Genomic DNA, 56676 nt, shown 5'->3' with positions numbered 1-56676 from the left:
CGCCAGTTGATCTTCTCCCCGAAGGTCTGCGGGTCGCGCAGCCGCGGGAGCCGGCCGTGCCCGGCCAGGAAGAGGTACCGCCGCCGCAGGGGGAGGGGGAGGACCCCGGCGATCCTGCGGTGCGCCGGCTGGAAGAAGTGTCGGAGGTTCTCGTTCAAGCCGCTCCGGGGCATCCGGAACCCCTCCTGGTGTGAGACGTGGGCACGACGGCGGTGTCTGCTCCCGGGCGCCCGATCGGGGTGTCCGGTGTCGCGTCGACCCTAGTACCCGGGCTCCGGCGTGGCGTTTCTCCGGAACCGAACCACCCCATCGGAGGTTTCGGGAGGTGGGCGGCGCCGATCAGACTGGGGACGTGCCCGACCAGGAGACCGTCCCGACACCCGTCACCGTGCTGCTGGTCTGCACCGGCAACATCTGCCGCTCGGCGATGGGCGAGGGGCTGGGGCGGGCCTACCTGCGCGGGCTGCTCGGCGACGCCGCCTCCGACCTCCGGCTGGTCAGCGCGGGCACCCGCGCGGTCGCCGGCTCCGCGATGCACCCCCGCAGCGCCCTGGTCATCTCCGGGTACGGCGGTGACCCCGAGGGGTTCGTGGCCCGGCAACTGGAGCCCGGGATGGTGGCCGAGGCCGACCTCGTCCTCACCCTGACCCGCGAGCACCGCCGCTCGGTGCTGGAACTCGTGCCCCGGGCGCTGGCGCGGACGTTCACCCTCCGGGAGGCCGCCGCGCTGCTCGACGCGCTGGGGGACCGGCAGCCGGAGGGGGAGGGGTTCGCCGACCGCGCCCGCGGGCTGGTCGCCGCCCTGGCCGCCGCCCGTCCCGGGCGCCGCGGGGAGGACGGCGACGACATCGCCGACCCGATCGGCCGCTCCCTCGAGGGCCACGAGGAGGTCGGGCAGGCCGTCGCCGACGCGCTGCTGCCGGTGCTCGCCGCCCTGCTCTCGCTCCACCCCGCCGTCGACGGCGACGTGGCGCCGGGGCCCGTGCGGATCGCCGCCCACCGCGACCAGGGCGGCGCCGACGTCCCCTCGGACGAGCCGGGGGCCGGGAACGCGTCGCTGCCGGCGGCCCTGGACCACCGGTCCGCGGGCCCCGGGCGGGCCCGGCGTGCGTTCGGCGCCTTCGGGCGACGTCGGCGTCCGGCGAGCTCCTAGTACCCGTCACGGCGCCAGGCCGGCCAGGGCCTGGCGTCGGGGCAGTGTGCGCAGACGCGCCATCCCCGTGCCGAGAACTGACCGTCTGCGCACCCCGTCGCCACGGCGGCGCGCTGCGCCGGGCTCCTAGCGGGGAACGGGCGGGGCGGCGGTCCACTCCGAGGGCACGAAGTCGGGCACCGGAACGGCGTCCGCCTGCCGCTCGTCGGCCGTGCGCACGGTCCGGCCGACGGCGAGCGCCAGGAGCACGGCCAGCACCGTCCACGCGGCCCCGAGGACCAGCACCCACGTCATGGGACCTTCTTAGGCGGGCCGGAGCGCCCGGACGGGATCCGACGCGGGCAGAACCTGCCGAAAAAGTCCACCCCCGCATGTTTGGGGATACGTGCTGGTCAGACCGCGAGTCTCTTAACAGAACCCGTGACGACTCGCCGGGCGGGCCGGAAAATTCACTCGAACGGGCTTGGCGTTACGGAACCGTGACGCTACCTTGGCCGCGTGTCACGAAACGCTCACCGACAGTGGCGAAGCCTCCGACCCGGTCGTCGCCGGCGCCTCTCCCGGCGCCGCCTGACGCAGCTCCTGCTCGCCCTCGTCGGGATCCTTCCCCTCAGCTACCCGCTCGTGCAGGACGGGGGCACCAGCCCCGCGGCGCAGCAGTCGCCGCCGGCCGTCGAGTCCCCCGACTCGCGCCCCGCGCCGCAGCAGTCCCCGGTCGCCCCTGAGGCCCCGGCCGTCGAGACCCCGGCCGACCCGGCCGCCGGCGAGCAGGTCGAGGCCCCGGCCGTGACCGAGCAGCCGGCCACGGTCGCCGGCTCGCGCACCGGTACGGGCCCGGGCTCCACCGCCACCACCCCGGCCCCCGTCCCGACCACCCCGGCCGCGACCACCCCGGCCACCCCGAGCACGACCACCGCGCCGCCCGCCCGCGCGACGACCCCGTCGACCGGCGCCCTCAGCTGGGCCCCGCCGGCCGGCTGGCAGAACTACCCGGTCCACAACGTCACCCCGAGCAACTCGGTCACGACCATCGGGGCCAGGAACGGCGACGTCCTCATCAAGCTGCCTGCCGACCGCCCGGCCGGGCCGATCACCATCGCCAACTGCCGCAACGCCGTCATCATGGGCGGGCAGATCACCGTCGCGCCCACCGCCCGCTTCGGCAACGACGACCAGCGCGCCATCTACGTGCACAAGTGCACCGGCACCGTGCACATCGAGGGCGTCCTCATCAACGGCAACGTCCCGGGGTCCCAGGCCGACGGCATCGCCGTCAACGCCCCCGAGGCCACCGTGCAGATCCAGAACGTCCGCATGGAGGCCCTGCGCGGCACCTACTCGGTGAACCACGCCGACGTCTTCCAGCCGTGGGGCGGGGTGCGCGAGTACCGGATCGACCGGCTCAGCGGCACGACCAACTACCAGGGCATCCAGGTCCGCCAGGACCTCGGCGCCATCGGCAAGGGCACCATCCGGAACACCAACGTCGGCAGCTCCGGGGTGACCCCGATCGAGCGGGGCGGGCAGTTCATCCGCATCGACTGCGACACCTACCCGCTGTCGCTGGAGAACGTCTTCATCGACCCGCGCTCCGGCCGGGACATGGGCTACAGCGTGTGGCCGCAGACCGATGACCGCAGCTGCCCCGCGAAGATCAGCAACGGCGTCGTCTCCTGGCCGTCGATCGGGAACCTGAGCGGGACCCTCACGCAGGGCAAGCCCGCGTCGGGTGACTTCGTCCCGGCCGGCACCGTCGGCATCGGGTACGTCAGCCCCGGTTACCGCTGACCTGACCACCCCCGAGGGGCGGGTGCCGCGCGAGGAGCGCGGCGCCCGCCCCTCCGTCGTCCTAGTAGGCGCCGCGGCCGGTGAAGACCGCCCCCACGGTCCGCCACAGGATCATCAGGTCCAGCGCCAGCGACCAGTTCTCCACGTAGTGGATGTCGAGCCGCACCGAGTCGGTCCAGGACAGGTCGGAGCGGCCGCTCACCTGCCAGAGCCCGGTCAGGCCGGGCTTGACCACCAGCCGGCGGTGCATCTCGACTCCGTACCGCTCGACCTCCGAGGGCAGCGGAGGGCGCGGCCCGACCAGCGACATCTCGCCTCGCACGATGTTGAGCAGCTGGGGCAGCTCGTCGATCGAGTACCGCCGCAGCACCCGGCCGACCCGCGTCACCCGCGGGTCGCGGCGCATCTTGAACAGCACGCCGTTGCCCTCGTCCACAGCCGCCAACCGGGCGACCTGGCGATCCGCCCCGACGTGCATGCTGCGGAACTTCAGCATCGAGAAGCGGCGGCCGTCGCGGCCCACCCGCTCCTGGCGGAACAGCACCGGCCCGGGGCTGTCGAACCGGACGGCCACCGCCGCGGCGGCGAGGACCGGCGCGAGCAGCAGCAGGAGCAGCACGGCCGAGGTCCGGTCGAACGACTCCTTGACCAGCCGGTGGAGGCCGCGCAGTTCGGGCCGCTCCATCTGCAGCAGGGAGAGCCCGCAGACCGGACGCACGCGGATGCGCGGGCCGGCGATCTCGGAGACCGACGGCGCGAGCAGCAGGTCGGCCTCGGTCTTCTCCAGCTCCCAACCCAGCCGGCGTAGCGCCGCGCCGTCCAGCTCGGGGGACGGCAGGACGGCCACGGTGTCGACCTGGTAGCGCTCCACGACGTCGACCACCTCGTCGAGGTCGCCCAGGACCGGCAGCCCGCCGGGGCCGCCGCCGAGGCCGGAGCCGTGCGGCAGGCAGTACCCGATCACGCGGTAGCCCCCGTCGGCCTCGCGGTGCAGCTGCTCCCGCAGCGCCGCCACGCCGTTGCGGTGCCCGACGAGCAGCGTCGTCTGCTGGAAGCGCCCGTGCGCCCGCTGGCGGCGCAGCCACACGCGGTGCGCCTGGCGGTGGGCCAGGGTGAGGAGCGTGGCCAGCGGCAGCGCGACGACGACGAAGCCACGTGCGACCTCGAGCTTCAGGCCCCACGAGACCGTGCCCACGATGGCCAGGAGCAGCGCGGCGGCGAAGAAGACCCGGCGGAACTCCTCCGGGCCCTCCCAGAGGTAGCGGCTCTCGTAGCTGCGTGCCACCACCATGGCGAACACCCACACCGCCGGCAGGGCGACCGCGATCGCGAGGGACGCGGTGGTGACCCCGACGTCCGCCGGGGCGAAGCGGGCGAGCAGCCCGCTGCCGGCGGCCGCGATCGCGCAGAGCGCGTCCCACACGACGAGCCGGCGGACGTAGGGGCCGCGCCAGGCCCGGCGTGCGGCGGTGCCGGGCCCGCGCAGCCCGTCGGGCCGGGGCAGCCGCGGGAGCGGCGCGGACGGGTGCTGGGTGAGGTGGTCGGACGGAACGGCTTCACTGCTCATCGCGGAAGATCCCTGCGGTGCGAACGGCGGTCCGGCACCCGGTGCGGAGAAGTCACCGGGGGCGGTCGCGCGCGTGCGGAGTCATGGACTGGTCGACGAGCCGATCGGAGGACCGGCGGGGCAGGACGGAGGGGGTGCGCCCGTCAGTCGGGGCTGGCACCCGGGTCCTCGACGCGGCCCAGGAGGACGGCGTCGTGCCCGCGGGCGGTCCGGATGGAACCGGCGAGGAAGGCGGGGAAGCCCGCGTCGAGCACCGCCAGCGCGGCGTCCGCGTGGTCGGTGTGGTGGCCGGCGCCGCACGACTGACCGCTCGTGGCCGAGGCCGAGGCGGGGCCCACCGGAGCGGGCGCGTGCACCGGCGCGACCGGGGTCGCCGGCGGGCTGTGCGGGGGAGGTCGGCGCACCGGTGGCGCCGCGGGTGTGGGTGGGGCGTCGCCCGGTGGGGTCCGGCCCAGGCCCGTCGCACCCACCTGCACGGGGGCGGCGGCGGCCGACGCGGACACCGCCACGACGGTCCCCGTCGCGGTCCCGGGGGCGCACACGGGCGACGGGGCCGGCAGGGCGGGCGGGGCATCGCCGGGCACCGCCGCTCCGTCGGCCGGTTCGTCGGTGGCCGCGGGGGCGGCAGCCGGGTCCTCCGCCGCCTCGGCGGGCAGGTCGGCGGGCGCGGGCGCCGACGCGGCGGTTCCGGTGGCCGGCTCGGCGGTGGCGGTGGCGTCGGTGGCCGGGTCGTCGGTCGCGGGCACCTCGGTGGCCGGATCGTCGGTGGCGGGGACGTCGCTGCCCTCGTCGGTGACCGGGGCCGGGTCGGCCGGTACCTCGGCCGCGGGGTCCGCCGGGGTCTCGCCGGCGGGCGCCTCCTCTGCAGGCGGCGCCTCGGCCGGGGTCTCGGTGGAGGTCTCCACCGGCGTCTCGGTGGGGGTCTCCACCGGCGTCTCGGTCGGGGTCTCCACCGGGCCCTCGCCGGCGGCCGGCTCCTCGGTGGGGGTCCCGGTCGGCGTCTCGCCGGTGGCCGGCTCCTCGGCGGGCGGGGGGTCGGCCGGGACGGTGGGCGGGTCCACCGGCTCCGCGGGCGGGTCGGCCGGCGTCGTCGGCGGGTCCACCGGGTCCTCGGGCGCCGGCGGGGGGGCGGCCGGCTCCGCGGGCGGGTCAACCGGCTCGGCCGGCGGGTCCGCCGGAACCTCCGGCGGCGGGTCGGCGGCGACGTCGGGCGCCGGGCCGGTGGGGTCCTCGGGCGGCGTCGTCACCGCTGCCGCCGCCGTGACGACGTGGGTGTCGCCCTCCGTGTGCACCCGGCCCTGGGCCCGGGCGGCGTCGTCGGTGGTGGCGGCGAGCGCCGTCCAGGCGCCCAGCAGGAGGAAGGCGGTGACCAGCACGCGCCAGGCCCAGCGCGCGGGCCCGGACGGGGCGGCGGCCGGCGTGCCGAGGCCGCGCGGTCCCCGCGCGTCTGGCCCCAGCCGGCCGATGGACATGCGGTCCCCCCTTGTCGCTCCTCTCCCGGACACCTTCGGCCGAAGTCTCGGCGAGGGGAACCAGGCCCGCGTGGCGTTCGGGTTAACAGCGGCCGTCTGCGGCCCGGCCTCACCGTCGGTGACCGGAGGGACTCGGAACGGCGTCGGGACGATGGGCATCCGGCGGGGCCTGGGCCGCCCCTCGGACGGGCGGGGCCACCGGCGAGGTCTCGGGCCGCACCGTCCGGGGCGACTACCGTCGTGCCCGGCACGACCCGCCGCAGCGCGGGGACCGGGCGCGGCAGCGTCGTCCGGTCGCGGATCCACGGCGGAGGTTCAGCAGGCGATGCGCATGCTCGTCACCGGGGGCGCGGGCTTCATCGGCGCCAACTTCGTGCACCAGACGTTGCGCGAGCACCCCGAGTTCGAGGTCACCGTGCTCGACGCGCTCACCTACGCCGGCAACGATGCCTCGCTGGCCCCGGTCCGCGACGACATCGAGTTCGTCCACGGCTCGGTGGCCGACGCCGACGTCGTCGACCGGCTGGTGGGCCGCTGCGACGTCGTCGTCCACTTCGCCGCCGAGAGCCACAACGACAACTCCCTGCGCGACCCCGCACCGTTCCTGCAGACGAACGTCGTCGGCACGTTCACGCTGCTCGAGGCGGTGCGCCGGCACGGCGCCCGCTACCACCACATCTCCACCGACGAGGTCTACGGCGACCTGGAGCTCGACGACCCGGCGAAGTTCACGCCGGAGACGCCGTACAACCCCAGCAGCCCGTACTCCTCGACCAAGGCCGGGTCGGACCTGCTGGTGCGGGCCTGGGTGCGCTCCTTCGGCATCCACGCCACCATCTCCAACTGCTCGAACAACTACGGGCCCTACCAGCACGTGGAGAAGTTCATCCCGCGGCAGGTCACCAACGTGCTCTGCGGGCTGCGGCCCAAGCTCTACGGGGCGGGCCAGAACGTGCGCGACTGGATCCACGTCGACGACCACAACTCGGCCGTGCACGCGATCCTCGACCGCGGCCGCTCCGGCGAGACCTACCTCATCGGCGCCGACGGCGAGAGGAACAACCTCGAGGTGCTCCAGCTGATCCTGGAGCTCACCGGGCAGCCGGCCGACGCCTTCGACCACGTCACCGACCGCGCCGGCCACGACCTGCGCTACGCCATCGACGCCACCAAGCTGCGCACGGAGCTGGGCTGGACCCCGCGCTACACCGAGTTCCGCGACGGCCTCGCGGCGACCGTCGACTGGTACCGGGCCAACGACGACTGGTGGCGGCCGCAGAAGGAGCAGGTCGAGGCCGCCTACGCCGCGCGCGGCCAGTGAACGCCGTCATCGTCGGCGCGGGCGGGCAGCTCGGCCGGGCATTGCGGCGCGAGTTCCCCGGCGCGGTCGCCCTCGACCGGGCCGCGCTCGACGTCACCGACGCCGCCGCGGTGGCGGCGTTCGACTGGGCCGGCGTCGACGTCGTGCTGAACGCCGCCGCCTGGACGGCGGTCGACGCCGCGGAGGACCCGGCCAACCTGGCCGCCGTCCGCGCGGCCAACGTCGACGCCGTCGGGCACCTGGCCCGGGCCGCCGACCGGGCCGGCGCCGCGCTGGTCCACCTCTCCAGCGAGTACGTCTTCGACGGCACGCACCCCGGGCCCATCCCCGAGGACCTCCCGCCCTCGCCGCTGTCGGTCTACGGCCGCAGCAAGGCCGACGGCGACGCCCGCGCCACCGCCGTCGAGCGGCACTGGCTGGTGCGCACCACCTGGGTGGTGGGGGACGGGGGCAACTTCGTGCGCACCATGGCCGCCCTGGCCGACCGCGGCGTCTCGCCCTCGGTGGTCGACGACCAGATCGGCCGGCTCACCTTCACGGCCGACCTCGCCGCCGGCATCCGCCACCTGGTCGGCACCGGCGCGCCCTACGGCACCTACAACCTCACCGGCGACGGCGAGCCGGTGTCGTGGGCCGACGTCGCCGCGCTGGTGTTCACCGCGCGCGGCCGCTCCGCCGACGACGTCGTGCGGGTGAGCACCGCCGAGTACTTCGCCGGCCGCACCGGCGTCGCGCCGCGGCCGCTGAACTCCGTCCTCGACCTGAGCAGGATCCGCGCCACCGGCTTCCGGCCGGAGCACTGGCGCGACGGGCTGGCGCACCACCTCGCCGGTCCCAGCTGACCCCGCCGCCCCGCCGGTCACGACGCGTGCGGCGCCGACGTCAAGCTCGACCGCCGTCCTGCCGATGGTCACCGCGTGTGGTGGGCCTGGATCGTCGGTGGACTCGTCGTGTGGATGGCGGTCGCCGCGGTCCTGGGTGTGCTGCTCGGGAAGGTGATCCGCCGGGCCGACGAGGTCGCGGCGCCGTCCTGGACCGACCCGGTTCCCGCGGTGCAGCCGGTCACGGCCGTGCGCACCCGCCGCCGCGCCGTCCCGCTGCCCCCGGTCGGGGTCGGCCTGGCCGCTGCGGCGGTGACGCTCATGGCCACCGGCTTCGTGCTCCGCCTGAACGGGGCGACCGGCTCCGCCGCGCAGCTGCTCTCGATGGACGCCCCCTTCTCCCTGCCCCGCCTGTTCGTCGCCGGGCTCTTCGCCGCCGCCGCGATCGCCGCCGTGGCCGGCGCCGCGCGCAACCCCGGCCGCCGCCCCTGGTGGCTGGCCGTGGGGGTGGTCGCCGCCGGCATCGCCTCGGTCAAGGCCGGTGGCACCGTGCACGCCGACGCGATGTACGCCCTGTACTCGGCCGTCGGCCGGCCCGCCGCCATCGCGGTCAGCGCGGTCGCCGCCCTCGCCGTCGTCGGCGCGCTGTTCTTCCTCAGCCGCACCGAGCGCCGCGACCGGCGCCGGGTCCTGGGCAGCCTCGCCGGCTACGGCGCCGCCTCCGTGGGACTCTCGGCGTTCTCCTCGCTCGCGCCCCGCTCGCTGCTGGTCACCGCCACCTTCGTGGAGGAGTCCGGCGAGGCGCTGGCCGGCGTCGCCTTCCTGGTCGCCGTGCTGATCGGTGTCGCGCCGCGGCTGGTCCTCCCGGCCGGCTGGGCGCTGCGCCGCACCGATGACGCCCTCGGCCTGGAGGTCGCGGACGTCCGCCCCGACCGCGCCGCGCAGGACCCCTCCGGCGCCTGACCCGCCGGTCCTGCGCTCAGGCGGCCGTCCAGGCCAGCAGGTCGTCGGCGGTCCGGGTGTTGATCACCCGGTCCACCGGGACGCCGCACTCCACCGCGCGCTCGCAGCCGTTGGACTGCCAGTCCAGCTGGCCGGGCGCGTGCGCGTCGGTGTCGACGGCGAACTCGCAGCCCAGCTCCACCGCCAGGGTGAGCAGCCGCCGCGGCGGGTCCAGCCGCTCGGGGCGGGAGTTGATCTCGACGGCGGTGCCGAACTCGACGCAGGCGGAGAACACCGCCTCGGCGTCGAACTGGCTCTCCGGCCGCGGCTTCTGCGTGCCGTTGCGCTGCCTGCGGCCGATGACCAGGCGGCCGGTGCAGTGCCCGAGGACGTCGGTGTGCGGGTTGGCGACGGCGGCGAGCATCCGCTCGGTCATCTGCGCCCCCGGGGCCCGCAGGTCGGAGTGCACGCTGGCGACGACGACGTCGAGCCGGCCGAGCAGCTCGTCGACCTGGTCCAGGGAGCCGTCGGTGTTGATGTCGCACTCGATGCCGGTGAGGATCCGGAAGGGGCTGAGCTCCTCGTTCAGCGCGGCGACGACGTCGAGCTGCTGCTCGAGGCGCTCGGGGCTCAGGCCGTTGGCGACGGTCAGCCGGGGGGAGTGGTCGGTGAGCGCCAGGTACTCGTGGCCCAGCGCCACGGCGGCCTCTGCCATCTCGCGGATCGGGCTGCCGCCGTCGGACCAGTCGGAGTGGGAGTGCAGGTCGCCCCGGAGCGCGGCGCGGAAGGCTGCGACCTCCGCGGCGGCCGGGAGCTCCCCGGCGTAGGTCTCCTCGAGCCCGGCCAGGTACTCGGGCACCTCACCGCGGTGCGCCTGGGCGATCGCCGTCGCCGTCTTCGGGCCGATGCCCTTGAGGTCCTTCAGCGTGCCGGTGCGGATGCGGCGGTCCAGCTCGGCCTCGTCCAGGCCGTCGACGACCGCCGCGGCCGTGCGGTAGGCGCTGACCCGGTAGGTGGCCTCGCGGGCGCGCTCCAGGAGGAAGGCGATCCTCCGGAGCGCGGCCGCGGGCGGGAGCGGGGTGCTCAGCTGAACACCTTCAGGGCTCCCTTGCCGGTCTTCTTGCCGGCCGTGCGGGAGGCCTTCTTCTGCGCCTTGAGGGCGCGCTTGGTGGCCTTCTCGTAGTTTTTCTCCGTGGCGTCGGCGGCCCGCTTCGCGGCGCGGCGGGTGCGGTAGCCGACCGACGGCTTGCCCTCGGTGTCGACGGCGGCCAGCAGCAGCCCGCCGAACAGGCCGGTGTTCTTCACGAAGTTCGAGATCTGCCCGAACTGCTCGGTCGGGTCGTCGTGCTCCCAGAACCGGTGCCCGGCCAGCGTGGTGGGCACGATCGAGGCCGACAGCACGATGGCCGTCAGCCGCGGGAACTTGTTCAGCGCGAACAGCGAGCCGGCGGCGACCTTGATCACCGCGTCCGCCTTCACCCACTGCTCGACGTCCCGGGGGAGCTCCACCGGGAGCTGCTTGTCGGCGGTCTCGGCGATCTTCTCGACCACGGGGCGCGCCCCCGGCACGCGGTCCTGCGGCTTGCGCAGGGTGCTGATGCCTCCGTAGATGAACGGGGTGGCGAGCAGGGGCCGGGCGATCCGGCGAACCAGCATGGGGAACCTCTTTCCTCGGAGGGCCAGGGGGCAGTCGCTGGGTGCACTGCCCCGAAGATCCACCCGGCAATCACCCGGTCGCGCCCGGGTCCGCAGTCCTCGCACCGGCCTCGGGGCGGGTGCCCTCGGTCACGCCTCCTGCCGGCGTCGTCGTCCGACCGCGCGCCGGACTCCCCGGCACACCGCGGGCCGGGATCCGCGCAGCTGCCACCCGCGCCGGGTGCAGGCGGCCACCGTGCTGCCCACGGCCAGGCCGGCCAGCACGTCGCCGGGGTAGTGCACGCCGACGTGCACCCGGGAGTAGCCGATGCCCAGGGCCAGCGGGGCGAGCGCGGCCCCGGCCGCGGGCGACTCCAGCGCCAGCCCCGTGACGAACGCCGCGGCCGAGCCGGAGTGCCCGCTGGGGAAGGACAGGCTGCCGGGTTCACGACGCAGCCGGCGATCGGTGCGCAGGTTCTCCAGGTCGGGGCGCACCCGGCCGAACAGCGGCTTGAGGACGGCGTTGACCAGCGCGCTCGTCAGCCCCATCGCGGCGGTGCCGCGCAGGGCGCCGCGGCGAAGCCGGCCACCGCGGGTGCTCAGGGCGAGCGCGACGAGCAGCCAGAGCTTGCCGTGGTCGGCCGCCGTGGACAGGTGGCGCAGCCAGCGGTCGGCCGGGGTCGTGGGGAGCCCGCCGACCCAGGCGTGCAGCCGCGCATCGAGGTCGCGGGGGTGGGGCACCCGCGGACGCTAACCGCCCCGCGGACGGTCCGCTCACCCGGTCGTGGGGCATCCTCCCTCGCCGTGGCGCGTCCTCCGTCGCGGTGGGCGGTGGGGGAGGACGCTCGTTGATCAGGTCCCCCGATCGTGGCCGGGGGTCAGCTCTTCTGGCGGGCGCGGTACGCGGCGACGGTCGAGCGGCTGGCGCAGGTGTTGGAGCAGTAGCGGCGGCTGGCGTTGCGCGAGGTGTCGACGTAGACGTCGTCGCAGCCCTCGGCCGAGCAGACGCCCAGGCGCTGCCATCCGTGCTGCACCACGACCTGGGACAGGCCCATCGCGACCGTCGTCGTCAACTGCTCGAGCGCCGGGGCGTCGGGGCGGGCGTAGTGCAGGTGCAGCTCGCCGTCGTGGTCGGTGGCGTACGGCCGCGGGCGGGCCAGGGCCAGCAGCTCGTTCAGCCGGATGAGGACGTCGTCCTGCGACTCCGCCAGCGCCACGGCGCGCACCAGCCGCGCGGCGACGGCGGTCTTCTCGACGTCGGAGGGCGCCAGGTCCAGCGACGTCCCGGTGGTGAACCACTTGTCGTGGGACGCCAGGAAGCGCGCCACGCCGTCGTCGGGCGCCAGGTCGGCGTTGGCCAGGTCGATGGCCAGCTCGACCGCGGTTGACCCGTAGGTGTCGTAGTCCAATTGACTCCCTACCGTCGAATCCCTAGTCTCGGGGCTGCGTAGGCGGTCAACGGTCTTTGACCGCCTACTGTTCCGTTCCCTGCAGTGCGAAACGAGTGCAAGCGTGCGTGCCTACCTCGCCGTCTGGCGGCTTCCCTCCGCCCCGGTGCTCCTCCTCTCCGGCTTCGCCGGCCGGCTGCCGTCGGCCATGGTGCCGCTGGCGCTGCTGCTCATGGTGCAGCAGCAGACCGGCTCCTACGCGATCGCCGGCCTGGCCGCGGCCACGCTCGGCGTCGCCTCGGCCGTCATGGCACCGGTGCTCGGCCGGGGCTCGCCGACCGGCGGGGCCCCCGCCCCATCCTGCTGACCCAGGCGGCGCTCTACCCGCTGCTGCTCGGGCTGCTGGTCGCGGTCACCCTCGGTGGCGCGCCCGACGTCGCGGTCGTCGCGGCCGCGGGCCTGGCCGGCGCGAGCACGCCGCTGGTCTCCGGCACCGTCCGCGCCCTCTGGTCGCGCACCGACCCGCGCAGCCGCCCCGCCGCCTACGCCCTCGACGCCACCGCCACCGAACTGGTCTTCGTGGTCGGCCCGACGCTGGTCGCCGCCCTGGCGGTGCTCGCCCGGCCGGCGTTCGCGGTGGGGCTCGCGGGTGGGCTGGCCGTCATCGGCGCGCTCGGCGTCGCACGCGCCGCGCGGTCCTGGGTCCCCTCGCCCGCTCCCTCGGCGGGGCTGTTGAGCACCGTGCTCGCCCCCGGCATGCCCCGCGTCCTGGTCAGCGGCTCGGCCGTGATGCTCGGCTTCGGCGCGCTCGAGGTCGCCATCCCGGCCTTCGCGGACTCCACCGGTAGCCCAGGGGTGTCGGGGCTCCTGCTGGCGGTCTGGTCGCTGGGCTCGGTCGCCGGTGGTCTCTGGTTCGGCGCCCGGGTGATGAGCGCGTCGCTGCCCCGGCAGTACCGCTGGCTGCTGTTCGGCGTCACCATCGGTCTCGCCCCGCTGGCCTGGGTGTCGAGCCCCTGGGCGCTGGGCGTGCTCCTCTTCCTCGGCGGGACGGCGATCGCGCCCACGCTGACGGTGCAGAACTCGCTGGTGGGCTCGCTCGCGCCGGTGCACGCCACCACCGAGGCGTTCACCTGGCTCTCGACGATCACGGTGGGCGCCTCGGCGATCGGGGCGGCCCTCGGGGGCGCGCTGATCGAGACCTCCGCCGGGGTGCCCGGGGCGCTGCTGCTGGCCTGTGCCGGAGCGGCCGCCGCCGTCGTCGTCACCCTGGTCCCCGGGCGCGGGCCGCGCGTCGCCGCCGTCCGCCGGGAGCCGGTCGCCGCGTGAGCCCGGGCCGGGTGGGACGAACTCGTGGTGATCGCCCGCCCGATGGCCACGGGTTCGTCGCACTCGCCCGGTACGGAGGGGGTGGCCCACCCCGGGGACAACCGGCCGCCGGGCGCTGGTAGTCTCTCTCCTCGGTGGTTCCGAGGTGACTCGAGCCCCGGGAGGCTTCGCCTAGTCCGGTCTATGGCGCCGCACTGCTAATGCGGTTTGGGTTAATCCCCATCCCGGGTTCAAATCCCGGAGCCTCCGCGCACGACAACTGAACACAGGCACCCGTAGCTCAACGGATAGAGCATCTGACTACGGATCAGAAGGTTAGGGGTTCGAATCCCTTCGGGTGCACGTCTGGTTGAGACACCGATCTGCCGCGCAGCCCCGACGGGGGCGGCGCGGCAGATTCGTTTTCCGGGCCCGGCGGGTGAGTCCGCCGCGGGCCGGGCCGGGCGCCTTCCTGCTCGCCCCGCAGCCCGGCTGCCGCCCGCTCCCGGTCCGCGGCCGGAGTCCATCCGCACCGCCGACCCGGGCTCCGCCACGCTCTGACCGAGGTCCGCATCAACGAGTAGTTACTCGGCTACCGTCGGTTGCGGTCGCCCGTGCATCGACGCCGATCCGGCTCCGCCCTCCCCCCCGGGAGGTCTGATCCGCTGGCATCCCGCCGTCGCGCCGCCGACCGCCTCGCCCGCGTTGCCGACCGATGAGGACCGACGTCGTGAACAAGCGCCACCTGGCCGCCCTGGCCGCCATGACCCTGCTCGGCGGGACCCCGCTCGCCGGTGCCGCCCTCGCGGCGCCCCGGCCCACGGCGACCCAGGTGCAGGCCGCGAGCGTGCTGGCCGCGCCGGGCGACCTCACCGGCGAGGTCGTCGGCCAGCGAGCGGTCCTCGACTGGTCGAGCGTGCCCGGGGCGCGCGACTACCTCGTCCTCGACGTCACCCGGAGCGCCGCAGGGCGCGTGGTCGGCTCCACCAGCGGCACGTCGTGGACCTCGGCGCGCCTGCCCCTGTCGACGCCGGCCTTCTCCTTCGTCGTCGTGGCGCGCGACCCGGCCAAGCGGGAGGGGGCCCGCACCGAGCCGGTGCAGGTCTTCCCGGGCGGGCAGCCGCCGGCCCCGGCCACCCCGACCGCCGAGCCGACGACCCCGCCGGCGACGGAGCCCACCACGCCGCCGACGGAGCCCACCACGCCGCCGGCGGACCCGACGACCGAGTCCACGAACCCGACCACCCCGCCCGCCGAGCCGACGACGGAGCTGGAGCTCGCCGCACCCGCGCCCACCCGCGTCTGGGGCTACGAGGACGCGACCGGCCTCATCCCGGCCCCGTGGGACGAGGTCCACTCCCTGCGGTCCGAGGCCCAGGGCCTGACCGCGGAGAACCCCTACCCCGGCCGCTCCCGGACGGCCTTCTTCACCGTCCACCCCGGGGACACGGGCTGGAACGGCACCAAGGGCACCCTGCGGTCGGAGGTGCGCGACTCGATCGCCGACTCCGGCGACGTGCGTCCCGGCGACGAGCAGTACTGGGCGTGGTCGACGTTCTTCCCGGCGGACCACGACTGGGACGAGCGCGGCCAGTTCCTGATCTTCACCCAGTGGCACCAGACGGTGAACTCGGGCAACCCGAACGTCCACTTCTGGTCCGACGTCGACGAGCACCTCATGGTCGACGTCCGCGGCGGCGCCGGCGGCCGGGTCGCGGGTGACGCGCAGTACGTCGAGACCTTCGACCTCGGTGCCATCGACAAGGGCGCCTGGAACGACCTCACGGTCCGCTTCGTGTGGTCCCCGGACCCCACGACGGGGCTGATCGAGGTCTGGCACCAGGGGGAGAAGGTGCTGTCGGACGACGTCGCCAACCTGTACACCGACCAGTCCGTCTACATCAAGCAGGGCATCTACTCGGCCGCCGGCACGGCACGGTCGCACTACCTGCAGCACGCACCGATCGGGTTCGGTCCCACCCTCGAGTCGGTCGCCTCGCTGAACAGGCTCCACCGACCGGTCGGCTGACCCGGCGACCGCCGCCCCGTCGCCGCGCCACGGGTGCCCGCTCCGCCGGTGAGGTCCCGCGGCGTGCGAGGACGACCCCCGGGGTGGACCCTGGCCGCGCCCTGGATCAAGATCAGGGACGGGCTCAGGGGTTTCCCTGATGTTCCACCACGTCTCCTCCGGAAGTCTCTCGGCCGACGGGACGCGCCCCGATGGTCGGGCCGGCCCGACCCCCGACCGGCCGGCTGGCGGGATGGGCGCACGCCCGCCCGACCAGCAGATCGACCTGCGGACACCCGCACACGGACAGGAGACGACGATGGATGGATCCCGCAACCTCGCGGGACGGGTCGGCCGGTGGAGCGCGCGGCACCGGAAGACGGCGGTGCTCGGCTGGCTGGCTGTCGTGCTGGCGGCCGTCGCCGTCGGGGCGTCCGTGCCGCAAGCCCAGCTGACCTCGGCCGAGCAGACCCTCGGCGAGCCCGCCCGCGCGCAGCAGATCCTCGCCGACAACGGCTGGGAGGAGCCCGCCTCCGAGATGGTCCTGGTGCAGCGGGAGGCCGACGTCCCCGAGGCGGCCGCCACCGCCGCACTCACCGACCTCGTCGACGAACTGCGCGCGACCCCGGAGGTCACCAACCTCGTCAGCCCGCTCGACGGCGCGCCGCTGGTGTCGGCCGACGGCCGCTCGGCGCTCGTCACCTTCGACCTCGCCGGTGACCCGGACGACGCCGCCGACCGGATCCCGCCGGTGCAGGCCGCCGTGGCCGCGGTCGCGGCCGCGCACGACGACGTCCGCGTGGAGCAGTTCGGCGGCACCAGCGCCGACCTCGCGCTGTCGGAGACCCTCGACGCCGACTTCCAGCGCGCCGAGCTGCTCTCCATCCCGATCACGCTCGCCGTCCTGCTGCTGACCTTCGGCGCGCTGGTGGCCGCCGTCCTCCCGCTGGTGTTCGCGCTGACGGCGTTCGTCGGAGCCCTCGGCCTGCTGAGCCTCACCAGCCAGATCTGGCACGTCGACCAGACCGCGCAGATCGTGATGCTGCTCATCGGCCTGGCCGTCGGCGTGGACTACTCGCTCTTCTACCTCAAGCGCGAGCGCGAGGAGCGGGCCAAGGGCGCCGGCCCGGTGGACGCCCTCGACATCGCCGCGGCGACCTCCGGGCACTCGGTGCTCATCTCAGGCATCACCGTCATGGTGGCCATGGCCGGCATGTTCCTCACCGGCTTCTCGGTGTTCACCGGCGTCGCCTCGGCCACGATCCTGGTCGTCGCCTGCTCGGTGCTCGGCTCGCTGACCGTGCTGCCGGCGATGATGGCCTGGCTCGGCGACCGGGTGGAGAAGGGCCGGCTGCCGTTCCTGCGCCGCCGGCGGGAGGGTCGGCCCGGCCGGTTCTGGCCCGTCGTCCTCGGGGCGGTGCTGCGCCGGCCGCTGGTCGCCGCCGTCCTCGCCGGTGGTGCCCTCGTCGGGCTGGCCGTCCCGGCGGCGTCGATGGACCTCCGCGCCGAGGGCGTCCAGGACCTGCCGCAGGACCTCGCGGTGATCCAGACCTACAACCGGATCACCGAGGCGTTCCCGGGCGGCCCCTCACCCGCCGAGGTGGTGATCGAGGCGCCGGACGTCGCCGCCCCGCAGGTGCAGTCCGGCATCGCGGAGCTGCGCGAGCGCGCCCTGGCCAGCGGGCAGATGAACGAGCCGATCGCCGTCGAGGCCAACGAGGCCGGCACCGTCGCCGTCGTCAGCGTGCCGCTGGTCGGGGACGGCGAGGAGGTGGCCTCCCGCGACGCCCTGGCGACGCTGGCCGACGTCCTGGTGCCCGCGACCGTGGGCTCGCTGGAGGACGTCACCGCCGTCGTCAGCGGCGGCACCGCGTACTCGGTCGCCTTCGACGAGCTGATGGCCGAGCGCACGCCGTGGGTGTTCGGCTTCGTCCTGGTGCTGGCCTTCCTGCTGCTGCTGGTCTCGTTCCGCTCGGTCACCGTCGCGGTCACCGCGATCGTGCTGAACCTGCTCAGCGTGGCCGCCGCGTACGGCGTGATGGTGCTGGTCTTCCAGGAGGGCCTCGGTGCCGGGCTCATCGGCCTGGACGGCACCAGCGCGATCGTGAACTGGATCCCGCTGTTCCTGTTCGTGATCCTCTTCGGCCTGTCGATGGACTACCACGTCTTCATCCTCAGCCGGATCCGCGAGGCCCGGGACCGCGGCCTGGCCACGCGGGACGCCGTCGCGCAGGGCATCACCGCCTCGGCCGGGGTGGTCACCAGCGCCGCGGTGATCATGGTGTTCGTCTTCCTGACCTTCGTGACGCTGTCGATGACGAGCATGAAGCAGATCGGGCTGGGGCTGGCGGTCGCGGTGCTGCTGGACGCCACCGTCGTCCGGGCGCTGCTGCTGCCGGCCGTGATGCAGCTGCTGGGGGAGCGCAACTGGTACCTCCCGCGCTGGCTGGCCTGGCTGCCGTCGGTCCGCCACGAGCCGGTCGCCGCGCCGCCTGCCGCGGTGGTCCCGGTGCCGCGCCGGGAGGTGGTGGACGAGCACCTGGTGCTCTCCGGTGACTGAGCCGCCCGCCCGCTCCGGGGGTCGAGCTCGCGATCGAGGGTCCGCCAGGGCTCGCGGACCGCGGGGTCGGCCCCCGGGGCCGTACCGGGCCCCCGTGCAGTTTGCGATCGCGTGACAGACGGGACGTTCGGATGGCATCGGGCGATCCGAGGGGTACCGAGGAACACGGCCCCGCCCGCGGGAGCCGCCGTTGCCCCCTGCGCCGAGGAGTTCCGTGCCGCCCCGTCCCGTGCCCGACGGCCTACCGCTGCCCGGGGTGGAGGAGGCGCCCGTCCCGCGCCGCCGGCGGGGGCGCGCACTGCTCGACCTGCTGCTCGCGGTCACGCTGGGCGGGGCGCTGCTCGCCGGCTTCGCGCTCCCGGTCGTGGGCGGGGCCACGCTGGCCACGCGCACCGGTAGCGAGCTGATGCGCCCGGTCGGCGACGAGCTGCTCGACCGGACGCCGCCCGGCAACACCCGCGTGCTCGCCGCGGACGGCTCCCTCATCGCCGAGTTCTACCGGCGCAACCGCACCGTGGTGCCCAGCGAGGCGATCGCCCCGGTGATGAAGGACGCGCTGGTCGCCATCGAGGACAGCCGCTTCTTCTCCCACAGCGGCGTCGACGGCAAGGGCCTCGCCCGCGCCCTGCTGCGCAACCTCAGCGCCGGGGAGGTGGTCGAGGGCGGCTCGACCCTCACCCAGCAGCTGGTCAAGCAGATCCGGCTGCAGACGGCGGCCGACCCGGATGCGCGGCAGGCCGCGATCGACGAGAGCATCGGCCGCAAGCTGCGGGAGGCCCAGCTCGCCCTGGCGCTCGAGCAGGACTACACCAAGGACGAGATCCTCACCCGGTACCTGAACCGGGTGTACTTCGGCGCCGGTGCCTACGGCGTCGCCGCGGCGGCCGAGACCTACTTCGGCGTGACGCCGGACGCGCTGACGCTCGCCCAGGCCGCCACGCTCGCCGGGCTGGTGCAGAGCCCCGCCGAGTACGACCCGTTCGTGGCCGTCGACCGGGCCACCGAGCGCCGCGACGTCGTCCTCGCCCGGATGGCCGAGCTCGGCCTGGCCGACCAGGCCGCCGTCGAGGAGGCCCGCAGCGCCCCGGTCGTCGTGACGCCCGGTGACGGGGCGCCGCGCGGCTGCCGGGAGGTCCGGCTCGGGGCCTTCTTCTGCGACTACGTCCTCAGCTACCTGACCGGCACCCTGGGCATCTCGCGCGAGCAGATCGAGACCGGCGGCCTCACCGTCGAGACGACGCTGGACCCGGCGGTCCAGCGGGCGGGGGACGACGCCGTCCTGGGGACCCTGGCCCGGGAGGACTCGCGCGCCGGCATCTACACGGCGGTGGAGCCCGGTACCGGCCGGGTGCTCGCCATGGCGGTCAACCGGATCTTCGGCGCCGCCGAGGGCGACCCGACGCAGACGACGGTCAACCTCAACGTCGTGGCCGGCCAGGGCACCGGGTCGACCTACAAGGTCTTCACCGCGGCGGCCGCGCTCGAGCAGGGTTTCGGGCTCGACCACGTCATCACGACGCCCGACCCCTACGTGTCGACGGTCTACCGCGACGGTGACGGGCCCTACGACGTCGAGAACGCCGGCCGCTACCGCCAGCGGCTGGACATGGAGCAGGCGCTCTACATGTCCTCGAACACCTACTTCCTGGCGCTGGAGGACCAGCTCGGCAGCGTCGAGGCGCCGGTGCGCATGGCCCAGCGGCTGGGGCTGGCCTCGCTGGACCCGGTGGCCGACCAGGTCATCGCCGAGAACCGCGGCTCGTTCACCTTCGGCGCCGAGGCCACCAGCCCGCTGCACCTGGCCAACGCCTACGCGACCCTCGCCGCCGGCGGCACCCGCTGCGCGCCGACGGCGGTCGACCGGGTCCTCGACCGCGACGGCCAGCCGCTGCTCGGTGACGACGGGCAGCCGCTCGGCGGCCCCCGCTGCGAGGCCGAGGTCGTGGCCCCCGGGCTGGCGAACACCCTCAACCAGGCCCTGCGCAAGGACGTCGAGCCGGGGCACCCCGGGCAGACCGGCCGCCGCGCCTACGTCCCCGGGCACCAGATCGCCGGCAAGACCGGGACCACGCAGGACAACTTCTCCGTCACCTTCGTCGGCTACACCCCGCAGATCGCGGCGAGCGTGATGGTCTACAACCCCGTGGAGAACCAGGACGTCGGTGGCTTCGGCGGTGGCATGCCCGCCCGGATCTGGCACGACGCCATGCAGCCGGTCCTGAGCGCCCGGGAGCCGGTCCCCTTCCCGCCGGCCGATCCGTTCTACGTCGAGGGCACCCGGGAGACGGTGCCGGGCGGTTGCGTCGGCCGGTCCGCCGACCGGTGCCGCGCCCTGCTCGGATCACGGGACCTGGGCGCAGCCGTGGTGCGCGTCGACAGCGCCCGCCCGCCGGGCGTCGTCGTCGGGGTCGACCCCGGTCCCGGGGCCATCCTCGACCGGAGCCAGCCGGTGACGGTGCTGGTCAGCAACGGCGCCCGGTGGACCCCGCCGCCGCCGCCCCCGCCTGCGCCGGAGCCGCCGCCGCCGCCCGCGCCGGAGCCGCCGCCTCCGCCCCCGCCGCCTGCGCCGGAGCCGCCCCCGCCTGCGCCGGAGCCGCCGCCTCCGCCCCCGCCGCCTGCGCCGGAGCCGCCCCCGCCTGCGCCGGAGCCGCCGCCTCCGCCCCCGCCGCCTGCGCCGGAGCCCCCGCGGCCGCCGTCCGAGCCGCCGCGGCCGCCGTCGGAGCCGCCGCGGCCGCCGTCGGAGCCGGAGCCCCCGCGGCCGCCGTCCGAGCCGCCGCCGCCCCCGCCTGCGCCGGAGCCCCCGCCTGCGCCGGAGCCGCCCCCGCCTGCGCCGGAGCCCCCGCGGCCGCCGTCCGAGCCCACGACGCCACCGGGCGCGGTCCGGTAGGAGGGAGAGGGGCGGGGGGCCGGTCCTGACGGTCTGGCCGCGTTGGTCGGTCTACCCAGCGGTGGGTAGCCACTGTTTGCCGGCTGCCCCCGCCCACCTCTACTGTGACCCAGGCCACAGGCATCGTCAACCCGTCACTTGGAGCGGCCTGAACGATCAGCCGACGTGGCGCAGGATCCCCGGGTCCAGCTGGTCGACGGCGGTGTGCCCGGTGAGGCCCAGTGTCAGGTCGAACTCGCCGACGACGTCCTCGACGACCTGCCGCACGCCCGCCTCGCCGGCCAGCGCGAGCCCCCAGGCGAACGGCCGCCCCAGCAACACCGCACGGGCCCCCAGGGCGACGGCGGTGAAGACGTCGGCGCCGCTGCGGATGCCGCTGTCGAGCAGCACCGGTGCCCGGTCGCCGACGGCCGCCACGACGTCGGGCAGCGCGTCCAGGGCGGCGATCGACCGGTCGACCTGCCGCCCGCCGTGGGTGCTCACCACGATGCCGTCCATGCCCTCGTCCAGCGCCCGCCGCGCGTCGTCCGGGTGCAGCACGCCCTTGAGCAGGATCGGCAGCTTCGTGCGGGAGCGCAGCCAGGCCAGGTCGTCCCAGTTGATCGAGGGCCGGGAGTAGATGGCGAGGAAGGTCTCGACGGCCGCCCGGGGGAGCGGTGAGCGCAGGTTCTCCCGGAAGGGGCCCGGCCAGGCGCGGGCCATCGTCACCAGCGCCCGGACGGCGGCCGGGGTGGGCCGGGGCTGCGGCTCGCGCGGGCCGGCGGCGGCCGCGCGCTCCTCGACCAGGCGGCGGAACACCGGGTCGGAGGTGTACTGCGCGATCCCCTTGCCCAGCGCGAACGGGAGGTGGCCCAGGTCGAGGTCGCGCGGGCGCCAGCCGAGCATCGTGGTGTCGAGGGTGACCACGAGGGCATCGCACCCGGCCTTCTCGGCGCGGTGGACCAGGCTCTCGACGAGCTCGTCGGAGGTGGACCAGTACAGCTGGAACCACCGAGGCGAGCCGTCCATCGCCGCGGCGCACTCCTCCATCGAGCGCGAAGCCTGGTTGGAGAACACCATCGGCACTCCGGTGGCGGCGGCGGCCCGCGCGACGGCCAGATCGGCCTCCGGGTGCACGAGTTCCAGCGCCCCGACCGGCCCCAGCAGCAGCGGCGCGGGCAGTCGGCGACCGAAGAGCTTTACGGAGGTGTCGCGGGCGCTCGCGTCGCGCAGCACCCGGGGGACCACGGCCCACCGGTCGAAGGCGGCGCGGTTGGCGCGCTGGGTGACCTCGTCGCCGGCGCCGCCCGCGACGTAGGCGTAGGCGCGGGCGTCCAGCGCTCGCTTCGCGCGCTCCTGCAGTCGGCGGATGCCGACCGGCACCCGCGGGGATCGGCCGTACACGCCGGCCCGGTACACCTCGTTCTGCCGCCGTCGGCCGGCGCCCGCTTCGTCCACGCGGTCACGGTAGTGACCGGTCTCACGGCCGCCGAGGCAGGGCCCGGCGATCCGTTGCGGCAGGGGGTGCGGCTGCTGGATCGCGGGTAGCGCGCGGGATGGGATCGGCGGGTCCCGCGGTTCCCCCGGACGGGTGGGCGGCGGGTATTCCGCGACACGCCGCACGACACGCGCGACACGCGCGTAACGGGCTGGCAACGAAGTGTCACTTCCGTCATCCTCGGGAACTGCAGTGCATCGGTGGGGGGAGCAGGGCTGATCAGCGGTTCGGGGCAGATCGCCGGGCCGGCGTGGACGACGTCGGCGCGGGTGGCCCGCGGTGCCCTCCCCGCAGGGGTGGTGACCGGCCTCCTCGTCGTCCTCCTCGGCATCGCCGTCTCCGGTGCCGGCCCGGCGCGTGCGGTCGACGACCCTGCTCGCCCCGACGCCCGGGTGACCCACGGCCCCAGCTGCCGCCCCGGCGGCATCGTGGTCGAGGTCGTCGCCGGCAACGCCCCGTACAGCGTCGTGCTCGCCACCGTGCGGACGCCGTCCGGTGAGGACGAGGCCGTCCTGGAGCCCTTCGCGACCGTGGTGCTGCGCACCGGGGACGTCGCGCCCGGCGAGACCATCGACCCGCGGCTGCAGTTCACCGCCCGCGACGGCTCCGGCCTGGCCTTCGTCGACGAGTTGGCGGACTACACGCTCACCCGGCCCACGGTCGAGGACTGCGAGGCCGCCTTGTCCCCGCCCCCGCCGCCGCCGGCGCCGCCCACCGCTGAGGTGGAGGCCGCCGAGCCGGCTCCCTCACCCCCCGCCGGGCAGGGTTCAGGGACGCCGCGGATCCCCGGCACCACGACGGCGCCCGCCCCGACCACCGGCCGTGCGGCGCCCACGAGCCCCGACGCCACCACCGGCGGTGAGGCGCCCCGCACCTCCGACGCGGCGGGGGCGGTCGTCCCGGCCGGTTCCGTAGGAGGGGTCGCCCAGGTGCAGGCGGGGGGCACGGTCCTCCTGCGCGGCGCCGGCTTCATCCCCGGCGAGCGGGTGGACGTCCTGCTCCACGGCGGCGAGACCGTGCTGGCCAGCACCACGGCGGACCCCACCGGCGCGATCCGCGTCGACGTGCGCATCCCCCGGACGGCCGCGGCGGGCCCCACCACCCTCGACCTCGTCGGGGCCGACTCCGCGGTGGGCACGAGCGTCGCCCTGCAGGTCGGGGCCGCCGAGCAGGCGGTGCCGGCCCGCGGGGTCCTCTCCCTCGCATCGCTGACCATCGCCGCGGTGGCGCTCGTGGTCACCACCGGCGGGCTGGTCTCGGTCGTCGGCCGCCGGCACGCCGGCCGACGCGCCGTCGGCTCCGCCTCCGCGGTCTGAGGTCGGTTTCACCGTCGCCCGATCAGGGGACCCTGCCTCCGTGCCACTGTCCGAGGACGCGCTCGCGCGCGGGGTCCCCCGGGACGCCGCCGCTCTTCCCGGAGCCGCTCCCCGCCCCGCCGAGACCTGGTTGCGCATCGTCCAGGTGCACGACCGCATCACCCGGCGGGTCGACTCGGCGCTCCACCGCCACCACGACCTCTCCCTCACCGGCTTCGAGGCGCTGCGGCGCATCGCGGAGGCGCCGGGGGAACGGGCCACGATGGGGGAGGTGGCCGACGCCGTCGGCCTCTCCCGGCCCGGCGTCACCAGCACGATCAACCGCCTGGTCGCCCAGGGGTTGGTCATCCGGGAGCGGGTCGACGGCGACCGGCGCCTGCTGCACGCCCGGCTCACCGACGCCGGCCGGGCCCGGGTCACCGCGGCCCGCACCACGCACGACGAGCTCGTCGCCCACCTGCTGGCGCTGATCGGTGACGACGCCGCCGTCGTCACCGATGCGCTCGCCCGGGTCTCGGCCGCCACGCGCACCCGTCGCTGAGGTGGCCGGGGCCGGGGGCCGCCGGTCGGACGCGCCCCCGTACGGTGCCCTCCATGGCTGCTCCGGGTGACCTCCGCCACGCACGGTCCGAGCGGGTCGGGGGTGTGGCGTGAACGGCGCGCAGGCCCTCATCCGCACGCTGGTCGACGGCGGCGTCGACGTCTGCTTCGGCAACCCGGGCACCTCGGAGATGCACTTCGTCGCCGCGCTCGACAGCGTCCCCGAGATGCGCGGGGTGCTGTGCCTGTTCGAGGGCGTGGCCACCGGTGCCGCGGACGGCTACGGCCGGATGACCGGCCGGCCCGCCGGCGTCCTCCTGCACCTGGGGCCGGGGCTGGCCAACGGGCTGGCCAACCTGCACAACGCGCGCCGCGCGGCGACGCCGATGGTCCCCGTCGTCGGTGACCACGCCGGCTACCACAAGCAGTACGACTCCCCGCTGGACTCCGACATCGACGCGCTCGCCGGCACGGTGTCCCGGTGGGTGCGCCGCTCGGAGACCTCCGCTGACGTGGCGGTCGACGCGGCGGGGGCGATCGCCGCAGCCCGCACGGCCCCCGGCGGGATCGCCACCCTGATCCTGCCCGCCGACGTCTCCTGGTCCGAGGGGGCCGCGCCCGCGGCGCCCCGGCCGGCGGGCGGGCCGCGCCCGGTACCGGAGGACGCCGTCGCGGGCATCGCGGCGCTGCTGACCTCCGGCGAGCCCTGCGCGGTCCTGGTGGGTGGAGCGGCGACGCGGGAGGCGGGGCTGCGGGCCGCCGGCCGGATCGCGCGAGCGGCCGGGGCGCAGCTCTACTGCGAGACCTTCCCCGCGCGGCTGGAGCGAGGGGCGGGCCTGCCGCCCGTCGAGCGGCTGCCCCGGGCCGGCCAGCAGGTCGCGGCCCGGTTGGCCGGCGTCCGCCACCTCGTCTGCGTGGGCGCCCGCCCGCCGGTGGAGTTCTTCGCCTACCCCGACCGCCCCAGCAGCCTGGTCCCCGAGGGGTGCGAGGTCCACGTGCTCGCCGAGGGGGCGGACGACGTCGTCGGCGCGCTGGACCGGCTGGCCGAGCTCGTGGGCCCCGGGGTGGAGCCCGACCTGCAGCCCCTGCAGCGGCCCGAGCTGCCCACCGGCCCGCTGACGCCGGACGCCGTGGGTGCGGCGCTGGGCGCCCTGCTGCCCGAAGGGGCGGTCGTGGTGGACGAGGGGGTCACCTCGACCCGGCAGATGCCGCTCCCGACCGCGGGCGCCCCGCGCCACGACTGGCTCACGCTCACCGGGGGCGCGATCGGCCAGGGGCTCCCGGTCGCCACGGGGGCCGCGGTCGCGTGCCCGGGCCGGCGCGTCGTCTCCCTCGAGGGCGACGGCAGCGCGATGTACACGATCTCGGCGCTGTGGACCCAGGCGCGCGAGCAGCTCGACGTGACCACGGTCGTGTTCAGCAACCGGTCCTACCGCATCCTCGAGGGCGAGCTCCGCAACGTCGGGGCGGAGGCCTCCGGGCCGCGGTCCCGGGACCTCCTGGAGCTCGACCGGCCGGACCTCGACTTCGTCGCGCTGGCCGCCGGGATGGGTGTCCCGGGGAGCCGTGCGACGACGGCCGAGGAGTTCGTCGAGCAGTTCCGCCGGGCCGTCGCCGCCCCCGGACCGCACGTGATCGACGCGGTGCTGTCCGTCAGCTGACCGAGTCCGGATCGTTGCCTCCCGGGGCGATGCGCGGTCCGGCGCTGTGCTTGTATCCAGGTGATCCAGACCACCGACCGGGTAGCACCCGGCTGTGGCAGACCGGTCAGCGGTGACCGTTGGGGGGAAGAAGCATGCGCATCTCGGCAGGCCTCGCGAGCGTGGTCCTGATCGGTCTGGTGGCCGCCTGCGGCGGTGACGACAGCGGGGGCGGCACTGCTGCCGAGGGCGGTGGCGAGGCGTCGTCCTACCCGACGGAGTCGATCCGGATGCTCGTCCCCTACGGCGCCGGCGGGCCGACCGACCTGACCACCCGCACCGTCGGTGCCTGCCTCGAGGAGGAGCTCGGGCAGACCGTCGTCGTCGAGAACCTGCCGGGCGGCTCCGGCGCCCTCGCGACGACCGAGCTGGTCGGCGCCGAGCCCGACGGGTACACCCTCTCGCTGGTCACCGCGGGCACGATGGTGCTGACCCCGCTGGCCAACGAGGTGGGCTACACCAAGGACGACATCACCCCCGTCGGCGTCATGACCGAGGTCCCGTCGGTGCTGGCGGTGGGGGAGAACTCGCCCTACGCCTCCGCGGAGGACTTCTTCGCCGCGGTCGAGGCCCAGCCGGGCACCGTCACGGTGGGCACCCCCGGCGCCTCGACGCCCCAGGCCATCGAGCTGCAGCGGCTGGCCGAGGAGCACGGCGTGCAGGTCACCGCCGTGCCGTTCAACGGCAACGCCGAGATGACCACCGCCCTGCTCGGCGGGAACGTCGACGCGGTGCTGATCAACGCCTCCAGCGACGTGGTGCAGAACATCGAGTCCGGCGCCTTCGTCCCGCTCGTGGCCTCGCCCGAGGAGCGGCTGTCCTGGCTGCCCGACACCCCGACCTTCGAGGAGCTCGGCTACGACGGCCTGACGCTGTCGGGCTCGACGTTCGGTCTCGCCGGGCCGGCCGGGCTGCCCGACGACGTCGTCTCGACGCTGGAGGACACCCTCCAGACCTGCCTGGAGAAGCCGGAGGTGCAGGAGCAGCTCGGCGAGGAGTACGTCCTCGAGGAGTTCGCCGGCGCCGAGGAGCTCGCCGAGGTGCTCGACCGCACGCAGGAGGTCTACGAACCGATCCTCGGCTGACGCCCACCCGCACCCGGACCCCTACGCCCCACCCCCGACCACCGGAGGAACCCATGCGCCGTACCCGCACCACCTGGCCCGCGCTGATCGCCGCGTCCGTGCTCGCCCTCGCCGCCTGCGGCGGCAGCGAGGACGCCGGCAGCGAGGACTCGGCGGAGGCCGCCCCGGACTACCCGACCGAGAGCATCAACCTGATCGTCCCCTACGCCGCCGGTGGCCCGACCGACCTGGCCGCGCGCACCATCGGCAGCTGCATCGAGGACGAGCTGGGCCAGACCGTCGTCGTGGAGAACCGTGAGGGCGCCTCCGGCTCGGTCGGCATGCAGGCGATGATCGCCGGCGGCAACGACGGGTACACGCTGTCGCTGATCGCGGTGCCGGCCTCGGCCACCAACCCGCTGCAGGACGACGTCGGCTACACCAACGAGGACTACGTCCCGATCGCCGCGGTCACCGAGATCCCCTCGGCCCTCATCGTCGGGGAGGGCTCGCAGTTCACCACCGCCGAGGAGTTCTTCACCTACGCGGAGGAGAACCCGGGCGAGCTCAACGTCGGCGTCCCCGGCACCACGACGTCGCAGGCGATGGAGCTGCGGCGGCTGGCCGAGGAGTACGGCGTCGAGGTCACCCCGGTGCCCTTCACCGGCAACGCCGAGATGACGACGGCGATCCTCGGCGGCAACGTCGACGCCATCTTCATCAACAGCTCGCAGGACGTGCTGGAGAACATCGACGCCGGCAGCTTCGTGCCCCTGGCGGTCAGCCCGGCCGAGCCCGTCGACTACATCGACGCGCCGACCCTGGCCGAGTCCGGCTTCGAGGAGCTGACCAACAGCGTCTCGGTCTTCGGCCTCGCCGCCCCGGCGGGCGTCCCCGACAACGTGGTCTCCACGCTCGAGGAGACGGTCGACACCTGCCTGCAGAAGGACGACGTGCGCGAGCAGCTCGGCGAGCAGTACGTTCCGGACGAGTTCATCGACAGCGAGGCCTTCTCCACCCGGATCGACGAGATCGTCGAGGCCTACGGGCCGATCCTGCAGGAGTGAGCCCCGCGGCGGTGGGGACCGGTGCTCGGCCGGTCCCCGCCGCTGAGCGGTCGCGTACGTGCCTTCCCCCGGAGACTTGATGACGAAGCAGTTGCACCGGCTCGCGCCGCTGATCCTGGTGGTCCTCGGCGCGGCTGCGATGCTGGGCGCCCGCGACCTCGGCCTCGGCGAGATGAGCGCACCCGGCCCTGGCCTCTGGCCGTTCATCGTGGCCACCCTGCTCACCTTCACGGGGGTGGTGCTGCTCTTCATCGACGACCCCGAGGACTACGAGCCCTGGACACGCGGCACCCTCGGCATCGCGATGGGGCTGGCCAGCCTCGCGGTCTTCATCGTGCTGTTCGAGACGATCGGCTTCTTCGTCTCGGCCGTCCTGATGCTGCTCTTCTGGCTGCGGATCTTCGCCCGCGAGCCGTGGCGCTGGGCCGTTCCGCTCGCGGTGATCGGGGCGCTGGTGTTCCACCTGCTGTTCGCGGAGGTCCTGGCCGTACCGTTCCCCGACGGCATCGTCTTCGCACCGGTGGGGAGCTGAGGCATGAGCATCCTGGAAGGCATCGGCCAGGGGTTCTCGGTCGCCCTCGACCCGACGAACCTGCTCTACGTCTTCATCGGCGTGCTCATCGGCACCGTCATCGGCGTGCTGCCGGGCCTCGGGCCGACGGCGACCATCGCGCTGCTGCTGCCGATCACCTACGAGATCGAGCCCGTCACCGCGGTGATCATGCTGGCGGGCATCTACTACGGGTCGATGTACGGCGGCACGATCACCTCGGTGCTGCTGCAGCTGCCCGGCGAGGCCGCCTCGGTGGTCACGACCTTCGACGGCTACCAGATGGCCAAGCAGGGCCGGGCCGGCCCCGCGCTGGGCATCGCCGCGGTCGGCTCCTGGATCGGCGGCACGGTCTCCATCGTCGGCCTGGTCCTGCTGGCTCCACCGCTGGCCGAGCTCGCCGTCTCCTTCGGTGACCCCGAGTACGTGGCCCTCACCGCGCTGGGCATCCTGCTGGTCACCTACCTGGGCACCCGGCACCCGGTGAAGAGCCTGGCCATGGCCGCGCTCGGCCTGCTCCTGGCCACGGTCGGGCAGGACCTGATCACCGGGACCGGCCGCTTCACCTTCGGGTCGATCTCGCTGTTCGACGGCTTCGACTTCGTCGCCGTGGCGATGGGGCTCTTCGGCGTCGGCGAGATCCTCTACAACGTCGAGAAGACGGAGAAGGCCCAGGCGATCAAGAGCAAGATCAGGAACATCTGGCCCAACCGCAAGGACTTCAAGGACTCCTCCGGCGCGATCGCCCGTGGCTCGGTCCTGGGCTTCTTCCTCGGGGTGCTGCCCGGCGGTGGCGGAGTCATCTCCTCGCTGGCCTCCTACGCGATGGAGAAGCGGCGGGCCAAGGACCCGACCCGGTTCGGCAAGGGCGCCATCGAGGGCGTCGCCGGGCCGGAGACGGCGAACAACGCCTCCTCCACCTCGGCGTTCATCCCGCTGCTCACCCTCGGGATCCCGCCCAACGTGGTGCTGGCGCTGATCTTCGGCGCGCTGCTCATCCAGGGCATCACGCCCGGGCCGCAGCTGATCGACCAGCAGCCGGAGATCTTCTGGGGCGTCATCGCGTCGATGGCCATCGGCAACCTGATGCTGCTGATCCTGAACGTCCCGCTCGTCGGGTTCTTCGTCCAGCTGCTGCGGGTGCGCGCCGGTATCCTGGCCGCGTTCGCCCTGCTGGTGACGATGGCCGGCGTCTTCTCGGTGAACAACGACTCGTTCGACATGTGGGTCGTGCTCGTGTTCGGGATCATCGGCTGGCTGATGAAGAAGACCGGCTTCGAGCCGGGTCCGCTGGTGCTGGCGTTCGTGCTCGGCACGATCCTGGAGGAGTCGTTCCGCCGGTCGATGCTGATCTCGGGCGGCGAGGTGTCGATCTTCTTCACCCGGCCCATGTCCGGCACGCTGTTCGCCCTCATGGCCCTGGTGGTCATCTGGAGCACCGTCCAGGGCATCCGCCGCCGGCGGGGTCGCAGCCGCCCGTCCATGCCGGGCGAGGAGGACCTCGCGGCGACCGGCACCACGGCCGAGCCCGAGGGCACGCCCGGATTCGAGAACACCGACGACGCAGAGGGTGCTGCGACCGGGGCGCCCCGGGACGGCTCCGGCTCGACCGGGACGACGGGTTCGACCGCCTCGAGGGCGCAGGACGGGGGCCCGGGGGCTGACCGTGGCTGACCGATCCCGCCGGGTGGCGCCGCCGGCGCCCCGTCCCCCCGCACCCGCCCCACCACCGGAGGAGCAGTGATCGACAAGAGGGTCGGCTCGCTGGCAGCCGCGGTCGAGGGCGTCGAGGACGGCGCGACCGTCCTCGTGGGCGGGTTCGGGGCCGCCGGTGTGCCGGTCGAGCTGGTGCACGCGCTGCTGGAGCAGGGCGCGAAGGACCTGACGATCGTCACCAACAACGCCGGGAGCGGGGAGACCGACGTCGCCGCGCTCATCCGCGAGCGGCGGGTGCGGAAGATCATCTGCTCGTACCCGCGGTCGGCCGGCTCCATCTGGTTCGAGGAGTTCTACCGGGCGGGAGACATCGAGCTCGAGCTGGTGCCGCAGGGCACCCTCAGCGAGCGGATGCGCGCCGCGGGAGCGGGCCTGGGCGGCTTCTTCACGCCCGCGGGCGCCGACTCGCTGCTCGCCCGCGGCAAGGAGGTGCGCATGATCGCCGGACGGCGGCACGTCTTCGAGGAGCCGCTGCGCGGCGACGTCGCGCTCGTCCAGGCGCTGCGCGCGGACCGCTGGGGCAACCTGGTCTACAACAAGGCGGCGCGGAACTTCGGCCCCACCATGGCGACCGCGGCCGACCTCACCGTCGTGCAGGTGCGGGAGTTCGTCGAGCTGGGCGACCTGGACCCCGAGGCCGTCGTGACCCCGGGGATCTTCGTCGACCGGGTCGTCGAGGTGGCGGCATGACGGTCACCCCGCTGTCGCACACCGGCATGGCCGCCCGGGTGGCACAGGACATCCCCGACGGCTCCTACGTCAACCTGGGCATCGGCATGCCCACGCTCGTCGGCGACGTCGTCTCCGCCGGCAAGGAGATCGTCTTCCACAGCGAGAACGGCATCCTCGGCATGGGGCCTGCTCCGGCAGCCGGGGAGGAGGACTGGGAGCTGATCAACGCCGGCAAGTCGCCGGTGACCCTGCTCCCCGGCGGCTCCTACTTCCACCACACCGACTCGTTCATGATGATGCGCGGCGGCCACATCGACGTCACCGTGCTGGGCGCCTTCCAGGTGTCCGCGCAGGGCGACCTGGCGAACTGGGCGACCGACGACGCCCACCTGCCCCCGGCGGTCGGTGGCGCGATGGACCTCGCGGTCGGCGCCAAGCGGGTGCTGGTGCTGATGATGCACACCACGCCCGACGGCCGGCCCAAGCTCCTGCCCGAGTGCACCTACCCGCTGACCGCCGCGCAGGTGGTCGACCGCATCTACACCGAGCTCGCGGTCATCGACGTCACCCCGACCGGTCTCGTGGTGCGCGAGATGGTCGAGGGGCTCACGCGCGAGGAGCTGGAGCGGCGCACCGCCGCGCCGCTGGGCTACGCCGAGGAGGTCGCCGTCCTGGCGCCGCCGGTCGGCTGATCCACGCGCCGGCCGGACCGTGCGCGCCGGGGCCCGCTCCCGGGCCGGCGAGGACCCCGACCGCGCCGGGGGTCCCGCACCGGTCCTGCTCCCGGGGCGCCCGCCGCCTCTTTCCGGGGCGGTAGCGCTCTGCCCCGTCGGCGTGGGCAGGGACGTGCTGCTCGGGACACCCTCCCGGGGAACCGGCCCGGTCGGTGGTCGCGCGGTGCGCCGGCCCGGCCACCAGCGGCTCCGCCGCAGCGCTCGGGGTCACCCGTCCGCCTGGTCGTCGCAAACACTTCAAGCCCGTAGTGTTTCGCCGGTACGAGAACGGGCAGGACGTGATCATGCTCGCGCAGTGCACCGTCGTCGTGCCGACGATCGGACGTCCCTCTCTCGACGTCCTGCTCGACGCGCTGGCCGCTGCCCCGGGCCCGCGCCCGGCCGAGCTCGTCGTGGTCGACGACCGCCCCACCGGTGCGCCGCTCGACCCCGACCGCCCCGGGCTGCCGCCGGTCCGCGTCGTGCGCACCGGGGGAGGAGGCCCCGCCCGGGCCCGCAACCTCGGGTGGCGCACCGCCCGCACCGAGTGGATCGCCTTCCTCGACGACGACGTCGTGACCGACCCCGACTGGTACGGGCGGCTGGCGGCCGACCTCGGCGACCTGCCCGACGACGTCGCGGGCAGCCAGGGCCGGGTGCGGGTTCCGCTGCCCGCCGACCGCCGGCCCACCGACTGGGAACGCGGTACCGCGGGCCTGGCCACCTCGAGCTGGATCACCGCCGACCTCGCCTACCGCCGCAGCGCGCTCGCTGCGGTCGGGGGCTTCGACGAGCGCTTCCCCCGCGCCTTCCGCGAGGACTCCGACCTCGCGCTGCGGATCATGGGCACCGGTGCCCGGCTGGTGCGCGGGGAGCGGTGGATCACCCACCCGGTCCGGCCCGCGGACCGCTGGGTCAGCGTCCGGGTGCAGGCCGGCAACGCCGACGACGTCCTCATGCGCCGGCTCCACGGGCCGGACTGGCGCGAGCGGGCCGACGCCGCGCTCGGCCGCCGTCCGCAGCACACCGCGGTCACCGCGGCCGCCCTGGCAGCCGTCGGCCTGGCCGCCGCGCGCCGGCCCCGGGCGGCGCTGGCCGCAGCGGCCGCCTGGGCCGCGGGCACCGCGGAGTTCGCCTGGCGCCGGATCGCCCCCGGCCCGCGCGACCGCACCGAGGTGACGACGATGCTGGCCACCAGCGTGCTCATCCCACCGCTGGCCACCTGGCACTGGCTGCGCGGGGTGGTCCAGCACGTGGGTGTGCCGAAGTGGCGCGGCCTGCCCGACCTGGTGCTCTTCGACCGCGACGGCACGCTGGTGCACGACTTCCCCTACAACGGCGACCCGGAGTGGGTGCGGCCGGTGGACGGGGCACAGGAGGCCCTCGACCGGCTGCGCGCCCGCGGTGTGCGGGTCGGCGTGGTCAGCAACCAGTCCGGTGTCGCCCGCGGGCTCATCACCCCCGACCAGGTGGACGCCTGCATGAAGCGGCTCGACGAGCTGCTCGGTCCCTTCGAGACGGTCCAGGTGTGCCCGCACGGGCCGGACGACGGCTGCGCCTGCCGCAAGCCCGCCCCCGGCATGGTGCTGGCCGCCTGCACCGAGCTCGGCGTCGACCCCACCCGCTGCGTCGTGATCGGTGACATCGGCGCCGACGTCGAGGCGGCCGCCGCGGCCGGTGCCCGCGGCATCCTCGTGCCCACCCCGGTCACCCGCCGCGAGGAGGTGGCGGCCGCGCCGCAGCGGGCCGCGACGCTGCCCGCGGCCGTCGACGACGTCCTGGCCGGGCTCTGGTGAGCGCCCCGCGGACCGTCCTGGTCGCTCGGCTGGACAACGCCGGCGACGTCCTCCTGCAGGGCCCGCTCGTGCGCGCCGTCGCGCACGGCGCCGACCGAGTCGTGCTGCTCGCCGGGCCGGCCGGTGCGGCCGCGGCGGAGCTGCTGCCCGGCGTCGACGAGGTGTGGACCTGGGCCTGCCCGTGGATCCTCGGCGACCCCCCGCCGGTCGACGCCGGCGACCTCGCCGCGCTGACCGAGCGCGTGCGGTCGCTGGCGCCCGACGAGGCGGTCATCTCCACGTCCTTCCACCAGTCGCCCCTGCCCCTGGCGCTGGTGCTCCGCACCGCCGGCGTGCGGCGGATCAGCGCGATCAGCGTCGACTACCCCGGCACGCTGCTCGACGTCCGCCACCGCGTCGGCGACGACCTGCCCGAGCCCGAGCGGGCGCTGTCCCTCGCCCGTGCTGCCGGGTTCGAGCTGCCGGCCGGCGACGACGGCCGGTTGGCGGTGCGCCGACCCCTGCCCCCGGTCGCGCACCCCGCCGCCGCGGAACCCGGCTACGTCGTCCTGCACCCCGGTGCCTCGGTGCCGGCGCGCGCATGGCCGGCGCACCGCTGCGCCGAGGCGGTGGAGGCGCTCGCCGACGCCGGGCACCGGGTGCTGGTCACCGGCGGGCCGGGGGAGCGGGAGCTCACCGCCGCCGTGGCCGGCGACCGCGGCGTCGACCTCGGCGGGGCCACCTCGCTGGCCGAGATGGCCGCCCTGCTCGACGGGGCCGCGGCGGTCGTCGTCGGCAACACCGGCCCGGCGCACCTGGCCGCCGCCGTCGGCACGCCGGTCGTCTCCCTGTTCGCGCCGGTGGTCCCGGCCGTCCGCTGGGCGCCCTACGGCGTGCCCTGCGTACTGCTCGGGGACCAGTCGGCACCCTGCGCCGGTACCCGGGCCCGCGAGTGCCCGGTGCCCGGCCACCCCTGTCTGACCGAGGTGACCGCCTCCGACGTGGTCGCCGCGGTGGACGAACTGCTCGCGGTCCAGCAGCCGGCCGTCGAACGCATCCCTGCCGCGGTCCCCGAGGCGCCGACGACCACCCAGGTGACAGCATGAAGATCTTGGTCTGGCACGTGCACGGCTCGTGGACGACCGCGTTCGTCCAGGGGCACCACGAGTACCTGCTCCCGGTGACGCCGGGCCGCGACGGTGACGGGCTGGGTCGTGCCCGTACCTGGGACTGGCCGGCGTCGGCGCGGGAGGTCACGCCCGCCGAGCTGCGGGACGACGAGCAGCCCGACGTCGTCGTGCTGCAGCGCCGGCGCGACCTCGAGCTGTGCCGCGAGTGGCTGGGGCGCGAGCCGGGCCGCGACCTGCCCGCGGTGTTCCTCGAGCACAACGCACCCGGGCTGGAACCGGGTGACGGACCGGTTCCGCACACCCGGCACCCGGTGGCCGACCGCGACGACATCCCGATCGCGCACGTCACGCACTTCAACGAGCTGTTCTACGACAACGGCCGGGCCCCGACGACGGTGATCGAGCACGGCATCGTCGACCCGGGGGAGCGGTGGACCGGCGAGCTGGCCCGCGCCGCCGTCGTCACGAACGAGCCCGTCCGGCGCGGGCGCACCGTGGGCGCCGACCTGCTGCCCGGGCTCGCCGCGGTGGCGCCGGTCGACGTCTTCGGCATGGGGCTGACCGGCCTGCACGAGAAGTACGGGCTGGACCCGGCGCGGGTGACCCTGTTCGACGACCCGCCCCAGCACGCCATGCACGCCGAGCTCGCCCGCCGCCGGGTGTACGTCCACCCGGTGCGCTGGACGTCGCTGGGCCTCTCGCTGCTGGAGGCGATGCAGCTGGGCATGCCCGTGGTCGCGCTGGCCACCACCGAGGTGGTCGAGGCGGTGCCCGCCGAGGCCGGGGTGGTCTCCACCCGGCCCGAGCGGCTGTGGGGCGCCGTGCGCGAGTTCCTGCACGACGAGGACGCCGCCCGCCTGGCCGGCAAGGCCGCCCGCGCGGCCGCACTCGAGCGCTACGGCCTGGACCGCTTCCTGCGGGACTGGGACGCGCTCCTCGAGGAGGTGACCCGATGAGGACCGACCCGCTCGGCGCGTACCCGCTCAAGGTCGACCTGGTGTCCGAGCACGCCAGCCCGCTCGCCGCCATCGGCGGCGTGGACGCCGGCGGGCAGAACGTGCACGTCGCCGCCCTGGCGGCGGGGCTCGCCCAGCGCGGGCACGAGGTCACCGTGCACACCCGCCGGGACGACCCGTCGCTGCCCGAGCGGGTGGCCACGCCGGACGGCTACGACGTCGCCCACGTCACCGCCGGACCGGCCGAGCCGCTGCCCAAGGACGAGCTGCTCCAGCACATGCCCGCCTTCGCGCGGGTGCTGCGGCACGGCTGGGCGGCGCAGCCCCCCGACGTGGTGCACGCGCACTTCTGGATGAGCGGCCTGGCGTCGGTCGAGGCCTCGGCCAGCCTGCTCGCGACCGTGCCGGTGCTGCAGACCTTCCACGCCCTCGGCTCGGTCAAGCGCCGGCACCAGGGCGACGCCGACACCTCGCCCGCCGAGCGGATCGACCTCGAGCGCGGGCTGTGCCGGGACGTGGCGCACGTGGTGGCCACCTGCTCCGACGAGGTGTTCGAGCTGCGCCGCCTGGGACTGCCCAGCGACCGCGTCTCGATCGTGCCCTGCGGCGTCGACACCTCGGTGTTCACGCCCCGCGGTCCGGTCGCCCCCCGGGGTGAGCGCAGGCGGCTGCTGGTCCTCGGCCGGCTGGTCGAGCGCAAGGGGCAGGACGACGCCGTCCGGGCCCTGGGCGCGGTGCCCGACGCCGAGCTCGTCGTCGTCGGCGGGCCTCCGGCGGGCGGGCTCGACGCCGATCCCGAGGTGCGCCGGTTGCGCGCCCTCGCCGGTGAGGCCGGGGTCGCCGACCGGCTGGTGTTCACGGGGGCCGTCGCCCGCGCCGACGTCCCGGCCTGGATCCGCTCGGCCGACGTCGTCCTCGCCGTCCCCTGGTACGAGCCCTTCGGCATCACCCCGCTGGAGGCCATGGCCTGCGCGCGGCCGGTGGTCGCCACGGCCGTCGGCGGGCTGCAGGACACCGTCGTCGACGGCGTCACCGGCGACCTCGTCCCCCCGCGCGACCCGGAGCGCCTGGGCGCGGTGCTCGCCGCGCTGCTCGCCGACGACGACCGCCGTACCGCCTACGGCGCCGCCGGCCTGAAGCGGGCCCGCACCCGCTACCGCTGGGCCCGCGTCGTCGCCGACACCGAAACCGTCTACCGCCAGGTGCTCACCCGGCGCAGTCCCGTGGAGGTCGCCCGATGAGCGTCAGCCCGCACTCGTTCTTCGAGGACGTCGCCGAGGTCCCGGCGCCGGACACCTGCACCCACCTGACGGGGGCCGACCACGTCGCCTCGTTGCGGAACGCGCTGCGCTCGCTGGAGGAGCAGCTCCCGGCGCTGGACCGCTGGGGTCGGCTGCTGGCCGACGTCCTCTGCGGCCCGTCCCGCGGCCGGCTGCTGGCGGCGGGGAACGGCGGCAGCGCAGCCCAGGCGCAGCACCTCACCGCCGAGCTGGTGGGCCGCTACCGCGCCGACCGCCCGCCCTTCTCGGCCATCTGCCTCACGGCGGAGACCTCCTCGCTGACCGCGATCGCCAACGACTACCCGGCCGACGAGTTGTTCGCCCGGCAGGTGGAGGCCCACGGCCGCGAGGGCGACGTGCTCGTGCTGCTCTCGACGTCGGGTCGCTCGCCCAACGCGGTCGCCGCCGCCCGGCGCGCCCGCGAGTGCGGCATCACGACGCTGGCGATCACCGGCCCGGCGCCGAACCCGCTGGCCGCAGCGGCCGACGACGCGGTCTGCATCGACTCCCCGTGGACCGCCACCGTGCAGGAGTGCCACCTGGCCGCCCTGCACCTGGTCTGCGCGGCCTTCGACGCCGCCGTGCTCGCCGAACCGCCGCGGGTGCCGACGGGACCGTCGCTGGAGGCGGCGAAGTGAGCGCCCGTCCGCTGGTCGTCGTCGGCGATGCGCTGCTCGACGTCGACCTGGTCGGCACGGCGTCGCGGCTGACCCCCGACGCCCCGGTGCCGGTGGTGGAGGACATCGAGCGGCGGGAACGCCCCGGCGGCGCCGCGCTGGCGGCGGTCATCGCCGCGGCGGCGGGCTCCCGCGAAGTGGTGCTGGTCGCGCCGATGGACTGCGACGAGGACGCCGACCGGCTGCGCGCCCTGCTCGCCGGCCGGGTCCGCCTGGTCGAGATCCCCGCCACCGGGGGGACCGCCGTCAAGCAGCGGGTGCGCGTGGGTGACCACTCCGTCGCCCGGCTGGACAGCGGCGCGCCCGTCGCCGTGCTCGGCGAGCTCCCCGCCGCGGCCGCCGACGCGATCCGCGACGCCGCCGCCGTCCTCGTCGCCGACTACGGCCGGGGCACGACGGCGGACGCGGCCGTCCGCGCCGCCCTGGCGCAGGCCCGTGGCCCCGTCGTCTGGGACCCGCACCCGCGTGGCGCCGACCCGGTGCCCAGCGCGCGCCTGGTCACCCCCAACGGCGCCGAGGCGGCCCGGGTGGTCCCGGCCGTCGACGGCGAGGGCCTCGCCGCCGTCGGGGCCCGCGCCGAGGCGCTCATCCGCCACTGGGGCGTGGGCGCGGTCGCGGTGACGATGGGCTCCCGCGGCGCGCTGCTCTCCTACGGCACCGGCGCACCGATGGTGGTCCCCGCGGTCGCGGTGACCGGTGGCGACCCGTGCGGCGCCGGAGACTCCTTCGCCGCCGCCGCGGCGCTGGCCCTCGCCGACGGGGCGGTCACCGGCGAAGCGGTCGCCGCAGCGGTCGCGTCCGCCTCGGCCTTCGTCGCCCGGGGCGGCGCGACCGCCTGGGACGCCGACGAGCGGGTCGAGGTGGAGACCGCCGCGCCCGGGGCGGGGGCCGTCATCGCCCGGGTGCGCGCCGCGGGGGGCACCGTCGTCGCCACCGGTGGCTGCTTCGACCTGCTGCACCCCGGGCACGTCGCCACGCTGCGCGCCGCCCGCGGCCTGGGCGACTGCCTCGTCGTGTGCATCAACTCCGACGACTCCGTGCGCCGGTTGAAGGGACCGTCGCGTCCGCTGGTCAGCGCACCCGACCGTGCCCGGGTGCTCGAGGCGCTGGAGTTCGTCGACGCCGTGGTGGTCTTCGACGAGGACACCCCCACCCAGGTGCTCGACCGGCTGCGTCCCGACGTCTGGGCCAAGGGTGGCGACTATGCCGGGGCGGACCTGCCCGAGGCCGAGGTGCTGCGCGGCTGGGGCGGTCAGGCCGTCGTGCTGCCCTACCTCGACGGCCACTCGACCACGGCCCTGGTCGAGCGCTCCCGCGTGTGAAGCCGACCGCGGTGGTCCTGCGGCCGCTGGGGCTGGGGGACCTGCTCACCGGGGTGCCGGCGATCCGCGCGGTGCGGGCCGCCGTGCCAGGGCACCGGCTGGTGCTGGCGACGACGACCGCGCTCGAGCCGCTGGCCGGGCTGGTCGACGCCGTCGACGAGGTCCTGCCCGCCCGCGAACTGGAGCCGCTGGACTGGTCGGGGCCGCCGCCGGAGCTCGCCGTCGACCTGCACGGCAAGGGCCCGGCCTCGCACGTGGTCGTCGCCGACCTGCACCCGCAGCGGCTGCTCACCTTCGCCAGCCCCGGCTACCCCGGGCCAACCTGGTACCCCGACGAGCACGAGGTCCGGCGCTGGTGCCGGCTGGTGTCGGAGGGGTTGGGCGTCGAGGCCGATCCCGACGCGCTCGACATCGCCGCGCCGGCCGTGCCCCCGCCGGTCCGCGGGGCGGCCGTCGTCCACCCGGGAGCGGCGTTCGAGGGCCGGCGCTGGCCCGCCGACCGGTTCGCCGCGGTCGCCCGCCACCTCGCCGGCTGCGGCCACGACGTGCGGATCACCGGTGGTCCGGCAGAGGTGGAGCTCGCCCGGTCGGTGGCCGAGGCGGCCGGGCTACCCGGGACGGCGGTGCTCGCCGGCCGGACGACCTCGCTGGAGCTCGCCGCGGTGGTGGCGGCGGCGCGGCTGGTGGTGTGCGGCGACACCGGCGTCGCGCACCTGGCCACCGCCTACCGGCGGCCGTCGGTCGTGCTCTTCGGCCCGGTGTCGCCGGCGCTGTGGGGGCCGCCGCCGCGCCCGCAGCACGTCGTCCTGTGGCACGGCGACGGCACCGGGGACCCGTGGGGCACCGACCTCGACCCAGCCCTGGGGAGGATCACCGTCGACGAGGTGGTGGCCGCCCTGGACCAGCTGCCGCTCGGCCACGACCAGGGCACCTGATCATGCCGCGTCCTCCCTCGTGGTGTGCGGTGAGGGAGGACGCGCCGCGGTGAGGGAGGAGGCCGCCGCCCGGCCCCGGCGGCGCGGGGTCGCCGAGGTGTCAGCCGCGCTGGCGGAGGGCGTCGAAGAGGACCATCTGCAGGTCCTCCTCCTCGACGGCGGAGTACGCCGCGCCCCCGGTGGCGTCGGCGATCTGCTCGAGCGCGCTGAGGTCGGCGTCCGGCCCCAGGGCCACCCCGATCACCTTGACCGGCCGGTCCGGGTCCGCCTCGGCGCTGAGCGTGGCCAGCAGGTCGCCCAGGCTGGTCCCCTCGGCGTCGTCCTCGTTGGTGCCGTCCGTGACGACGAGGACGCTGTTCACCGCCGTCGGGTCGTAGTTCTCCCGCGCGGCACGCACGGCGGCCAGCGTGGTGTCGTACAACCCGGTGCCGCCGGGGGTCAGCCGCTCGGGGATCGTGTCGAGCTGGTCGTCCAGGACGGCGCGCTGGGTCCGGCCGTCGACGGGGGCGTCGAGCTCGCGGGTGGGCACGAGCTCGGTCCAGTCCTGGTCGCCGTCGAGCTCGTAGGCGAAGGCCCAGAGACCCAGCGCGTAGTCGTCGGGGACCAGGGACAGGGTGCTCTTGGCGGCGTCGCGGGCGAGCGTGGCCCGCGTGCCGCCGTTGACCGGGGCCTCCATCGACGTGGAGACGTCGAAGACCGTCAGGACGCGCGACGGGGCGGCCAGGCTGGAGAGCCGGGTCAGCAGCCCCTGCACCTGCGAGGCGTCCAGGGCCAGCACCTCGGGGGCCGCCTCGGCGATGCCGGTCCCGGTACCGGCGCCGGGCGGGGCTGCGCCCTCGGGCCCGCGGAAGCCCGCGTCCCGCACGGCCGCCCGCGCGTCGTCGGACAGCAGGCGGTCGGTGACGATCTCGACGGCGCGGGCCTGGGCGTCGGTGGGCGAGCCGACCCGCAGCACCGGGTAGTCGAGCACCGGGGCACCCTCGGCGGGGTAGACCGCCAGGAGGGCGGAGTCCTCGGCCTCCTGGTGGATGGCGTAGACCTCCTGCTCGCTCACCGGCACCAGCGGGGCCTCGGCGCCGCCCTCGCTGCCGGCGGTCAGCGCCTCGCCGGCGGTGAGCTCCGTGCTGCGGGCGGCGGCGAGCACCGCGGCCACCACGGCGTTGTCGGCGTCGGCGTCGCCACCGAGGGCGCTGCGCACCGCGGCCAGCGCGGAGAGCGCCTCGGCGCTGGCGGCGAGGTCCGGCACGGCCAGCGGCCGCCCGGTGCCCAGGGCCTCGGCCCAGCCCGGGGCCGCGTCGGCCCACCCGAGCTCGTCGACGACGGACCGGCTGGTGGCCAGGACGACGGGGGAGACCGCCATCGAACCCACCGGCTCCAGCTCGGCGCCGCCGGCGACCCGCGCCGGCCACAGCGACGAGTCCGGCACCCACACGTCGGGCAGCGACTCCTCGCCGAGGGCGCCCAGGCCACCCGCGGTCTGGAGCGGCTGCTCGGCGGTGACCTCGGCGCTGACGCACAAGGAGTCGTCGGGCGACTCGACCGAGCTCAGGAGCTCCTCGGTCAGCGTGCCGAGCTCGGGGGCCACGGTGACGTCGACGGTGACGTCGTCGTCGCAGCCCCCGCTGCCTGCCACCCACCAGACCAGGCCGGCGAGGGCCAGGGCGATCGCCAGACCCGCGGCGACCAGGACGAAGGGCACCGAACGGCGCGCGGCTGCGGGACTTGCGTGACGGCCCATGCTCGCTCTCTGAGGTCGACTCGGGGTGGGTGCGGCTCCCCCAGAGCTCGCCGTTCCAGATTAGATGTGTCCCGCGTCGCTCCGAGGTGACCCTCGTCGCATGGATGGTGACCGACCGTCAGGCGGTCGGCGCCACGGCTGCGCGCTGGGCGGCGAACCACGCGACCGTGCGGCGCAGCCCCTCCTCGGAGGTGACCTGGGGGCGCCACCCGAGCAGCTGCTCTGCGCGAGTGGTGTCGGGGCGGCGCACCTTGGGGTCGTCGACGGGCAGGGGGATGTGGTCGATGGGGGAGTCGGAGCCGGTGAGCTCCACGATCCAACGGGCCAGCGCCAGCATCGACAGTTCGTCGGGGTTGCCGATGTTGACCGGACCCGGGTGGTCGGAGAAGGCCAGCGCCAGGATCCCCGCGACGGTGTCGTCGACGTAGCAGATGGAGCGGGTCTGCGAGCCCGTGCCGGCGACGGTGAGCGGCCGGCCGTCCAGGGCCTGGTTGACGAACGCGGGGATGGCGCGGCCGTCGTCGGCGCGCATGCGGGGCCCGTAGGTGTTGAAGATGCGGACGATCCCGGTGTCGGTGCCCTTCGACGTCCGGTAGGCGGTGGTCATCGCCTCGCTGAACCGCTTCGCCTCGTCGTAGACGCCGCGCGGGCCGACCGGGTTGACGTTGCCCCAGTACTCCTCGGTCTGCGGGTGCTGGAGCGGGTCGCCGTAGACCTCGGAGGTGGAGGCCAGCACGTACCGGGCGCCCTTGTCGTGGGCCAGGCCCAGGGTGTGCAGGGTGCCCAGGCTGCCGACCTTCAGGGTCTCGATGGGCATCCTGAGGTAGTCGATCGGGCTGGCCGGTGACGCGAAGTGCAGCACCAGGTCGACCGGGCCGGGGACGTGCACGTAGTCGGTGACGTCGCAGCGGACCAGCCGGAACCCCGGGTGCTCCATCAGGTGGGAGACGTTCTCGGGGGCGCCGGTCAGGAAGTTGTCGAGGCAGACGACCTCGACGCCGCACTCCAGCAGCTGCTCGCAGAGGTGCGAGCCGAGGAAGCCCGCACCTCCGGTGACCACCGCCCGCCGGATGGTCCGTGCCTGGCGTACCGGTCCGTCGACCATGCCCTTGCCCTCCTGCGCTCCGCGCGGTGCGCACGTCCGCGGACGCACCTGGCGGGCGTCCTACCCGTAGATCAACTCCGCACACACTTCGAGGGCGAAGTGTTCCGCATCTCCAGCTCCTGCCCGGGGAGCGGACGGGCCGCCGGTCTCCCGGGGGAGACCGGCGGCCCGCCGCCGCTCGGTGCTGGAACGGCTCCCTCGCAGGGGTCCCGCCGCGAGCGTGCGAGCGGTGGGGAGCGAGGAAGTCCTTCGATCAGCCCTCGTAGGCCTCTTCCTCGGGGATCGCGTTCGCCGGCGGCGTGGCCGGCTCCTGGTCGAACTCCTCGATCGGGGCGTCACCGATGTCGGTCGTGCGGACGTCCTGGACGACCTCCGAGCCGTTGCCCACGATGCGCTCGATGGTCATGCCGCTCGTGCCCATGTGGCTCTCCTCGGAGTAGCGGAAGGGCGCGAAGACCGGACCCTCCCACTCGCCGCCGACGGCCTCGACGGCCTCGACCAGGCCCTCGCGGGTCGGGTTCTGGCCGGCGGCCTGCAGGGCCTGGGCCATGGTGTAGGCCTGGGCCATGCCGTAGACGCGGTAGTTGGTGAGCTCACCCTCGCCACCGCACTCGTCCCAGATCCGCTGGAACTCCTGGATCCACGGGTTGTCGGCCTGGTCGACCGTCGGCAGGTAACCGGTGGTCAGCGCGCCGTCGAGCAGGGCGGCGTCGCTGACGGCGCCCTCGCTGAAGCGGTTGAGCAGGCCGCCGACCAGCGTCGGGTCCGAACCCACGTTGGAGTAGAACCACTGCGGGTCGTAGCCGAGCTGCAGGGCGGTCAGCTGCGACAGCGCGGTGTAGCTGGGCACGTTGAAGCCGACGACGAAGTCGGCGCCGGCGGCCTGCAGCGCCGCGATCTGCGGGCCGACGTTGGTGTTGCCCGGGGTGTACCGCTCGGCCGCGACGATCTGGTCGTCGATGTACTGGCGGATGCCGGCCTCGCCGTCCTCGCCGAAGTCGTCGTCCTGGAGGAAGAGACCGACATTCGCGTCGGGGAAGTTCTCGGCGATGTACTCGCCGATGATCTTGCCCTCGCTCATGTAGTCGGTCTGCCACCCGAACGACATCGGGTACTCCTCCGGGTCCTCACCCCAGATCAGCGAGCCCGAGGAGACGAAGAGGTCGGGGACGCCCTCGTCGTTGAGGAAGTCGACCACCGCGCTGTGGGTCGGCGTACCCAGCCCGCTCATCATCGCGAAGATCTCGTCGTTCAGGACGAGCTCGTTCGTGACCTGGCTGGTCTGGGTGGGGTTGTAGGCGTCGTCGCGGAAGATGAACTCGATCTCCCGGTCGTAGATGCCGCCCTCCTGGTTCAGGCACTCGAAGTAGGCCTGCACACCGGTGGGGATCTCGCTGTAGCCGGGGGCGGCCACACCGGTCAGCGGGTAGTGGGCGCCGAGCTTGATCGACGTCTCGGTGACCCCGATGTCGGAGGCCTCGTTCTCGCCCCCGCCACCGCCCCCGCCGCCGCCGCCGCTGTCATCGCTGCCGCCGCAGGCGGCGACGGTGGACAGGACGGTCGCCGCGGCGATCGTGGTCAAGAGACGTCGGGAGGATCTGGACAACAGTGCTCCTCTGGTGCGGCCCGGGCATCGGTGCCCGGGAGTCGGTGTGGGGTGGAGGTGCGGGAGGTGTCGCGTGCGGCGGATGGAGGGGGTCGCCCTCACCCCCTGCTGCTCGCGCCGTCGGCGCCGGCCTGGGCCATGGCCCGCTTGGCCTTGCGGGTCATCCAGCGGAGGCGGATGGTGCCCACGAAGCCCGCCGGGACGAAGATCATCACCACGATCAGCACGACGCCGTAGACGAACGGCGCCAGCTGGGCGGCCTCGGTCTGGCTCAGCCCGAAGTCGCCGCCGAGGTTCGTGACGAACGGCGGCAGGAAAACCAGCAGCGCCGAGCCGAGCAGCGCGCCGAGCAGGCTGCCCAGGCCACCGATCACGATCGCCGTGAGCAGGGCCAGCGACAGCACGATGGTGAAGCCGCTGGGGGCCGCGAGGCGGACGACGATGGCGAGCACGCCACCGGCGAGCCCGGCCGCCGCGGCGCTGACGACGAACGCCAGCACCCGCCAGGCGCCGAGGTTGATGCCGGCCAGCTCGGCGGCCACCTCCTGGTCGCGCACCGCCCGCCAGGTGCGCCCGATGCGGCTGCGGATCAGGTTGGCCAGGAAGAAGTAGGTGATCAGCAGGCAGATCGCCCCGACGTAGGCGAGCCACTTGGTGCTCGAGGCCGAGTTGCCCGAGACGGCGTCGATGAAGCCGTCGAACCACTCCGGCGCCTGCGGGGCGCGCACCCGCATGCCCTGCTCGCCGCCGAAGGTGTCGTGGAAGTAGATCGCCAGACCGGGGAGGCCGACGGCGAGGGCGAGCGTCGCGCCGGCGAGGTACGGGCCGTGCAGCCGGGCGGCGGCCACCCCGACCAGCGCGCCGATCGCGGTGGCGACCACGACGGCCGCCAGCAGGATGACCGGCAGCGGCAGGGGCTCCTCGGCGTCCAGGAGCAGCGCCGTCGTGTAGGCGCCGGCCGCCATGAGCGCGCCGTGCCCGAGGGAGATCTGCCCGTTCATGCCGGTGAGCACGGTCAGGCCGCCGGCGGCGATGGCGTAGTAGGTCAGGGTCGCCAGCTGCGAGTTCTGGAACGGGGTGGTGATCTCCAGGATCACCACCGCGAGCACGGCGCAGGCCGCCAGCACGAGCAGGTGGCGCAGCAGGGTGGACTGCGGCAGGAACGAACGGCCGGTCTTCGCCGGTGCCGAGGGGGCGTCGCCACCGGCGGTCGCCTTGACCGGGGCGTCGTCGCTCGCCTTGCCGGCGGTACCGGTGGAAGCGGGGCTCTGCAGGTCGCTCATCGTCATGCCCTCCGAGCCGTCGCGCTGCTGAACAGACCGCCGGGCCGCACGAGCAGCACGACGATCAGGATGACCAGGGCGGAGATGTTGACCAGCGCGCTGCCGCGCGGGGCGTAGCCGCTGACGTAGCTGAGCGCCAGGCCGAGGATCAGCCCGCCGACGATCGCGCCGACCGGGGAGTCGAGGCCGCCGATGATCGCGGCGACGAAGCCGAAGACGATCAGCGCGTCCATGTAGGCCGGCCAGACGAACGTGCCGCCGGCGATCAGCAGCCCGGAGAGGGAGCCGACGACCGCGGCCAGGCCCCAGCCGAGGGTGAGCATGCCGCCCACCTTGACGCCCAGGAGCCGGGCGACCTCCTGGCTGAACGCCGAGGCGCGCATGGCCAGGCCGACGCGGGTGAACCGGAAGAGCGCCACCAGCAGCCCCATGACCACCAGCACCGAGCCGATGACGTAGATGCTGGTCGGGGTCAGCGGGATCGTCGTGTCGCCGATCTCCAGGCCGCGCACGCCGAACGGCGTCGGGAAGGACTGGAACGACGAGCCGAAGATGATCGCGATCGACGCCTGGATGGCGACGAAGAGCCCCAGGGTCACGATCACGGCGTTGAGCTCGGGGCCGCCCTCGACCGGGCGGATGATCACCCGCTCGACGATCGCGCCCAGGATGAACCCGGAGGCCAGGGCCACGACGAGGGCGACCCAGTAGGACTGGCCGGCCTGGATCAGGGCCAGGGCGATGAAGGTGGTGGCCGCGGCCATCGAGCCCTGGGCGAAGTTGACGATGCGGGTCGATCGCCAGATGAGCACCAGGGCCAGGGCGAAGGCGGAGTAGATCATGCCCTGGGTCAACCCGGTGAGGGTCACGTTGACGAAGTAGTCCACGGAGGAGGAAGCCTTCCTGGCTGTGCGGGGAGGGTCAGAAACCGAGGTAGGCGTGCCGGAGGTCCTCGTCGGCCATCAGCGTGCGGGCGGAGTCGGTGACGACCACCTTGCCGAGGTTGAGGACGACGCCGACGTCGGCGACCGACAGGGCGCTGCGGGCGTTCTGCTCGACGAGCAGGACCGAGAGCCCCTCGGAGTCGACCAGCTGGCGGAGGAGCCCGAAGATCTGGGCGACGATCCGCGGGGCCAGGCCCAGCGAGGGCTCGTCGAGCAGCAGGATGCGCGGCTTGGCCAGGAGCGCGCGGCCGATGACCAGCATCTGCCGCTCACCACCCGACAGGGTGTGCGCGGCGTTGTTCCGCCGCTCGGCGATGCGCGGGAAGAGGTCGTAGACCCGGTCGAACTCGCTCCGGTCGACCTTGCCGCGGAACAGCGAACCGACCCGCAGGTTCTCGTCGACGGTCAGCTCGGCGATGACGCCGCGGCCCTCGGGCACGTGCGCCATGCCCTTGGCCACCATCGACTCGACGGGGGCCTTGGTGATGTCCTCGCCGTCGAGGAGCACCCGGCCGGCGACCGGCCGGACGAGCCCGCTGATCGTGCGCAGGAGGGTGGTCTTGCCGGCTCCGTTGGCACCGAGGACGGCGGTGATCCGCCCGGTCTCGGCCGCCAGGGAGACGCCGTCGAGGGCGCGCACCGGCCCGTAGGCGGAGGTGAGCCCCTCCACCTCGAGCAGACGGGTGGCGGTGCCGGTGCCGCCGGCGGCGGACAGGGCAGTGCTGCCGTGGGCGTCAGGCATGGGGGCGTCCTCCCTCGGCGTGGGTGAGCTCGGCGGCGTCGGCCTCGGCGTCGACCGCGTCGCCCAGGTAGGCCTCGGTGACTGCCGGGTCGGCCTGCACCTCGGCCGGCGTGCCGGCCGCGATCTGCTTGCCGGAGTCGAGCACCGTGATCCGGTCGCAGACCCGCATGACCAGGTCCATGTGGTGCTCGACGAGGAGCACGCTCATCCGGCCGACGACCGAGCGGATCAGCTCGCCCAGCTCGTGCATCTCGTCCTCGGAGAGACCGCTGGCGGGCTCGTCGAGGAGCAGCAGCTCCGGCTCGGCGACCAGGGCCCGGGCCAGCGCGACCCGCTTCTGCACCGGGTAGGGCAGCGAGCCGGGGTAGCGGCCGGCGTAGTGGCCGGCGTTCAGCTCGGCCAGCGCCCGCATGGCTCGCTCGCGCAGCAGCCGCTCGTCCTTGTCCGACGTCGGCAGGGCGAACAGGGCCGAGGCGAAACCGGCCCGGGCGTGGCGGTGCGCGCCCACCATGACGTTCTCCAGCACGGTCATGCCGGGGAAGAGGCCGACGCCCTGCAGGGTGCGGGCGATGCCCAGGGAGGTGAGCTTGCTCGGCTTGAGTCGCCGCATCTCCTCACCGCGCCAGACGATCCGGCCCGACGTCGGGCGGACCAGGCCGCAGGCGACGTTGAACAGGGTGGTCTTGCCGGCCCCGTTGGGACCGATGAGGCCGTGCACCTGGCCCGGTTCGACGGTCACGGAGACGTCGGTGAGGGCCAGCACGCCGCCGAAGGCGACGTTGATCCCGGTCATCTCGAGCCGGGCGGTGGGCGTCTTCTCCGGTGTTCGCTGGCTGCCGGTCGGCTGCGCCAAGGGGCCCACTGCTCCTCTGCATCGGTGCGGCACCACCCGGACGCGGGTGGTGACGGTCAGGTCGCGAGTACGTCCCGCTGAGAGTGCCCGGCCGTGTCACCCGTCACAATGGGCGCACCGCACAGCGATCACAAGAGCGTGTTGTGCTGTGAGTCGACCTGTTGCGAGGTCGATATCGGGCCGCCGTCCCGGGCCCCTGCGGGGTGGGCGAGGTCGGTCGACCCCGGCCTCGATTGGGTCACGACTGGGCCCCGGCGCGCGTGTCCGCGCGGGTTCGACCGCACAATGGGCGCGGAGCACAGTGGCGTGCTCGTCGTGTTGTGCTCAGCGGTGCGCCAGGAGGAGGTCGACGAGTGCAGCCCTTCCGCCCGGAGGTGGCGACGAGGCTCGCGGAGCTGGCCCCCCGGCTGCTGGAGCAGCTCGACGCGATGACCGACCGGATGGTGGACGTGCTGGTCCGCACCGAGCCCGCCTACCGGCAGCTGGTGGAGGAGTCGGAGCAGGACCTGCGGCAGTCCACCCGCTCCAACCTCGAGGGCGGGCTGCGCTCGCTGGTGGCCGCCGCCGCGAGCGGCGGGACCCCGCACGTGGCCTCGGCCCGCGCGGTGGGGGCGCGGCGGGCCGCGCAGGGCCTGCCCCTCGAAGCGGTGCTCCGCGCCTACCGGCTCGGCGGGCAGGTGACCTGGGAGACGCTGCTGGCGGTCTCCCGCGACGGCACCGCACACCACGACACCCTGCTGCTGGAGGTCGCCGGCTCGATCTGGCGGACCAACGACGCCGAGTGCGCCGCCCTCGCCGAGGGCTACCGCCTGGAGCAGCGGCGCCTGGAGGGCGTCGACGAGCGGGCGCGCCAGCAGGCGCTCGACGGGCTGCTGGACGGTCGCGGCGGTGACCCCGGGTTCGTGCGGGCCGCCGCGGAGATCCTCGGTCTCCCGCTCGACGGGCGGCTCATGGCGGTGGTCGGGCTGCCGGGGCCCGACGGCGTCCCGGCGCTGCGTTCTCCCGGGGAGGCGCTGCTCAAGCGGGGGGTGCGTTCGGTCTGGGGGGTGCGTGGCGACGCGCAGGTGGGGCTGGTCGGGCTGGGTGCCACCCGCCCCCCCGACCTGCTGGCGCTGCTGCGCGGCACGGCGCACGGCCCGGTCGGGGTCTCCGACGTCGTGGACGGCGCCTCGGGGGTGGGCACGGCCTACCGGCTGGCCGAGACCGCGGTGCGCACGCTGCCGGCCGGGGTGAGCAGCGTGGTCAGCATCGACGACAGGCTCCCCGAGGCGCTGCTGAGCAACTCGCCGGAGATCAGCTCCCGGCTCGTCGGGCAGTCGCTGGGCGGGTTGCTGGAGCTGCCCGGGGACGAGCGCGCGGTGCTGCTGGACACGCTGGCGGCCTTCCTCGCCGCCGACGGCTCGCCGACCCGGGCCGCCGACGCCCTCTACTGCCACCGCAACACGGTGATGCACCGCCTCCGGCGCATCGAGTCGGTGACGGGCCGGAAGGTGACCGACCCGCGGTCACGGTTGCTCTGGCAGCTGGCGCTGCTGGGCACCGAGCACGCCCAGCCCGCCCGTCGCTCCGCCTAGCAGGAGCACGCTGCACCCCACGCCTCGCGAGCTCGGCGCGGGCCCCTGCAGCGCAGCAGTTACTGGAGGTAGCTCTCGACCTGCTGCTCCGGGCGCACCTGCGCCTCGTCGGGGTCCTCGTCGTACTGGCGCTTGGCGCGGCGCTGCCGCAGCAGGTCCCAGCACTGGTCCAGGTCGGCCTCGAGCTTGCCCATGCGGGCCCGCGTCTCGTCGGTGTGCTCGCTGTTCTCGCGCAGCGCGTGCTCCTCGTCCACGAGGGCGTGGATGCGCTTCAAGATGTCCTGCTCGTCCATGCCGGGTGCGTGCCCGGGGACGCGGCCGCGAAACCGCGACCCCTGCGCGGGTCAGCCCTCCTCGGGGACCCAGCCCTCCACGAAGGCGGCCAGCCGGCGGTGCACCGCCCCGCCCGTGCGGCCGAGGGCCAGCAGCGCGGCCCGGTCCAGCGGCACGCGCACGGTGCGCCGGCCGGGAGTCCGGGTGGCGACGGCGTGACCGGCGGCCACCAGCTCGGGCCAGGGGCGGGACAGCTGCGCGCGGACCCGCTCCAGCGCGGCGACCGTGGGCCCGGCGTTGCCCTCCACCATCGAGGTGACGAAGGCCGGGTCGCTGCCGATGACCCGCGTGCCGTCGCGGAAGCTCCCGGCCGCCAGCGCCAGCGCGAGGGGCCCGGCCTCGGCCGCCGCGCCCGCGAGCGCGGCGGCGAGCAGGTGCGGGACGTGGCTGATCGCGGCCACGGCGTCGTCGTGCTCGGCGGCGGTGACCGGCACGACCTCCGCGCCGACGGCGAGCGCCACCTCCGCGACGCGGAGCCACCGCGGCAGCTCGGTCGCCGGTTCCAGGCAGAGCGCCCAGCGGGCGCCGGCGAAGAGGCCTGGGTCGGTGGCGCCGTGGCCCGACCGCTCCGTGCCGCACATGGGGTGCCCGCCGACGAAGCGCCCGCCCAGCGCCCGGCCCAGCGCGTCGAGCACCGGCACCTTCACCGAACCGAGGTCGGTCACCGTCGCGTCCGGGTCGACCGCCAGCCCGTCCAGCGCGGTCGCCATCGCCGGCAGCGGCACGGCCAGGACGACGACGCCGGAGAGGTCACGGGTGATCCGCACCCCCCGGGCGGCCGCGGCGTCCCGGGCCGCGGGATCGACGTCCCAGCCGGCCACGGGGCGCCCGGCGGCGGCCAGCGCGGCGGCCAGCGATCCGCCGAGCTGGCCGAGCCCGACGACGCCGACCGGGGGAGCGGGCATGGTCGGGACCGGGAACGACGGGGCGCCGTCGACGGGGGTGCCCCCGGGTCCAGCGGTATCGGCCATGATCAGAGGCTATGACGCCGACCTGCCCGCTCCGGCCTCCCCACGCGCCATGACGCCTCGGTCGTTCCTGCTCACCCCGGAGCTCGCCGACTACGTCCGCGCCTCCTCCGACGCCGTGGACGAGGTGATGGCCGAGCTGATCCTCGAGACCGCGGCGATGGCGGAGCGGGGCGAGGCCTCGGCCACGCTGCAGATCGCCCCGGAGCAGGGCGTGCTCATGCGGCTGCTCACCGCGGCGCTCGGCGTCCGGACGGCGATCGAGATCGGCACGTTCACCGGCTTCTCGGCGCTCTGCATCGCCCGGGCGCTGCCGGCCGACGGCACCCTGCTCTGCCTGGACAACAACGAGGGGTGGACGGCGGTGGCGCGGCGGTACTGGGCGCGCGCCGGGGTGGCCAACCGGGTCGAGCTGCGCCTCGGCGACGCCCTGCCCACCCTGCGCTCGCTGCCCGCCGAGGAGACCTTCGACCTGGCGTTCGTGGACGCCGACAAGACCGGCTACGCCGCCTACGTCGAGGAGCTGCACCCGCGGCTGCGGCGCAACGGTGTGGTGCTGCTGGACAACACGCTCCGGTCGGGCCGCGTGCTGGACCCCGCCGACGAGTCCGACCGCGCGCTGGCGGAGCTCAACGCCGCGCTGGCCGCCGACCCGCGGTGGGAGACGGCGCTGCTGCCGCTCGCCGACGGGCTGACCCTGCTGCGCAAGCGATGAGCGCGGCCGCGGGGGAGGCGCCCGCCAGCTACGCCGTCCGGGTCAGCCGGGTCGGTCCGCGCTGGCAGGTGGAGCTGCTGGCGGCCGACGCCGGCGACGAGCTACCGGTGCTGGAGCGAGCGCTCGGAGACCCCGGCGGCTCCGGCTGGCCGCCGCCGTTCGTGCTCGTCGTCGACTCGCGGCTGTACTTCGTCGCGCTGCGGCACGGCCCCGGGGGCATGGTGCGGGCGCTGATCTCCGACGCCACGATGCTGGAGTGGGTGCTCGCCGCCGAGGTGGTCGAGCGCTACGGCATCGGCGTCGACACCGAAGGCGCCTTCGACGACGACGAGACCGGCTGGCCCGGTGGCGACCTGGACCTGTTCGCCGACGACGGGCTGCCCGCCGAGGAGCTGCGACCGATCGTGACCGCCGACGACCTGTGGGCCGACGAGATGGTGGGCCGGATCGCCACCCGCCTGGGCTTCGCCGACGAGCTGGCCGCGGCGGTGACCTCGTGACCGTCTCGGCCGTGGTGTTCGACCTGGGCGGGGTGCTCACCGAGAGCCCGATGACCGCGTTCGCCGCCTACGAGCGGGAGGCCGGGCTGCCCGAGGGGCTGATCCGCCGGCTGAACTCGACCGACCCGGACACGAACGCCTGGGCCCGGTACGAGCGCAACGAGCTCGACGTCGCCGGGTTCTCCGCCGCCTTCGAGGCCGAGGCCGCGGCGCTGGGGCACCGGATCGAGGCGGCGCGGGTGCTCGCCGCGCTGCAGGGGGAGCTGCGCCCGGCGATGGTCGCGGCGGTGCGCCGGCTGCGCGAGGCCGGGCTGCCGCTGGCGCTGCTGTCGAACAACGTGGCGCCGATGGAGCGCGGTGGCCGGCTGGACGACGTGCTCGATCTCTTCGACGCGATCGTCGAGTCCTCCGTCGAGGGCGTGCGCAAGCCCGAGCCGGAGATCTACCGGCGGGCGCTGGACCGGCTCTCCGCGGCCGTCGGCCGTCGGATCGAGGCCGGCGACTGCGCCTACCTGGACGACCTGGGCATCAACCTGAAGCCCGCCCGGGCGCTGGGCTTCTCGACGATCAAGGTGGTCGACCCCGCCGTCGCGCTGGCCGAGCTGTCCGAGCTGGTCGGCTTCCCGCTCGACGGGTCGTCGGCGTGACCGCCGTCCCGAGGGGGACCTCCCCGAGGGGGAGCTCGCGGAGCGGTACCCGGTGACCCCCGACCTCGGGTCGGCGATGGGGCGGGCGCTGCAGCTCGCGGCTGCCGCGGAGGAGTGGGGGGACACGCCGATCGGCGCCGTCGTCCTCGGCCCGGATGGCGCGGTGCTGGCCGAGGCGGCCAACGAGCGCGAGAAGCGCGGCGACCCCACCGCGCACGCCGAGGTGCTCGCGCTGCGGGCGGCGGCGCGGTCGCACGGCGACGGGTGGCGGCTGGGCGGCTGCACCCTGGTGGTCACCCTGGAACCGTGCACCATGTGCGCCGGGGCCAGCGTGCTGTCGCGGGTGGCGCACGTGGTCTACGGCGCCGACGACCCCAAGGCGGGCGCCGCCGGCTCGTTGTGGGACGTGGTCCGCGACCGCCGGCTCAACCACCGGCCCGAGGTCACCGGCGGTGTCCGCGCCGAGGAGTGCGGCGCGCTGCTACGTGCCTTCTTCCGCCGTCAGCGGGGCCTGTAGTCTCTTCGGCGGTGGCGTGTCCGAGCGGCCGAAGGAGCACGCCTCGAAAGCGTGTGAGGTGCAAGCCTCCGTGGGTTCAAATCCCACCGCCACCGCCAGCAGCACCGAGCAGCCCCTGCTCTCCCGCGTCCGGGAGGGCGGGGGCTGCCGTCGTCCGCGAGCTCCGTTCAGGCGGGGAAGTCGCTGTCGAGGATGAGCTGCCCGTCGCGGACCAGGAACGTGAACTCGTGCGGCCCGATCTCGCTGGGGCGCCCGTCGGCGAAGCGCAGCTCCATGGTGGCGGTCGCCGTCGGCTGCCCGTCCGCCACCTGGATGTCGCTGAGGCGCACGTCCTCGAACTGCTCCCAGTACCGGATGTAGTTCTCGCGGCTGATGTTCGCGCGCAGCGTCGGTCCGGTGAGCTCCCACGCCTGTGCCGGGTCCTGGAGCACCAGTTCGTGGTAGTCGCGCACGAAGTCGCGGACGTTCTGCTCGGAGAGCGGGTCGCCGCGGTCCTCGCCGTTGCCGTTGCCGTTCCCGTTCCCTCGTCCGTCCTCGCCGTCCCCGCCGTCCTCGCCGTCCCCGCCGTCCTCGTCGTCCTCCGCCGGCGGCGGGACGACCGGAGCCGCGGGCGCCTCCTCCACCGGCTCCGTGGGCGCCGGCGCCTCGCCGGAGGTGGACGGCGCGGACGACGCCGACGTGGGCGATGCGGCCGTGTCGTCGGGGTCCCTGCCGCCCGAGGTGCCCAGCCACACCCCGAGCACACCCAGCAGCACGGCGGCGACGACGCCGGTCGCCACCCACGCTGCCCCGCGTCGTCTGCGGCGGCCGTCCGGCGCCGGTTCCGCCGCTGCTGCGGCGGGCGCCGCCGCGGCAGCGGCCGGGGCCGGAGCCGGAGGCGGCACCGGGGTCCGGCCGGCGGGTGGGGCGGGCGTGCGGGCCGACGACGGGGTCGGCGTGGGGCCGCCTGCGGCAGGAGCGGGCGGAGCGTCGGGGTCGGGGGCAGGGGGAGCGGTCGAGCCAGGGCTGGTCGAGAACACCGCGGTACCGGCCGGGCCGGACGCGGGCCGCAGGTCGGTCCGGGCCAGCAGCACCGTCGTCGGGTCGCCGTCCCGGCCGGCGGCCAGCCGGGCCAGCTCGTCGCGCACCTCGGTCATGGGCGGCCGCGAGGCCGGGTCCTCGGCGAGCATCCGCAGCAGCGGATCGGTGAGCGCCCCGGCGCGCTGCGGGGGGGTGATCCGCCCCGCGGCGACCCGGTGCAGCATGCCGAGGGCGTTGTCCTCCATGCCGAACGGCGGGGTGCCCTCCAGGCAGGTGTAGAGGGTGGCGCCCAGGGAGAAGACGTCGCTGGCCTCGGTCATCTCGTGGCCCTGGGCGACCTCCGGTGCGAGGAACGCCGGGGTGCCGGTGATCTGGCCGGTCCGGGTGAGGGTGACGTCGCCGCTGGCGTGCGAGATGCCGAAGTCGGTGATCTTCACCAGGCCGGCGACGCGGCCGCCCTGCCCGATCAGGACGTTGGCCGGCTTGACGTCCCGGTGCACGATCCCGGCCGCGTGCGTCGCCGCCAGCGCGTCGGCGACCTGCGCGCCGATCTGCGCCACCAGGCCGACGGGCAGCACCCCTTCGGTGGCGAGGACCTCCGCCAGGCTGCGGGAGGGCAGGTACTCCATGACCAGCCAGGGCGCGCCGCCCTCGAGCGCCACGTCGTAGACCGAGATCGCGTGCGGGTGGCTCAGCCGGGCAGCGATCCGGCCCTCGCGCAGCGCCCGCTGCCGCTGCTCGTCGATCTGCTCCTCGTCGGCCCCCAGCGGCGACAGCACCTGCTTGACCGCGACCTGCCGGCCCAGCCTCTCGTCGCGCGCCAGCCAGACGGTGCCCATGCCGCCGCCGCCGATCTGCTGCTCCAAGCGGTAGCGCCCGGCGACGAGGCGGCCGGGCGCGGTACCGGGTGGGGTCATCGAGGGCGGCGCGCGGGGTCAGACGGTGGAGGGCACGCCGTACCGGCGTGCGTACTCCTCCTGCGCGCCCGCGGGCAGGACGTCGTAGAGCTCGCCGAGCTCGTGGTGCACGCCGGCGTCCAGGTCGTCGAAGATGCGCTGCCAGGTGGGCGGCTCGTCGTAGCTGCGGGTCAGCAGCAGCTCCCAGGCCTGGGCCTGGCGGTCGCGCTTGCTGCGCTCGGCGGCGAACTCCGACAGGTAGCGGTCCTTCGCCGCGGTCTTCTCCGCGGCCGTGGCGCCGGCCGGCAGTGCCGCGGCGTCGCCGCCCTTGAGCACACCGACGATCGCATCGACGACGTCCGGCCGGACCTCGCTGTGCTCACCCATGTCCTGCGCCTCCTCCTGTGCGGCCCGCAGGTGCAGGCCGTTCCCCGCCGTCCGTCCGGTCAACCGCTCTGCCGTGAGGATGCCGCACGGCGCCGCCGGAGGCCTCCCCGCGGTGTCCCGGCGAGGCGTGCGACGGCGCCCGGTACCATTCACCGCGTACCTGGAGGATTCGCCTAGTGGCCTATGGCGCTCGCTTGGAAAGCGGGTTGGGGGCAACCCCTCGGGAGTTCGAATCTCCCATCCTCCGCAGCCCGACGGGCCCCCGGCAGCACGCCGGGGGCCCGTCGTGTCCCGCCACCCTCAGGCGCCCGCCGCCGGCACCGGCTGCCGCAACCGGCGCAGGTACAGCCCCGCGACGGCGGCCAGCACGAGCAGCCCGCCGACCAGCGCCAGCGGCGCCAGGCGTTCCCCGAGCAGCAGGGTGGCCAGCGCGGTCGCGGTCAGCGGCTCCAGCAGCGTGACGATCGAGGCAACCGCGCCCGGCACGCTGCGCAGCCCCGTGAAGAACAACGCGTAGGCCAGCGCGCTGGGGACGACGCCCAGGTACAGCAGGACCCCCAGCGCCACCGGGTCGGTGGTCAGGCGCAGCCCGGTGGCCAGGGCGACCGGGGTGAGCAGCAGCGCGCCACCGGCGAAGCCGACGAGGGTCACCGGGACCCCGGCCGGCACCCCGCCGCCGGCCAGCGTGACCACGGTGTAGCCGAGCGCGGAGCCGACGGCCAGGAGGGCGCCGAGCAGCACCGCCGTCCCGGTGTCCGCCCCGGCGGAGACGCCGACGAGCAGCACCAGCCCCACGAGGGCGACGACGAGGGCGATGACGGTGGGCGCGTCCGGGCGGCCGTGGCCGAGCAGCGTCGCGCCGACCGCGATCAGCAGCGGCGCCAGCCCCAGCGCCACCAGGGTCGCGATGCTCACCCCGGCCGTGGCGACCGCCGCGAAGTAGGCCAGCTGGTAGCAGGCCAGCCCGGCGCCGACGAGGGCCAGCCGGACGGTGGTGCCGCGGCCGACCGCCGGGGGGGGGGGGGGGGGGGGGGGGGGGGGGGGGGGGGGGGGGGGGGGGGGGGCGGGGGGGGGGGGGGGGGGGGGGGTGGGGGTGGGGTGGGGGGGGGTG

General features: G+C 75.1%; 52 protein-coding genes and 4 tRNA genes (1 of these 56 only partly in view). 35 read left to right on the top strand and 21 right to left on the bottom strand.

All coding sequences use genetic code 11. The annotated features are described in order from the left end of the window. Positions 1-158, bottom strand: the start of a protein-coding gene (locus ACI79W_RS15815) for an ATP-grasp fold amidoligase family protein (RefSeq protein ID WP_456563042.1). 736 nt of this gene lie to the left of the window's left edge; only the first 158 of its 894 coding nucleotides appear in the window; the start codon lies at positions 156-158; the stop codon falls past the left edge of the window. A gap of 194 nt (positions 159-352) precedes the next feature. Here ACI79W_RS15815 and ACI79W_RS15810 point away from each other — a divergent pair, with 194 nt between their 5' ends. After that, positions 353-1153 carry an arsenate reductase/protein-tyrosine-phosphatase family protein gene (locus ACI79W_RS15810; RefSeq protein ID WP_456563041.1) on the top strand — a complete coding sequence of 267 codons (801 nt, stop codon included), beginning with the start codon at positions 353-355 and terminating at the stop codon, positions 1151-1153. 126 nt (positions 1154-1279) lie between these two features. Here ACI79W_RS15810 and ACI79W_RS15805 read toward each other — a convergent pair whose 3' ends face one another. Then, the gene (locus ACI79W_RS15805) at positions 1280-1447 is read right to left on the bottom strand and encodes a hypothetical protein (protein ID WP_456563040.1); all 168 of its coding nucleotides are present in this window, start codon (positions 1445-1447) and stop codon (positions 1280-1282) included. A 330-nt stretch (positions 1448-1777) separates the two neighbouring features. On the opposite strand from ACI79W_RS15805, the gene ACI79W_RS15800 reads away from it, so the two are divergent. Continuing rightward, positions 1778-2941 (top strand): hypothetical protein, encoded by a 1164-nt coding sequence (locus tag ACI79W_RS15800; RefSeq protein ID WP_456563039.1) that lies wholly within the window; start codon positions 1778-1780, stop codon positions 2939-2941. 61 nt (positions 2942-3002) lie between these two features. Here ACI79W_RS15800 and ACI79W_RS15795 read toward each other — a convergent pair whose 3' ends face one another. Both ACI79W_RS15795 and ACI79W_RS15790 read right to left on the bottom strand, forming a co-directional pair. Continuing rightward, positions 3003-4508, bottom strand: a complete 1506-nt coding sequence (locus ACI79W_RS15795) for a sugar transferase (protein WP_456563038.1) — start codon at positions 4506-4508, stop codon at positions 3003-3005. A 143-nt stretch (positions 4509-4651) separates the two neighbouring features. Then, positions 4652-5980 (bottom strand): hypothetical protein, encoded by a 1329-nt coding sequence (locus ACI79W_RS15790; RefSeq protein ID WP_456563037.1) that lies wholly within the window; start codon positions 5978-5980, stop codon positions 4652-4654. Positions 5981-6305: 325 nt separating this feature from the next. Here ACI79W_RS15790 and rfbB point away from each other — a divergent pair, with 325 nt between their 5' ends. The 3 genes from rfbB (at position 6306) to ACI79W_RS15775 (ending at position 9085) form a co-directional block, all read left to right on the top strand. Continuing rightward, on the top strand, positions 6306-7301 hold the full coding sequence (gene rfbB, locus ACI79W_RS15785) for a dTDP-glucose 4,6-dehydratase (RefSeq protein WP_456563036.1): 996 nt from the start codon (positions 6306-6308) through the stop codon (positions 7299-7301). Next, positions 7298-8143, top strand: coding sequence for an SDR family oxidoreductase (locus tag ACI79W_RS15780; protein ID WP_456563035.1), 846 nt, complete (start codon positions 7298-7300; stop codon positions 8141-8143). Before rfbB ends, ACI79W_RS15780 begins: the two co-directional genes overlap by 4 nt. A gap of 75 nt (positions 8144-8218) precedes the next feature. Then, the gene (locus ACI79W_RS15775; RefSeq protein ID WP_456563034.1) at positions 8219-9085 is read left to right on the top strand and encodes a hypothetical protein; all 867 of its coding nucleotides are present in this window, start codon (positions 8219-8221) and stop codon (positions 9083-9085) included. Positions 9086-9101: 16 nt separating this feature from the next. Here ACI79W_RS15775 and ACI79W_RS15770 read toward each other — a convergent pair whose 3' ends face one another. From ACI79W_RS15770 to ACI79W_RS15755, 4 genes are all read right to left on the bottom strand, one after another. After that, complete coding sequence (locus tag ACI79W_RS15770; protein WP_456563077.1) at positions 9102-10151, bottom strand: PHP domain-containing protein; 1050 nt, start codon at positions 10149-10151, stop codon at positions 9102-9104. Next, positions 10148-10720, bottom strand: a complete 573-nt coding sequence (locus ACI79W_RS15765; RefSeq protein WP_456563033.1) for a DoxX family protein — start codon at positions 10718-10720, stop codon at positions 10148-10150. The genes ACI79W_RS15770 and ACI79W_RS15765 overlap by 4 nt, the downstream gene beginning before the upstream one ends. A gap of 129 nt (positions 10721-10849) precedes the next feature. Beyond that, a complete protein-coding gene (locus ACI79W_RS15760) occupies positions 10850-11440 on the bottom strand; it encodes a phosphatase PAP2 family protein (RefSeq protein WP_456563032.1) in 591 nt (196 codons plus the stop codon). Positions 11441-11577: 137 nt separating this feature from the next. Then, entirely contained in the window at positions 11578-12108 is a 531-nt protein-coding gene (locus ACI79W_RS15755) for a CGNR zinc finger domain-containing protein (protein WP_456563031.1), read from the bottom strand. 103 nt (positions 12109-12211) lie between these two features. On the opposite strand from ACI79W_RS15755, the gene ACI79W_RS15750 reads away from it, so the two are divergent. The 7 genes from ACI79W_RS15750 to ACI79W_RS15720 all read left to right on the top strand — a co-directional run bounded on the left by ACI79W_RS15750 (position 12212) and on the right by ACI79W_RS15720 (position 20847). Beyond that, positions 12212-12454 carry a hypothetical protein gene (locus tag ACI79W_RS15750; protein ID WP_456563030.1) on the top strand — a complete coding sequence of 81 codons (243 nt, stop codon included), beginning with the start codon at positions 12212-12214 and terminating at the stop codon, positions 12452-12454. A gap of 212 nt (positions 12455-12666) precedes the next feature. Next, a complete protein-coding gene (locus ACI79W_RS15745) occupies positions 12667-13413 on the top strand; it encodes an MFS transporter (RefSeq protein WP_456563029.1) in 747 nt (248 codons plus the stop codon). Between the two features lie 160 nt (positions 13414-13573). After that, positions 13574-13662: transfer RNA gene (locus ACI79W_RS15740), tRNA-Ser, on the top strand. Positions 13663-13682: 20 nt separating this feature from the next. After that, a tRNA-Arg gene (locus ACI79W_RS15735) sits at positions 13683-13755 on the top strand. Between the two features lie 367 nt (positions 13756-14122). After that, the gene (locus tag ACI79W_RS15730; RefSeq protein WP_456563028.1) at positions 14123-15421 is read left to right on the top strand and encodes a heparin lyase I family protein; all 1299 of its coding nucleotides are present in this window, start codon (positions 14123-14125) and stop codon (positions 15419-15421) included. 298 nt (positions 15422-15719) lie between these two features. Continuing rightward, positions 15720-17960 carry an MMPL family transporter gene (locus tag ACI79W_RS15725; RefSeq protein WP_456563027.1) on the top strand — a complete coding sequence of 747 codons (2241 nt, stop codon included), beginning with the start codon at positions 15720-15722 and terminating at the stop codon, positions 17958-17960. 214 nt (positions 17961-18174) lie between these two features. After that, the gene (locus ACI79W_RS15720; protein WP_456563026.1) at positions 18175-20847 is read left to right on the top strand and encodes a transglycosylase domain-containing protein; all 2673 of its coding nucleotides are present in this window, start codon (positions 18175-18177) and stop codon (positions 20845-20847) included. Between the two features lie 156 nt (positions 20848-21003). On the opposite strand, the gene ACI79W_RS15715 is transcribed toward ACI79W_RS15720, so the two are convergent. Next, the gene (locus ACI79W_RS15715) at positions 21004-22284 is read right to left on the bottom strand and encodes an alpha-hydroxy-acid oxidizing protein (protein WP_456563025.1); all 1281 of its coding nucleotides are present in this window, start codon (positions 22282-22284) and stop codon (positions 21004-21006) included. Positions 22285-22524: 240 nt separating this feature from the next. Between ACI79W_RS15715 and ACI79W_RS15710 the strand changes: the two genes are divergently transcribed. The 16 genes from ACI79W_RS15710 to ACI79W_RS15635 all read left to right on the top strand — a co-directional run bounded on the left by ACI79W_RS15710 (position 22525) and on the right by ACI79W_RS15635 (position 39737). After that, on the top strand, positions 22525-23640 hold the full coding sequence (locus tag ACI79W_RS15710; protein ID WP_456563024.1) for a hypothetical protein: 1116 nt from the start codon (positions 22525-22527) through the stop codon (positions 23638-23640). Between the two features lie 40 nt (positions 23641-23680). Beyond that, positions 23681-24181, top strand: coding sequence for a MarR family winged helix-turn-helix transcriptional regulator (locus ACI79W_RS15705; RefSeq protein ID WP_456563023.1), 501 nt, complete (start codon positions 23681-23683; stop codon positions 24179-24181). A gap of 109 nt (positions 24182-24290) precedes the next feature. Beyond that, positions 24291-25841 (top strand): acetolactate synthase large subunit, encoded by a 1551-nt coding sequence (locus tag ACI79W_RS15700; RefSeq protein WP_456563022.1) that lies wholly within the window; start codon positions 24291-24293, stop codon positions 25839-25841. Positions 25842-25975: 134 nt separating this feature from the next. Next, complete coding sequence (locus ACI79W_RS15695; protein ID WP_456563021.1) at positions 25976-26965, top strand: tripartite tricarboxylate transporter substrate binding protein; 990 nt, start codon at positions 25976-25978, stop codon at positions 26963-26965. A gap of 53 nt (positions 26966-27018) precedes the next feature. Then, positions 27019-28011 carry a Bug family tripartite tricarboxylate transporter substrate binding protein gene (locus ACI79W_RS15690; RefSeq protein ID WP_456563020.1) on the top strand — a complete coding sequence of 331 codons (993 nt, stop codon included), beginning with the start codon at positions 27019-27021 and terminating at the stop codon, positions 28009-28011. A gap of 79 nt (positions 28012-28090) precedes the next feature. After that, positions 28091-28543: a tripartite tricarboxylate transporter TctB family protein gene (locus tag ACI79W_RS15685; RefSeq protein WP_456563019.1), complete on the top strand. Its 453-nt coding sequence runs from the start codon at positions 28091-28093 to the stop codon at positions 28541-28543. Positions 28544-28546: 3 nt separating this feature from the next. Continuing rightward, positions 28547-30235: a tripartite tricarboxylate transporter permease gene (locus ACI79W_RS15680; protein ID WP_456563018.1), complete on the top strand. Its 1689-nt coding sequence runs from the start codon at positions 28547-28549 to the stop codon at positions 30233-30235. 66 nt (positions 30236-30301) lie between these two features. Next, on the top strand, positions 30302-30967 hold the full coding sequence (locus tag ACI79W_RS15675) for a 3-oxoacid CoA-transferase subunit A (protein WP_456563017.1): 666 nt from the start codon (positions 30302-30304) through the stop codon (positions 30965-30967). Further along, positions 30964-31641: a 3-oxoacid CoA-transferase subunit B gene (locus ACI79W_RS15670; protein ID WP_456563016.1), complete on the top strand. Its 678-nt coding sequence runs from the start codon at positions 30964-30966 to the stop codon at positions 31639-31641. Before ACI79W_RS15675 ends, ACI79W_RS15670 begins: the two co-directional genes overlap by 4 nt. 290 nt (positions 31642-31931) lie before the next feature. Further along, complete coding sequence (locus ACI79W_RS15665) at positions 31932-33458, top strand: HAD-IIIA family hydrolase (RefSeq protein WP_456563015.1); 1527 nt, start codon at positions 31932-31934, stop codon at positions 33456-33458. Continuing rightward, on the top strand, positions 33455-34543 hold the full coding sequence (locus tag ACI79W_RS15660; protein WP_456563014.1) for a glycosyltransferase family 9 protein: 1089 nt from the start codon (positions 33455-33457) through the stop codon (positions 34541-34543). Before ACI79W_RS15665 ends, ACI79W_RS15660 begins: the two co-directional genes overlap by 4 nt. After that, positions 34540-35523, top strand: coding sequence for a glycosyltransferase (locus ACI79W_RS15655; RefSeq protein WP_456563013.1), 984 nt, complete (start codon positions 34540-34542; stop codon positions 35521-35523). The genes ACI79W_RS15660 and ACI79W_RS15655 overlap by 4 nt, the downstream gene beginning before the upstream one ends. Further along, the gene (locus ACI79W_RS15650) at positions 35520-36764 is read left to right on the top strand and encodes a glycosyltransferase (protein WP_456563012.1); all 1245 of its coding nucleotides are present in this window, start codon (positions 35520-35522) and stop codon (positions 36762-36764) included. The genes ACI79W_RS15655 and ACI79W_RS15650 overlap by 4 nt, the downstream gene beginning before the upstream one ends. Next, entirely contained in the window at positions 36761-37441 is a 681-nt protein-coding gene (locus tag ACI79W_RS15645) for a D-sedoheptulose-7-phosphate isomerase (RefSeq protein WP_456563011.1), read from the top strand. Before ACI79W_RS15650 ends, ACI79W_RS15645 begins: the two co-directional genes overlap by 4 nt. Beyond that, positions 37438-38802 (top strand): D-glycero-beta-D-manno-heptose 1-phosphate adenylyltransferase, encoded by a 1365-nt coding sequence (gene rfaE2, locus ACI79W_RS15640; protein ID WP_456563010.1) that lies wholly within the window; start codon positions 37438-37440, stop codon positions 38800-38802. The genes ACI79W_RS15645 and rfaE2 overlap by 4 nt, the downstream gene beginning before the upstream one ends. After that, on the top strand, positions 38799-39737 hold the full coding sequence (locus tag ACI79W_RS15635) for a glycosyltransferase family 9 protein (protein ID WP_456563009.1): 939 nt from the start codon (positions 38799-38801) through the stop codon (positions 39735-39737). The genes rfaE2 and ACI79W_RS15635 overlap by 4 nt, the downstream gene beginning before the upstream one ends. Positions 39738-39837: 100 nt before the next feature. On the opposite strand, the gene ACI79W_RS15630 is transcribed toward ACI79W_RS15635, so the two are convergent. The 7 genes from ACI79W_RS15630 to ACI79W_RS15600 form a co-directional block, all read right to left on the bottom strand. Beyond that, positions 39838-41475: a VWA domain-containing protein gene (locus tag ACI79W_RS15630; RefSeq protein WP_456563008.1), complete on the bottom strand. Its 1638-nt coding sequence runs from the start codon at positions 41473-41475 to the stop codon at positions 39838-39840. A gap of 118 nt (positions 41476-41593) precedes the next feature. Further along, on the bottom strand, positions 41594-42580 hold the full coding sequence (locus tag ACI79W_RS15625) for a UDP-glucuronic acid decarboxylase family protein (RefSeq protein WP_456563007.1): 987 nt from the start codon (positions 42578-42580) through the stop codon (positions 41594-41596). Between the two features lie 253 nt (positions 42581-42833). Then, positions 42834-44162 (bottom strand): ABC transporter substrate-binding protein, encoded by a 1329-nt coding sequence (locus ACI79W_RS15620; RefSeq protein ID WP_456563006.1) that lies wholly within the window; start codon positions 44160-44162, stop codon positions 42834-42836. Positions 44163-44284: 122 nt separating this feature from the next. Further along, positions 44285-45469 carry a branched-chain amino acid ABC transporter permease gene (locus ACI79W_RS15615; protein WP_456563005.1) on the bottom strand — a complete coding sequence of 395 codons (1185 nt, stop codon included), beginning with the start codon at positions 45467-45469 and terminating at the stop codon, positions 44285-44287. Between the two features lie 2 nt (positions 45470-45471). Then, positions 45472-46356, bottom strand: coding sequence for a branched-chain amino acid ABC transporter permease (locus tag ACI79W_RS15610; protein ID WP_456563004.1), 885 nt, complete (start codon positions 46354-46356; stop codon positions 45472-45474). A 34-nt stretch (positions 46357-46390) separates the two neighbouring features. Beyond that, the gene (locus ACI79W_RS15605) at positions 46391-47155 is read right to left on the bottom strand and encodes an ABC transporter ATP-binding protein (RefSeq protein ID WP_456563003.1); all 765 of its coding nucleotides are present in this window, start codon (positions 47153-47155) and stop codon (positions 46391-46393) included. Further along, positions 47148-48017, bottom strand: coding sequence for an ABC transporter ATP-binding protein (locus ACI79W_RS15600; protein ID WP_456563002.1), 870 nt, complete (start codon positions 48015-48017; stop codon positions 47148-47150). The genes ACI79W_RS15605 and ACI79W_RS15600 overlap by 8 nt, the downstream gene beginning before the upstream one ends. Positions 48018-48361: 344 nt before the next feature. Here ACI79W_RS15600 and ACI79W_RS15595 point away from each other — a divergent pair, with 344 nt between their 5' ends. After that, positions 48362-49582, top strand: a complete 1221-nt coding sequence (locus tag ACI79W_RS15595; RefSeq protein WP_456563001.1) for a PucR family transcriptional regulator — start codon at positions 48362-48364, stop codon at positions 49580-49582. 59 nt (positions 49583-49641) lie between these two features. Here the strand turns inward: ACI79W_RS15595 and ACI79W_RS15590 are convergent, their stop codons facing one another. Both ACI79W_RS15590 and ACI79W_RS15585 read right to left on the bottom strand, forming a co-directional pair. Beyond that, positions 49642-49875 carry a DUF2630 family protein gene (locus ACI79W_RS15590; RefSeq protein ID WP_456563000.1) on the bottom strand — a complete coding sequence of 78 codons (234 nt, stop codon included), beginning with the start codon at positions 49873-49875 and terminating at the stop codon, positions 49642-49644. A 51-nt stretch (positions 49876-49926) separates the two neighbouring features. Next, entirely contained in the window at positions 49927-50886 is a 960-nt protein-coding gene (locus ACI79W_RS15585) for a prephenate dehydrogenase (protein WP_456562999.1), read from the bottom strand. 49 nt (positions 50887-50935) lie between these two features. Here ACI79W_RS15585 and ACI79W_RS15580 point away from each other — a divergent pair, with 49 nt between their 5' ends. The 5 genes from ACI79W_RS15580 to ACI79W_RS15560 all read left to right on the top strand — a co-directional run bounded on the left by ACI79W_RS15580 (position 50936) and on the right by ACI79W_RS15560 (position 53360). Further along, on the top strand, positions 50936-51598 hold the full coding sequence (locus ACI79W_RS15580) for an O-methyltransferase (protein ID WP_456562998.1): 663 nt from the start codon (positions 50936-50938) through the stop codon (positions 51596-51598). Next, entirely contained in the window at positions 51595-52098 is a 504-nt protein-coding gene (locus ACI79W_RS15575; RefSeq protein ID WP_456562997.1) for a tRNA adenosine deaminase-associated protein, read from the top strand. Before ACI79W_RS15580 ends, ACI79W_RS15575 begins: the two co-directional genes overlap by 4 nt. Next, positions 52095-52745 carry an HAD-IA family hydrolase gene (locus tag ACI79W_RS15570; protein ID WP_456562996.1) on the top strand — a complete coding sequence of 217 codons (651 nt, stop codon included), beginning with the start codon at positions 52095-52097 and terminating at the stop codon, positions 52743-52745. The genes ACI79W_RS15575 and ACI79W_RS15570 overlap by 4 nt, the downstream gene beginning before the upstream one ends. 52 nt (positions 52746-52797) lie before the next feature. Continuing rightward, positions 52798-53262: a nucleoside deaminase gene (locus ACI79W_RS15565; protein WP_456562995.1), complete on the top strand. Its 465-nt coding sequence runs from the start codon at positions 52798-52800 to the stop codon at positions 53260-53262. A gap of 10 nt (positions 53263-53272) precedes the next feature. After that, positions 53273-53360: transfer RNA gene (locus ACI79W_RS15560), tRNA-Ser, on the top strand. Between the two features lie 69 nt (positions 53361-53429). Here ACI79W_RS15560 and ACI79W_RS15555 read toward each other — a convergent pair. Both ACI79W_RS15555 and ACI79W_RS15550 read right to left on the bottom strand, forming a co-directional pair. After that, positions 53430-55199 (bottom strand): serine/threonine-protein kinase, encoded by a 1770-nt coding sequence (locus ACI79W_RS15555; protein ID WP_456562994.1) that lies wholly within the window; start codon positions 55197-55199, stop codon positions 53430-53432. A gap of 18 nt (positions 55200-55217) precedes the next feature. Next, positions 55218-55565, bottom strand: a complete 348-nt coding sequence (locus tag ACI79W_RS15550; protein ID WP_456562993.1) for a hypothetical protein — start codon at positions 55563-55565, stop codon at positions 55218-55220. A 162-nt stretch (positions 55566-55727) separates the two neighbouring features. On the opposite strand from ACI79W_RS15550, the gene ACI79W_RS15545 reads away from it, so the two are divergent. Beyond that, positions 55728-55812: transfer RNA gene (locus tag ACI79W_RS15545), tRNA-Ser, on the top strand. A gap of 53 nt (positions 55813-55865) precedes the next feature. Here the strand turns inward: ACI79W_RS15545 and ACI79W_RS15540 are convergent. Then, positions 55866-56480 carry an EamA family transporter gene (locus ACI79W_RS15540; RefSeq protein WP_456562992.1) on the bottom strand — a complete coding sequence of 205 codons (615 nt, stop codon included), beginning with the start codon at positions 56478-56480 and terminating at the stop codon, positions 55866-55868. Between the last annotated feature and the right edge of the window lie 196 nt (positions 56481-56676).

Source organism: Blastococcus sp. SYSU DS0533, from assembly GCF_054050775.1.
This window is presented reverse-complemented; position numbering and strand designations above follow the sequence as displayed.

Bases quoted from the DNA above. Each gene is read 5' to 3' on its own strand.
- ACI79W_RS15805 (WP_456563040.1), bottom strand. From the start codon at position 1,447: ATGACGTGGGTGCTGGTCCTCGGGGCCGCGTGGACGGTGCTGGCCGTG.
- ACI79W_RS15795 (WP_456563038.1), bottom strand. From the start codon at position 4,508: ATGAGCAGTGAAGCCGTTCCGTCCGACCACCTCACCCAGCACCCGTCC.
- ACI79W_RS15790 (WP_456563037.1), bottom strand. From the start codon at position 5,980: ATGTCCATCGGCCGGCTGGGGCCAGACGCGCGGGGACCGCGCGGCCTC.
- rfbB (WP_456563036.1), top strand. From the start codon at position 6,306: ATGCGCATGCTCGTCACCGGGGGCGCGGGCTTCATCGGCGCCAACTTC.
- ACI79W_RS15765 (WP_456563033.1), bottom strand. From the start codon at position 10,720: ATGCTGGTTCGCCGGATCGCCCGGCCCCTGCTCGCCACCCCGTTCATC.
- ACI79W_RS15725 (WP_456563027.1), top strand. From the start codon at position 15,720: ATGGATGGATCCCGCAACCTCGCGGGACGGGTCGGCCGGTGGAGCGCG.
- ACI79W_RS15695 (WP_456563021.1), top strand. From the start codon at position 25,976: ATGCGCATCTCGGCAGGCCTCGCGAGCGTGGTCCTGATCGGTCTGGTG.
- ACI79W_RS15690 (WP_456563020.1), top strand. From the start codon at position 27,019: ATGCGCCGTACCCGCACCACCTGGCCCGCGCTGATCGCCGCGTCCGTG.
- ACI79W_RS15685 (WP_456563019.1), top strand. From the start codon at position 28,091: ATGACGAAGCAGTTGCACCGGCTCGCGCCGCTGATCCTGGTGGTCCTC.
- ACI79W_RS15680 (WP_456563018.1), top strand. From the start codon at position 28,547: ATGAGCATCCTGGAAGGCATCGGCCAGGGGTTCTCGGTCGCCCTCGAC.
- ACI79W_RS15670 (WP_456563016.1), top strand. From the start codon at position 30,964: ATGACGGTCACCCCGCTGTCGCACACCGGCATGGCCGCCCGGGTGGCA.
- ACI79W_RS15655 (WP_456563013.1), top strand. From the start codon at position 34,540: ATGAAGATCTTGGTCTGGCACGTGCACGGCTCGTGGACGACCGCGTTC.
- ACI79W_RS15650 (WP_456563012.1), top strand. From the start codon at position 35,520: ATGAGGACCGACCCGCTCGGCGCGTACCCGCTCAAGGTCGACCTGGTG.
- ACI79W_RS15645 (WP_456563011.1), top strand. From the start codon at position 36,761: ATGAGCGTCAGCCCGCACTCGTTCTTCGAGGACGTCGCCGAGGTCCCG.
- ACI79W_RS15630 (WP_456563008.1), bottom strand. From the start codon at position 41,475: ATGGGCCGTCACGCAAGTCCCGCAGCCGCGCGCCGTTCGGTGCCCTTC.
- ACI79W_RS15625 (WP_456563007.1), bottom strand. From the start codon at position 42,580: ATGGTCGACGGACCGGTACGCCAGGCACGGACCATCCGGCGGGCGGTG.
- ACI79W_RS15615 (WP_456563005.1), bottom strand. From the start codon at position 45,469: ATGAGCGACCTGCAGAGCCCCGCTTCCACCGGTACCGCCGGCAAGGCG.
- ACI79W_RS15605 (WP_456563003.1), bottom strand. From the start codon at position 47,155: ATGCCTGACGCCCACGGCAGCACTGCCCTGTCCGCCGCCGGCGGCACC.
- ACI79W_RS15590 (WP_456563000.1), bottom strand. From the start codon at position 49,875: ATGGACGAGCAGGACATCTTGAAGCGCATCCACGCCCTCGTGGACGAG.
- ACI79W_RS15585 (WP_456562999.1), bottom strand. From the start codon at position 50,886: ATGGCCGATACCGCTGGACCCGGGGGCACCCCCGTCGACGGCGCCCCG.
- ACI79W_RS15580 (WP_456562998.1), top strand. From the start codon at position 50,936: ATGACGCCTCGGTCGTTCCTGCTCACCCCGGAGCTCGCCGACTACGTC.
- ACI79W_RS15575 (WP_456562997.1), top strand. From the start codon at position 51,595: ATGAGCGCGGCCGCGGGGGAGGCGCCCGCCAGCTACGCCGTCCGGGTC.
- ACI79W_RS15555 (WP_456562994.1), bottom strand. From the start codon at position 55,199: ATGACCCCACCCGGTACCGCGCCCGGCCGCCTCGTCGCCGGGCGCTAC.
- ACI79W_RS15550 (WP_456562993.1), bottom strand. From the start codon at position 55,565: ATGGGTGAGCACAGCGAGGTCCGGCCGGACGTCGTCGATGCGATCGTC.